Raw genomic sequence first — 57,671 nt, 5'->3', positions numbered from 1 at the left:
TCCTCCTGGATGTCGGAGCCCGTCTCCAGTCGGAGAGCGGTCCTGATCTGGGCCTCGGCGCGGGGCGTGGCGGTGGACGTGCGCGGCTTGGGGCGCCGTTCAGCGTGGTCGAGCACCGGGCCGGTCTCACCGAGGACTGCTGTACGGGAAGCGGGGACCGCCATTCGAGTGGGCACTCTTGCTGATGCTCCTGCGGTAGAAGCAGATGCGCATTCCCTGGAGAAAAACTGTCATGGCAGCAGTAGACATTCCGCCGTTGCAGGGTTAGCGTGGTCTGCGTACCCAGAAGTCCAAGTGGGCACAGCAGGCACGAACTGCTGTGCAGGTAGACCAGAAGGACACGGCCCCAGCGGGGCTGTGAGCAGCACTCGCAGTATTCGCATAATCGAAAGGTAAGGAGCCGAACGCCATCAGGATCGCCCGGGCGAGGAAGCAGTCCGCCCGGGTATCGCAAGGCCCCGGATTGGAAGGTGGTCCCCGGTCACGCATCAGCGATCCCCGCAACCCCGCCCTCCCAGGCGGTACTGCGGAAAGAGAAGGCCGGCGCAGCGCGCCGGTAGATGGTGTTGAAAGCTCGGGGCCCGGGTGCCGTACTGGCACCCGGGCCCCCCGATGCGTCCCCGAAAGAAGAGGTCTATGCCGCCTGCCGGTTCCCGTCCCGTCGGCCCTCTCGATGATGACGACTACCCCGCCTACACCATGGGCCGGGCCGCCGAGATGCTCGGCACCACCCCTGCCTTCCTCCGTACCCTCGGTGAACACCGTCTGATCACCCCGCTGCGCTCCGATGGCGGCCATCGCCGCTATTCCCGGTACCAGTTGCGCATCGCTGCCCGTGCCCGCGAACTCGTCGACCAGGGCACCGCCATAGAGGCCGCCTGCCGCATTGTCATCCTCGAAGACCAGCTCGAAGAGGCGCAGCGCATCAACGAGCAACTGCGCGCCGAGAGCGGCAAGCCTCAGCCGAACACATCAGCCTGATCAGAACGCCCGAACCCGAGGCAACCGATGCACCGCCGACGGACGAGGCGGCTGAGAAACCGCACCGCCGTTCCGTAGCTCAGTCGGGCTCGACGCGTCAACCGGACCCCGCCGGAAGAGACACGCGCGTGCGGGCGTGATGGATGTACGGGGTGATGAGGGGCGAACCGGGGGAAGAAGGAGCAGCAACCGATGGGAGGTTGCCTTGGGTGGCGGGGATCTGGAACTGGGGCAGCTTCTGGCCGCCGCTGAGGCGGCACGGCCCGGGGAGTCCGTCGCGGGCGGGGCCGCGGCTGGAACGGGGACCGTGCTGCCGGGCTATGGCTCAGGCGTCGATGATGACGGGGATGATGAGGGGCTTGCGGCGGTGGGTGCGGAACGCCCAGTTCGCCACGGCGCGGGCGAGGAGTTGTTCGAGTTGGCGCGCGTCCCCGACGCCTTCCTCGGCCGCGGTGGCCAGGGTCTTCTCGATGACGGGGATGACCGGCTCGAAGGTGGCGTCGTCGTGGACGAAGCCCCGGGCCAGGAAGTCGGGGGCCTCGGCGAGGGCGCCGGTGTCCGCGTCGACGATCGCGACCACCGTGACCACGCCTTCGGCGGCGAGGGTGAGGCGGTCCTTGAGGGACGCTTCGGTGGCGCCGCCGACTTCCATGCCGTCCACGTAGACGTTGCCGGCGGGGACCTTGCCGGTGATGGATGCGCGTCCGTCGATCAGGTCGACGACGACGCCGTCCTCGGCGATGACGACCCGGTCGGGGTCGACACCGGTACGGATGGCGAGGTCGGCGTTGGCCCGCAGATGGCGCCATTCGCCGTGCACGGGCATGACGTTGCGGGGCTTGACGATGTTGTAGCAGTAGACGAGTTCGCCGGCGCTGGCATGCCCGGAGACGTGCACCTTGGCGTTGCCCTTGTGGACCACGTGGGCGCCCCACCGGGTGAGTCCGTTGATCACCCGGTAGATGGCGTTCTCGTTACCAGGGATGAGGGAGCTGGCGAGCAGGACGGTGTCGCCCCTGCCGATGCGGATCAGGTGGTCGCGGTTGGCCATCCGTGACAGCGCGGCCATCGGTTCGCCCTGGGAACCGGTGCACACCAGAGTGATCTTGTGGTCCGGGAGCTTCTCCAGCTCTTTGGTGCTCACGACCAGACCGGAGGGGACCTTCAGATAGCCCAGGTCACGGGCGATGCCCATGTTGCGGACCATCGATCGGCCGACGAAGGCGACCTTGCGGCCGTGTTGGTGGGCGGCGTCCAGGACCTGCTGGATGCGGTGCACGTGGCTGGCGAAGCTGGAGACGATGACCCGGCGTGGCGCGGTGCGCATCACCTGCTCGATCGCCGGGTTCAGCTCTCGCTCGGAGGTGGTGAAGCCGGGTACTTCGGCGTTGGTGGAGTCGGTGAGGAACAGGTCCACGCCCTCCTCGCCGAGGCGGGCGAAGGCGCGCAGATCGGTGATGCGGTCGTCGAGAGGGAACTGGTCCATCTTGAAGTCGCCGGTGTGCAGCACCATCCCGGCGCTGGTGCGGATCGCGACCGCGAGGCTGTCGGGGATGGAGTGGTTGACTGCCACGAATTCGCAGTCGAAGGGCCCGAAGCCGCGCCGGTCGCCCTCCCGCACCCGCACGGTGCGCGGCCGGATGCCATGTTCCTTGAGCTTGGCTTCCAGGAAGGCCAGCGTCAGCTTGGAGCCGACGACGGGAATGTCGGACCGCTCGCGCAGCAGGTACGGCACGCCGCCGATGTGGTCCTCGTGGCCGTGGGTGAGGACCACGGCCACGATGTCGTCCAGCCGGTCCCGGATCGAGGTGAAGTCCGGCAGGATCACGTCCACGCCGGGCTGGGTCTCCTCGGGGAACAGCACGCCGCAGTCGACGATGAGCAGTTTGCCCGCGTGCTCGAAGACGGTCATGTTGCGGCCGATCTCACCGAGGCCGCCCAGGGCGATGACCCGCAGCCCTCCTTCGGGAAGGGGCGGTGCGGCTTTCAACTCGGGGTGCGGATGACTCATACCCTGACGGTACCCGGAGAGCGGGACAGGGTGATCCATTGCCTGTGTGATCCAACGAGCGCTCGATACGACCCGACGCCGGAGACGTACTGGCGCTCAGGTCGGCAACCGTCTCATCTGCCCGCGCTGCCCCGACCCCAGGACGGGAGGGCATCCGCGGCCACAGCGACCGCCGCGGGTGCCGGGGTGGCTCCGCGGGTCGCGCGGGCGGTGAGCACCCCGCCCGCGATCACACAGAAGGAGCAGGGCGAGGCGAACAGACGGCCCGGGCATGCGCTCACGGCCGCTGAAGTATCGAGGTTGAACTGATATCGATCTTCGCGGTCCGTTGTGGTCGGCCCGAGTCGATTTAGACCCCGCCGCAGGACAGCACCCGCACTGGCCGGGCTGGCAATGCAGAACTCTTACGTACGAGAGGAGCTCCTACCACCTCGCCTGGCCGCGGATGACCGGTTGTGCCGTCGTGATCCGTGCTCTGTACCTCTCGACTTACCTGACGACTCATCAGATAAGTCACCGTCCAATCAGCATTGGACCGGGGCAGTCATCCGTACATGCTCCCGGTTGACGGCTTCGCGGCAGCTTGCTTCGCGCAGATCGCGCAGGTGGGAAGCCTGCGCGCCACGGCGCACGACGTTCTGGAAAGTCTTCGAGCCGAAGGTATGCCGATGTACAGTGTGGGCTGCCCCTGACCTGCAAAGAGCAGGCGGGGAGCAGACAAACCGGGAGACTCTCCGTGCTTCGTACCATGTTCAAGTCCAAGATCCACCGTGCCACCGTCACCCAGGCCGACCTGCACTACGTGGGATCGGTGACCATCGACGCCGACCTCCTCGACGCCGCCGACCTGCTGCCCGGCGAACTGGTCCACATCGTCGACATCACCAACGGCGCCCGCCTGGAGACGTACGTCATCGAAGGCGAGCGCGGCTCGGGAGTCATCGGTATCAACGGCGCCGCCGCCCACCTGGTCCGTCCCGGCGACCTGGTGATCATCATCAGTTACGCTCAGGTCACCGATGCCGAGGCGCGGGAGCTGAAGCCGAAGGTCGTGCACGTCGACGGTGGCAACCGGATCGTGTCCCTCGGCGCCGACCCGTCCGAGCCGGTGCCCGGCTCGGACCAGGAGCGCAGCCCGCAGGCCGTCTCGGCCTGACCGGCGGACCAGACCAGGAGCGTGCGTGACCATGAGTGACATCGAGATCCGTGACGACCGGGCGGCGGGCCGCCTGGAGGCCGTCGGTGACGGCGAAGTCGTCGGCCACATCGAGTACTTCGTCCTCGAGTCGCCCGCGCGCGCCCTGGTCCCGGTCCACACCATCGTGGAGCCGGCCCACGAGGGCAAGGGCATCGCGGGCTCGCTGGCCCGTGAGCTGTACGCGGTGTCCGAGCGTGAGGGCATCCCGGTCGCCCCGCTGTGCCCGTACGTCGTGAAGTGGGCCGAGCGCCACCCCGACGTGGCCCCGGTCGCCGACCCGGAGCTGCTGGAAGCCGCGAAGGACTGGCTGCGGGCCCACCCCGGACGCTTCTGAGCACAGCAGCACAGCAGCACAGCAGCACAGCAGCACAGCAGCCACCAGCAGACCGATGCCGTCCGGCTCGGGGCCGTCGCCCGCCGCCGTCGGGTGAGTGGCCGGGCGGGCCCCGGGTACGCGGGGAGTAAGTCCAGGCGACGCCAGCGACTGCTCGGAGGCCCCCGATGACGAGCCCGTACCCCGACCCAGCGTCCCCGGGACCACCACCGGCCCCGGGCCCCACCCCACCGGACCCTTACCCGACCCCGGTCCCACCTCCGGAACCGGGCCCGGCTCCGGCCCCGGATCCCGCGCCACCGCCGGTGCCCACCCCGCCACCGGCCCCGGGCCCGCCGGAACCCTCGCCGTCCCCGATCCCCCCTGGGCCGGAACCCGAACCGAGCCCGGAACCGGGTCCGCCCCTCACCTGAAAATCCCGGTTCACCTGAAAATCCCGGTCAGGGGCAGCGCGCCGAAGGGGCGCGGGGAACTGCGCGACCGGCCACGAAACACCCGCACCCGCGACCGGACGGCACCCCGCACCCCCATCAGGCGCCCGTAGCACCCTTGGCGGTCCTAAGCGGAAACCTCACTCCGGTCCCCGCCCCACAGCGTGTGGAACGACCCCTCCCGATCCACCCGCCGGTACGTGTGCGCCCCGAAGAAGTCCCGCTGCCCCTGCGTCAGAGCCGCCGGCAGGCGTTCCGCCCGCAGCGCGTCGTAGTACGCCAGCGCCGCCGCGAAACCGGGCGTCGGCACTCCCTGCCGGGTCGCCGCGATCAGCACCTCGCGCCAGTCGTCCTGCGCCGCGGCGATCTCCTGCGCGAAGGTGCCGTCCGACAGCAGGCTGGGCAGATCGGCCCGGGCGTCGTACGCGGCACGGATGCGGTCCAGGAAGGCCGCCCGGATGATGCACCCGCCGCGCCAGATCGAGGAGACCGCGCCCAGGTCGATGTCCCAGTCGTACTCCTCGCTGCCCGCGGCGATCTCGTGGAAGCCCTGCGTGTACGACACGATCTTCGAGGCGTACAGCGCCTGCTCCACCCGGTCGGCGAACGCGGCGGCCTCCGACTCGCTCAGCGGCGAGGGCTTCGGCCCGGCCAGGCCCTGCGAAGCGTCCCGCAGCGCCGCGTGACCCGACAGCGACCGGGCGAACACGGCCTCGGCGATGCCGGACACCGGCACGCCCAGGTCCAGCGCGATCTGGACCGTCCAGCGGCCGGTGCCCTTCTGCTCGGCCTGGTCGACCACCACGTCCACGAACGGCTTGCCGGTCGCCGCGTCCACGTGGGACAGCACCTCGGCGGTGATCTCGATCAGGTAGGAGTCCAGGCGGCCCGTGTTCCAGGTGCGGAAGATGTCCGCGATCTGCGCGGGGGAGTACCCGGCGACATCCCGCAGCAGCTGGTAGGCCTCGCCGATCAGCTGCATGTCGGCGTACTCGATGCCGTTGTGGACCATCTTCACGAAGTGACCGGCGCCGTCGGGGCCCACGTGCGTGACACACGGCGCGCCGTCGGCCGCCTTGGCGGAGATCTTCTCCAGCATCGGGCCGAGCGAGTCGTAGGACTCCTTCGGGCCGCCCGGCATGATGCTCGGCCCGTGCAGCGCGCCCTCCTCGCCGCCGGAGACGCCCATGCCGACGAAGTGGATGCCCTGCTCACGCAGTGCCTTCTCGCGGCGGCGGGTGTCCGCGAAGTGCGCGTTGCCCCCGTCGATGATCATGTCGCCGGGCTCCAGGAGCGGGGCGAACTCCTCGATCACCGCGTCCGTCGGACCGCCGGCCTTGACCATGATGACCAGTCGGCGCGGGCGTTCCAGGGCCGCCACGAAGTCCTTGGCGGTCTCGGCCGCGATGAAGTCGCCCTCGTGCCCGAACTCCTCCACCAGCTCCTGCGTCCGCGACACCGTACGGTTGTGCACGGCGACCGTGTAGCCGTTGCGCGCGAAGTTCCGGGCGAGGTTGCGGCCCATGACCGCGAGGCCCGTGACGCCGATCTGCGCTGAACTGCTCATACCGCCTGCTCCCTAACTGCCTCGTGACTACGGCTCCGTCAGTACGGGCCCTCGCCCATCCTTACGTGCCGCCACGGCGAGCGCACATCCGACCCGCCACGCATGTTTACGCACGGAAGGCGCCCGTCCCCTCAGTGTCGTCGCCGCTCACGGCCGATCTCGTCAAGGAAGGCCCGTTCCCGGCCACTTGGGAGCAGCATGCGGCTGATTTTCCGTCTTGTCATGGCCTGTTCGTGGCGCTTATTTTTGCCGCTCCTGACGCATGCCGAGGGGATTTCGGACATGGCCGTACGCGGCCGGCATCGCCGGTACCAGCCGAACAGGATCAACCGCGCCTCACTCACCGTCACGGCGGGCGGCGCCGGTCTCGCCATCCCGCTGGTCGCCGCGGGTACCGCCGACGCGGCCGACGCGTCCACCTGGAACAAGGTCGCCGCCTGCGAGTCCAGCGGCAACTGGAGCATCAACACCGGCAATGGCTACTACGGCGGGCTGCAGTTCACCGTGTCCACCTGGGAGGCCTACGGCGGCACCCGGTACGCGCCGCGCGCCGACCTCGCCACCAGGGACCAGCAGATCGCCGTGGCCGAGAAGGTCCTGGACGGACAGGGACCCGGCGCCTGGCCGGTGTGCTCGGTACGGGCCGGGCTGACCCGGGGCGGCCACGCGCCCGAGCTCCACACGGACGGTGCCGCGACCCGCCCGGCGAAGACCGGCAGGACCGGCTCCGCGCCGGACGTGCAGCCGCAGACGACCCCGCAGTCCCGGGCCGGCAAGGCCGAGATGTACACGGTGGTGCACGGCGACACACTCTCCGGCATCGCAGGCGAGCACCATGTCCAGGGCGGCTGGCGCGGGCTGTACGCGGGCAACCGCGCCGCCATAGGGTCCGACCCCGACCTGATCCTGCCGGGCCAGCGGCTCAGCCTGCGCGGCACCGCCTCCCCGGCACCCGACACGCACACCGACGGCAAGTCCAAGTCCCCGAAGCGGAAAGCCCCTTCGGAGAAGAAGACCCACCAGCGCCCGGGCCACGGCACCGGCCACTCCCTCGTCGCCCCGGTGCACGCCGCCATCGGCACCGGCTACCGCGTGGCCGGGTCGCACTGGTCGAAGGGGTACCACACCGGCGTCGACTTCGTGGTGCCGACCGGCACCTCCGTCCACGCGGCCGCGGCCGGACACGTGGTCGCCGCGGGCTGGGGCGGCTCCTACGGCTACCAGGTGGTGATCCGGCACGCCGACGGGCGCTACACCCAGTACGCCCACCTGTCCGCCATCTCCGTGCGGGCCGGGCAGAGCGTGTCCGCGGACCAGCGCATCGGCCGGTCCGGCTCAACCGGGAACGTCACGGGCCCGCATCTGCACTTCGAGGTGCGGACGGGGCCCGGCTTCGGCTCGGACATCGACCCGGTCGCCTATCTCCGGGCCGGCGGCGTCAGGATCTGACCCGCGGGCGGTGCCGGCTCACGACGGGCACGGGCACATGGAAGCCGGCGGACAGTGGAAGGTAAGCGGCGGGGAGGGCGTAGACGGCCGGTATGCCGCCCCCGCCGCCCTCGCGGCCGCCGTCCGGAGCCGCCGCCAGCACGTCCTCGAGGGCTCGCAGGTCCGGGAGAGCGGGCACGTCCGCCAGGGGTGAGCTGCCAGGCACGCGCAGGTCCTCCGCGGCAGGATCGCCCACGTCCTCCCCGGCGTCCGCCGCCCGTGCCGCCGACCGGGACCGCTGCCGGGGCACGCTCCCGAGCACCTCCGCGGCGTCGGCCCCCGGCTCGGTGACCGGCTCCGCCGCAGGGGCGGTCTCGAGCCGCTCCGTCGTCAGCAGGATGAGACCACCCGCGGCCACCACGCCGCAGCCCAGGGCGAGCACGGTGCCCGTGGAGGCGTAGCGGAACGTCTCGCCGAACATCATGATGCCGACCGCGGCGGCCAGCACCGGGTTGACCACCGTCAGCGTGGCCAGCGGCGCGGCGAGGCCGCCGCCCCGGTAGGAGGCCTGGGAGAGCAGGATGCCGACGGTCGCGAACACCCCGATCACCGCGAGGGAGGGCAGGTCGCCGAGGCTGATCCCGCTGTCCCAGTCGACCGCCACGGTCTTGGTGAACACGGACGACATGCCGAAGGCTATGCCGGAGCCGGTGGCCAGCAGCACGCTGCGCACGGCCGGGTGCCGGTGCACGGCCCGGCCCGCGATCATCAGCGCCACGACTGCTCCGCCGGTGACCAGCGCGGCGGTCGTCCGCTGGGCGGCGTCGAGGGAGTGCGCGTCGGACGTGCCGACCAGGGACAGCAGGCCCGCGAGACCCACCGTGGCCATGATGGCGCCGCGCCAGGCCGTCGCGCCGGCCCTGCGGGAGACGAAGAGCGCCGCCATGGGCAGCGCGAAGACGATGGTCAGCGCGCCCAGCGGCTGCACCAGGCTGAGCGGGCCGTAGGCCAGCGCCACGACGTGCAGCACGCCGCCGAGCCCGTTGAGGGTCAGCGCCGCCCACCAGCCGGCCCGGCGCAGTGGCATGTACGAACCGTCGGGAGAGGACACCGCAACCTGCTCCTGCACGATCGCTCCGCCGGCGTAGGCGACGGCGGAGACGAACGACAGGAGCACGGACAACGCCAGGGCGCTCATCTGCAGCTCCTCTGCGTGAGCCGGGACCCCCGGGTCCGGCACGGCGTACGGTCGGCTTCCATGGTCAACACTCTGCCCGCTCGGGTCTCTTCCCGTCGTCGTACCTGAGCACGCAATGAGTCCTACTACCGATGGAGTACGCCGACCGCGCGATCATCCCCAAGAGGGGTGACCACGGGTGGACACCCCGGGGTCCGCGCCACGAACAAGCCTGGTACTAGTGCTCCTCGTGGACCTCGACCCCGAACTCGCAGCCCTCCGCCCGCTCGGCGGCTTCTTCGTCCTGCGCACCGCCGCGGCGGTGCGCAGGACGGCTTCTGCGCCCCTGCCGGCACTCGCGGAGACCTATGAAGCCGGGACATCGGATGTCCGTCGGGACCAGCTGACAATCCGTGTCGAGACAGTGGGGCGGCGCCTGCGTACGACCGAGCCGCGGGTCGCCGCCTCCATCAGCCAGCAGGGCCTCGCCGCCCGCCTCTGGTCCCCGGCCCTGGCCTCAGCGTCCCTGTACGGCCTGCTGCCCGACCTGGACCCGCGCCTGCTGCGCTGGGACGCCGCCGCCACCGCTCCGGACGACCTGTGGCTGACCGAGGTGCGCCCGCTGCCCGGGGACGCGGCGACGCTCGCGGACACCGTGCTGCACGGCCATCTCGAGCCCCTAGGGGAGACCCTGAGTTCCCGCTACGGTGTCGCGGCCGGACTGCTGTGGGGCAACGCCGCCTCGGCGCTCGCCGGAGCCGCCCGCGAACTGGACCGCTGGGCCCGGGCGAGGGGCCGTACCGAGGTGGCGGACCGGGCCCGCGCCCTCACCGGCGAACTCTTCGCCCACCCCCTCCTGCGCACCGCCGGCACCCGCACCGGCACCGCCTTCCGCCGCCGCAGCTGCTGCCTGTACTACCGCGTCCCCGGCGGCGGAGTCTGCGGCGACTGCTGCTTCACCCGCCCGCCGCGCTCTTCCCCGGACGCCGCTTCTGGGTGACCATGAGAGGAACGTGCCGCCGTGGCAAGGGGGTTGTCGGGTGCGTGTGGGACTGCTGACCCGGGAGTACCCCCCGGACGTGTACGGCGGCGCAGGCGTCCATGTGGAGTTCCTCGCCCGCGAGTTGACCTCCCTGGTGGACCTGGAGGTGCACTGCTGGGGCGAGGGGCGCGGCGTCGGTGTCGTACGCCATCGCCCCTGGGCCGTTCTCGACGGCTCCAACGACGCACTGCGCACCTTCTCCGTGGACCTCGCCATCGCCGCCGCCCTCGAAGGCCGCGAGCTCGTCCACTCCCACACCTGGTACGCCAATCTGGCCGGCCACTTCGCCAAGCTCCTCCACGGCATCCCGCACGTGATGACCGCCCACTCGCTGGAGCCCCTGCGTCCCTGGAAGGCCGAGCAACTGGGCGGCGGATACGCCCTGTCGAGCTGGGCCGAGCGCACCGCGGTCGAGGCCGCGGACGCGGTGATCGCCGTGTCGGGGGCCATGCGGGAGGACATCCTCGCCTGCTATCCGGCGCTGGACCCGGCGAGGGTCCACGTCGTGCACAACGGCATCGACACGACGCTCTACCGGCCGAACCGGGGCACCGACGCCCTCGCCCGCATCGGCCTCGACCCCGCACGCCCGTACGTCCTGTTCGTGGGCCGGATCACCCGCCAGAAGGGCGTGCCCCATCTGCTGCGCGCGGTACGGGACATCGACCCGCGCGCGCAGGTCGTGCTCTGCGCGGGAGCCCCCGACACCCAGGACATCGACCGCGAGTTCCGGGAGCTGCACGAGGAGCTGAGCCGGGTCCGCGAGGGCGTGTTCTGGATCCCGCAGATGCTGCCGCGCACGGATGTGATCCAACTCCTCACGCACGCCGCCGTGTTCGTCTGCCCTTCGGTGTACGAGCCGCTCGGCATCGTCAACCTGGAGGCCATGGCGTGCGGCACGCCCGTGGTGGCCTCGCGGGTCGGCGGTATCCCCGAGGTCGTCGAGGACGGCAGGACGGGCCTCCTCGTCGACGTGGACGACGACTTCGAGGCGGGCCTCGCGCGGGCACTGGATGCCGTCCTCGGCGACCGGGAGACGGCCCGGCGGATGGGCGAGGCCGGACGGGAGCGCGCGGTGGGCGAGTTCGGCTGGGACGCGGTGGCCCGGCGCACCGCCGGGCTGTACGAGGAGATCCTCAAGCAGGCGTAGTCCGGTCTGCTCGGGGCAACCACGGTTCAACCAGGGTGAGGGGAGCGGCCATGCGTCGTGGTGGACCTTCGGTTCTCGGAATCGTTCTGGCGGGCGGGGAGGGCAAACGGCTGATGCCGCTCACCGCGGACCGCGCCAAACCGGCCGTCACCTTCGGCGGCACCTACCGGCTCGTCGACTTCGTCCTGTCCAACCTCGTCAACGCCGACGTGCTGCGCATCTGCGTGCTGACCCAGTACAAGTCCCACTCCCTGGACCGGCACATCACCACCACCTGGCGGATGTCCAGCCTGCTCGGCAACTACGTCACCCCGGTCCCGGCCCAGCAGCGCCTCGGCCCGCGCTGGTACCTGGGCAGCGCCGACGCGATCCTGCAGTCGCTGAACCTCGTGTACGACGAACAGCCCGAGTACGTGGCCGTGTTCGGCGCCGACCACGTCTACCGCATGGACCCGCGGCAGATGCTGCAGCAGCACATCGAGGGCGGCGCGGGCGTGACGGTGGCCGGCATCCGGGTGCCGCGCTCGGAGTCCTCCTCGTTCGGGGTGATCACGCCGGGCTCGGACGGCATCGGTGTCGAGCGCTTCCTGGAGAAGCCCGCCGACCCGCCAGGGCTGGCCGACGACCCCGAGTGCGTGTTCGCCTCGATGGGCAACTACATCTTCTCCACCAAGGCCCTCATCGAGGCGCTGCAACGCGACGCCGAGGACAGCCAGTCGGTGCACGACATGGGCGGCTCGATCCTGCCCCAGCTCACCGGCCGCGGCGAGGCACAGCTGTACGACTTCAGCGCCAACCACGTGCCCGGGGAGACCAGCCGCGACCAGGGCTACTGGCGGGACGTGGGCACCCTGGACGCCTACTACGAGGCGCACATGGACCTGATCGCCGAGCGGCCCGCCTTCAACCTCTACAACCGCCAGTGGCCCGTCTACACCCACTCCAACCAGCTCTCCCCGGCCCGCTTCAACGCGGGCGGCATCGCGAGCGAGTCCATCATCAGCGCGGGCTGCCTGATCCGCGGTCAGGTCACCCGGTCCGTGCTGTCGCCGGGGGTCCGGGTCGACCCGGGCGCGGTCGTGCAGGGCTCGGTGCTGCACGACAACGTGCGCATCGGCCGGGGTGCGGTCGTCCGCGGTGCCGTCCTGGACAAGAACGTGGAGGTCCCGCCCGGCGCGACGATCGGCGTCAACCCGGAGCGGGACGCCGAGCTGTACACCGTCTCCAAGGGCGGGGTGATCGCCCTGGGGAAGGGACAGCGGGTCTCCTGAGCCCCTGCCCCTCGACCTCCTGAGCTCCCGTCGGACGCACCGTCGGACGGCTGCCGTCCGCGACGCGTTTGTCATCACCCTCCCGGAATGCCGGGGTTCGCCTCGTTCGGCCTTCACGATGCAGGCAACGATGTCGAACCTTCGGAGGTCATCCGACATGAGAGGGACCCGGCGCACGCGGCTGTGCCTGGCCGGGGTGCTGGCAGCGTCCACGCTGACCGCCACCCCCGCCGCACAGGCCGCCGAGCGGACCGACGGCCACCTCACCGACCTGGTCAACCCCTTCATCGGGAGCCAGAACGAGGGCAACACCTTTCCCGGCGCTGCCGTGCCCTTCGGCATGGTGCAGCTCTCCCCGGACACGGGGCACAGCACCGGCTACGACTACACGCAGAACACTGTCCGCGGCTTCTCGCTGGTCCACCTCTCGGGCGTCGGCTGCCGGATCGGCGGCGACCTGCCCGTGCTGCCCACGACGGGCGAGGTCACGCAGACGGACTACGCCAAGTACGCGGCGCGCTTCTCGCACACCGACGAGGAGGCGAGCCCCGGCTACTACCGGGTCGGCCTCGACTCCGGCATCCGCGCCGAGCTGACCGCGAGCAGGCGCACCGGAGTGCAGCGCTTCACCTTCCCGGCCACCGACAAGGCCAACGTCCTGCTGAACGCGGCCCAGTCGCTGCACAAGCCGGTCGGCAGCGCCGTCGAGATCCTCGACGACCACACTGTGCGCACCCGGATCACCGGCCATGGATTCTGCCGTGACACCGGCCCCTACACCGTGTACACGATCACCCGCTTCAGCCGGCCCTTCACCGCGTACGGCACCTGGAACGGCGCCACGGTCACCCCGGGCGCCCGCACCGGAGGCGGCGGCGCCTACGTCCGTTTCGACGCGACGAAGGACCGTACCGTCGAGGCGACCACCGCCCTGTCGTACGTGGACGCGCGCGGCGCCGCCGTCAACCTGCGCGCCGAGGGCGGCCGGTCCTTCGACGCCGTACGGGACCGGGCCCGCGAGGAGTGGGAGCGGCGGCTGGCCGCGGTCCGGGTCGAGGGCGGCGACCCGACCCTGCGCCGCACCTTCTACTCGTCGCTGTACCGCTCGTTCCTCGCGCCCAACATCGGCAGCGACGCGGACGGCCGCTACACCGGCTGGGACCGCCGGGTCCACCGGGCGGAACGGTTCACGTACTACCAGAACTGGTCGCTGTGGGACACCTACCGCACCCAGGCCCAGCTCCTCGCCCTGCTCGCGCCCCGCGAGGCGCGCGACATGGCCCTGTCGGTGGTGAAGGTCGACGAGGACGGCGGCTGGCTGCCGAAGTGGGGCTACGGCCCGGTCGAGACGAACACCATGAGCGGCGACCCCGTCACCCCGTTCCTCACCACCGCCTACCAGATGGGTCTGCTCAAGGGGTTCGAGGAACGCGCCTACCGGGCCCTGCGGAAGAACGCCGACGGGGTACCGCCCGCCGGCTACCCGGGGGTCGGCCGGGAGGCCAACGCCGAGTACATCGCACACGGGTTCGCGCCCTACGACAAGGGCCACCCGCTCGCGAAGATGGGCGACTCCGACTACCACCACGGCGCCTCCGTCACCCTGGAGTACGCCCTCGCCGACGCCGTGCTCGCCCAGATGGCCCGCGGCCTCGGCCACACCGACGACGCGGCCCGCTACGCCGCCAGGGCGCAGAACTACCGGAAGGTCTTCGACCCCTCCATCGGCTTCTTCCGTGCCCGCGACGCCTCCGGTGCCTTCACCGGCTCGGCCGACCCGGCCCGCGGCATCGGCTTCCACGAGGGCACGGCCTGGCAGTACCAGTGGCTCGTCCCGCAGGACCTGCCCGGCATGATCGGTCTCATCGGCGGCGACCGCGCGGCCAGCGACCGCCTGGACTCCTTCTTCGCCTACGACCGGCTGCTGGCCGACCCCGGGAAGACCGCCCGCGAGGTGTGGGTGCACGGGGACGCGTACAACTACTACAACGCCGACAAGTACAACCCGATGAACGAGCCCGACCTCATCGCGCCGTACACCTATCTGGCCACCGGGCAGCCCTGGAAGACCACGGACGTCGTCCACGCGGCGCTGACCCTCTTCACCGACGGACCCACGGGGATGACCGGCAACGACGACCTCGGCACCATGTCCGCCTGGAACGTGCTGTCCTCGATCGGGCTCTTCCCGATCCAGCCCGGTTACGACACCTGGGGCCTGTCCACCCCGGTCTTCGACCGCGTCGACCTCACCCTGAACCGCCGCTTCTGGCCCGGCGGCCGGCTGACGGTCACCGCGCCCGGCACCTCGGCGAGCGACCGCTACGTCCAGGGCGTCCGCGCCGACGGGACGCCGCACACGCGGACCTATCTGACGACCGATGCGCTGCGCTCCACGCGCTCCCTCGCGTTCACGGTCGGCCCGCGCCCGTCCGAGTGGGGTACGTCACCCGAGGCGGCACCACCGGTGCTGAGGTGACCTCAGGAGTCTCCTGAGTCCCGCCCCTCTCGCAGGGGCGGGACTTAATCTGCTGTTAACTGAGCGTAGCCTGATCGTACTTGACCGTAATCGGGGGTCGGGGATTGACTGCATATATCCAACCGTCGACGACGTGCGAGGCCAGCCCTTGACTTCCGACCTGCTCGCTCCCCTCGACCTGGCGTTCTGGAACATGGAGTCCGAACGGCACCCGATGCACCTCGGCGCACTCGGCGTGTTCACCGCGCACTCGCCCACCGCCGGAGCCCACGCCGCCGACCTGCTCGCCGCGCGCGCCGCCGCCGTGCCCGGTCTGCGCATGCGCATCCGGGACATCTGGCAGCCCCTCGCCTTCGGCGGCGCCGCCCGGGAGACCGACCCGGACTTCGACCCGCTCAACCACGTACGGCTGCACGCCCCGACCGCCGACTTCCAGGAGGCCGCGGGACGGCTGATGGAACGCCCGCTGGAGCGCGGCCGGCCACCGTGGGAGGCGCACGTCCTGCCCGGCGAGGACGGTGTGTCCTTCGCCGTGCTGTTCAAGTTCCACCACGCCCTCGCCGACGGACTGCGCGCGCTCAAGCTCGCCGCAGGCGTCCTGGACCCGGTCGACCTGCCCGAGCGCGGTCCCCGCGCCATCGAGCCGCCGCGCGGCCTGCTCTCCGACGTGCGCCGGCTGCCCGGACGAGTCCCCGAGCTGGTCAGGGGCACGCTGTCGGACGTGGGCCGGGCCCTCGACATCGGCGCCTCCCTGGCCCGCTCCACCTTCGGGATGCGTCCCTCGTCCGCGCTGACCTCCGCCCCCAGCGGCACCCGCCGCACGGCCGGGGTCGTCCTGGACATCGACGACGTCCACCGGGTTCGCAAGAGCACCGGCGGCACCGTGAACGACGTCCTCATCGCCGTCGTCGCCGGGGCACTGCGCCGCTGGCTGGACGAACGCGGCGACGGCAGCGAGGGTGTCGCGCCCCGCGCCCTCATTCCCGTCTCCCGGCGCCGCCCGCGCGCCTCCCACCCACAGGGCAACCGGCTCTCCGGGTACCTGATACGGCTCCCGGTGGACGACCCCGATCCGCTCCGCCGGCTCGACACCGTGCGCACGGCGATGGTCCGCAACAAGGACGCGGGCCCCAACCGGGGCGCCGGGGCCGTCGCACTGCTCGCCGACCACGTGCCCGCGCTCGGCCACCGGCTCGGCGGGCCGCTCGTCGGCCAGGCCGCGCGCCTCTGGTTCGACATCCTCGTCACGAGCGTGCCGCTGCCCGGGCTCGGGCTGAAGCTCGGCGGGCACCAGCTCGCCGAGGTCTACCCCTTCGCCCCGCTCGCCCCGGGCCAGTCCCTGGCGGTCGCGATCTCCACGTATCGCGGCCGCGTGCACTACGGGCTCGTCGCCGATGCGCGGGCCGTGCCGGACCTCGACGTGTTCGCGCGGGCGGTGTCGGACGAGGTGGAGATGCTGCTGTCCGTCTGCGAGGCCTGAGCACGGCACCCGGCCTGGGACCGGGCCCGGACTCCCACCCGCACCATCCATGCGGCTCTCGCCGCCGGGTGGTGCGGGTGGCTCCGCAAGGCGGATGCGCCGTCGGGCGGGTGGCCGGTGGGGCCGATGGGGCCGCTGTGGTAGATGTGGCTGATGAGGCCGTTGAGTCCGTTTGAGGCTGTTGCGGTGCGGCCATCGGCCCCGGTGGAGCCCGGAGTGTGGGAGCGGTTTGGTGGGTTGGCCCTGTGCTCCGTAAAATTCCCCGTTCGAAAGCGGGCGCGAGTCGGAGCGCTGCGCGGGTGATCAGGGAAGCGGCAGCGCGATGACGGTGACAGAGGACGGCTCGACGACCACGGACGAGGTCGTGTACGGCCCCGGCATCGACCCCGAGCGCCTGGCTGTCTGCCTCGGCGTGCTCGAGGAGCTCGACAAGCTGGAGGTCGACCACCCCGACGCCATCACGGTGCGCCGGGCCACGGCCGGCATCTACCGCACGGTCAAGCAGCGCCGCCGCCAGGACCGCCGGGCCGCCAAGACCGCACACGACAAGGCGGTCACCGAGGCCACCGCGACCGGCTCCGCCCAGCGCATCGACGACGAGACCGAGGGCATCCTGCCGTCGTCGGTCACCGAGGCCGGGAAGATCGCCGGGATACTCCAGCGCCCGCGCTCCTGCTACACCTGCAAGACGCGGTACGTGGAAGTCGACTACTTCTACCACCAGCTCTGTCCGGACTGTGCGAGTCTGAACCGGACCAAGCGCGACGCCCGCGCCGACCTGACCGGCAAGCGTGCCGTGCTCACCGGAGGCCGCGCCAAGATCGGCATGTACATCGCGCTGCGCCTGCTGCGCGACGGCGCGCACACGACCATCACCACACGCTTCCCCAAGGACGCCATCCGCCGGTTCAAGGCGATGGAGGACTCGGCGGACTGGATGCACCGGCTGGAGGTCGTCGGCATCGACCTGCGCGACCCGGCGCAGGCCGTCGCCCTGGCCGAGCGGGTCACCGAGGCGGGTCCGCTCGACATCCTGATCAACAACGCGACGCAGACCGTGCGCCGGCTGCCCACCGCGTACGCCGCCCTGGTCGAGGGCGAGAGCGCGCCGCTGCCCGCCGGTGAGCTCCCCGCCCACCACGTCATCGGCGCCTTCAACTCCGGCGCCGTGGACGGCATCGCCGCGCTGCCCGTGGGCACCAGCGGCCTGGACGCGCAGAAGGTCGCCGACCTCGCGCTCGTCGCCGGCAACGCCAGCGTCGCCCGGCACCTCGACGGCACCGCCATCGACGCGGGCGGTCTCGTCCCCGACGTCGTCGACAGCAACACCTGGGTGCAGACCATCGACCAGATCTCCCCGGTCGAGCTGCTGGAGACCCAGCTGTGCAACTACACGTCGCCGTTCATCCTGATCAGCGCCCTGCGCTCGGCGATGGCGGACGCCGCGAAGAAGGCCGCCAGCGGCCGTGCCTACGTCGTCAACGTCTCGGCGATGGAAGGCGTCTTCGGCCGCGGCTACAAGGGCGCCGGGCACCCGAACACCAACGCCGCGAAGGCCGCCATGAACATGGTCACGCGAACCAGCGCCCAGGAGATGTTCGACACCGACGGCATCCTCATGACCTCGGTCGACACCGGCTGGATCACCGACGAGCGTCCCCACTACGACAAGCTGCGCCTGGCGGAGGCCGGCTTCCACGCGCCGCTCGACCTGGTGGACGGTGCGGCCCGGGTCTACGACCCCGTCGTGCGCGGCGAGCAGGGCGAGGACGTGTACGGCGTCTTCCTGAAGGACTACGTGCCCGGCAAGTGGTGAACCGGCGGCGGAGAGCCGGTGGTCCGACGGGCCACCGGTGATCCAGCCTCCGAGTCGTGAGGTCACCGCCGTACCGTGTCCTGACGCACCGTCGGACGGCAGAGGTGAGGCCTGATCCTCAGTCGACGGCGCCGAGCCGCGAGTGCCGGGCCGCGACCAGCTCCAGTACGGTGCGCCAGTCCTCCAGTACCCCGGCGTCGAAGCCCGCGGAGCGGCCCTCCTCGGCGGCCAGGCGCAGTCGCAGCAGATCGTCGTCGGCGGGGCCGGTGGCGTGGGAGCACCCGCGCACCAGCCGGAACACCCGCTCGCCGAGCAGCGGGCGGACCGCGGTGGCCGCGCTGCGGGCGCGCCCGGCCTCGTCGCCCGGGCTCAGCACCGGTCCGATGCCGTGGACCAGCCCCGCCACCTGGAGCTCCTTGTCGGCGGGGCGGCTGCGGCGCAGCAGCGCGGCGGTTCGCAGCGCGTGCTGGTGCCGGCCTGCGTACAGCAGATCCATCAGCTCCTCGACGCTGCGCAGCTCCATGCGCCAGTCCTTCCGGGAGACGGCTGTTGCCCTCCGCCAGCAGATCATGGCGAGCTTGCGACCCGGCCAACGGCACTTGAACTGCGTCGCATGTAAGCCGAGTGGGTGAATCCAACCGTCGGGCGGGTGATGCGCAATGTGACAAATAGCGGCATATTGAGGGGCATTGGAGGGCAATCGACTTCCGATAGTTACACCTTGTTTGCACTCCCTATCGAGCGGACCTCCGCTCATTTGGTTAATCTGGAGGGCATGGACAGCAGTACGGGGTCCCACCCACACCCCTCGTCCGAACCGGCGCCACCGCGTCCGACCGGATTTCCATCCAGACCCGAGCGGGCGACCAGCACCGGAGCGCAAGCTGTCCGCTACGCCCCGAGGGTGACCCGACACATAAGGAGTGCGCGGTGACACCGGAGAAGACGAATCGCGACGAACGCCCCAAGGAACGCACGGAGCGCGGCCGCCGGCGGCCCGGAGAACTGGGCAGCCTCGACGTGTGGGCCCGCTCCGCCCCGATCCGCCTCGCGGGTTACGAGGACGACCTCGCCGAACCCCACATCCTGCCCAGCGTCGACTGACCCGCCGGGCCGGTTCGCCGCGATCGCCGCGCGCATGGGCGTGGCAGACTCACGCCCATGCTGATCAGAGAAGCCGCGGCCGGGGACTGGCCGCACATCTGGCCTTTCTGGCACCGGATCGTCGCCGCCGCCGAGACCTACGCCTGGGACCCCGGCACCTCCGAGCAGGAGGCGCGCGCCCTGTGGATGGGCCCGGCCAAGCGCGTCTACGTGGCCGAGGACCCCACCGGCACCGTGGTCGGCTCGGCCTACCTCACCCCGAACTACGGCGGCCCCGCAGCGGGCGTCGCCAACGCGGGCTTCATGGTCGACCCCGACCGCACCGGCCAGGGCATCGGCCGAGCCCTCGCCGAGCACATCCTGACCGAGGCGAAGGCCCACGGCTACCACGCGATGGTCTTCAACGCCGTGGTGGAGACGAACCCCGCGGTCGGCCTGTGGCAGTCCCTCGGCTTCACCGTCCTCGCCACGGTCCCGAAGGCGTTCGACCATCCCCGCCGGGGCAGGGTGGGGCTGCACATCATGTACATGGCGCTCGACCGGCCGGGGGAGTGATCGTGGCGCCGGACAGGTACAGCGCCGCCGACATCAAGATCGTCGAGGTCGACGAGCACGTACGGCAGAACCCCGCGATGTCCTTCGGCGTCTCCCGTGATCACCCCGGCCTGGCCACCCGGGTCCTGTGCGGCGTGCTGGCGGCAGGGCTCCATCCGGCGGCCCGCCTCGCCCCGGACCACACCCTGCGGATCACGGCCGAGATCCATGGAGACCTGGCCTTCGCCGTCACGGACGACGTGCCCGACGCCCTGAACGGGGGCGCGGACCGGCCGCGCCTCGGGTACTACGGAGCGCTGCTCGGTCCGGAGCGCTGGTTCAGCGCCGCCGCAGCGGCGCTCAGCACGCGGACCGTCGTCGAGGTGTGGCGGGACGGCCACGGCATCCGTCAGGAACTCGCGGGGATCCGCCCGGCGGAGGACCCCAGGAGTTTCGAGCCGCCCGCAGGGGCGGGTACGAGGGTCTCCTTCACGCTCGACCCCGCGTACTTCGCTCCCGGTGCGGTGATCACCACCGATGTAGGCGGCCTCGACCTGCACGGCCCCTACTGCGACGAGCCGCCCGGGCCGGGCGGTGTCACCCTGCGGGACCGGCGCGACGGGCGTGAGGTTCGCTACGCCTGACCTGCCAGGGGTGCCGTCCGCTGCCACGGGTGCAGGCTCTCCAGCTGTTCCGCCAGATCCAGGAGGGTCTCCTCCGTGCCCGGGCGGCCCACCAGCTGGACGGCGCAGGGGGCGCCGGAGGGGAGCGTGCCGAGGGGGATCGACATCGCGGGCCAGCCCGTCAGGTTCCAGGGCGGCGTGAAGGGGGAGTAGGCGGAGTTGGCCGCGATGTTGCGCAGCCAGCCGCGCTTGTGCCAGGGGGCGGCCTTGGGGGAGCGGCGGGCCAGGGCCAAGGTGAGCAGCACGTCGTGTTCGGCGAAGAAGGGGGTCAGCCGGGCACGGAGACGTTCGCGCTGGTCGCCGGTGCGGACCGAGGCGAGGAAACGGCGGCCCACGGCCGCGTGCACCTGGGTGCGCCGGGCCAGCCGAGCCGGGTCGAGGCCCGCCGCGTCCACCGCCGTACCCGCCGTCCAGTGCTGGAGCGAGGTGATGCTGAGGGAGAGCGGGTAGGGCGGCTCGGCCCGCCGGACCCGGTGCCCGGCCTTGGCCAGCACCCCGGCCGCCTGCCGGACCGCGTTCGTATACGGTTTGCTCACGCTCACGCCGGCGACCGGGCTGCGCAGGGCGACGGCGATCCTGAGCGGCGTCCGCTCCTCACGCCGGACGAACTCGGCGTCCGCGAGGACCGACAGCATCAGCCGCACATCCTCGACCGTCGTGGCCAGCGGACCGTTCTCCGACATCCCGAACCAGTCGCCGTTGCCGATCCCGGCCGGCACCACCCCGTGCCCCGGCTTCAGTGTGACCAGCCCGCAGTTGGCCGCCGGGATGCGCAGCGAGCCCATCCCGTCGTTGCCGAGCGCGATCGGCACCAGGCCCGCCGCCACCGCGGCCGCGCTGCCCCCGGACGAGCCGCCCGCGCTGCGGGAGGTGTCCCACGGATTGCGGGCGATACCGAACACGCCCTCCGTGGTGCCGAAGATGCACAGCTCGGGCACGTTCGTCAGGCCCACGACCACCGCACCTGCCGCCCGCAGCCGGGCCACCGTCACGTGGTCCTCGGCGGCCGGGGTGTCCGGGGTCGCGGCCGAGCCGTCGCGGTGGGACTCGCCACGCACCGCCAGGTTGTCCTTCACCGCCACCGGCACACCGGCGAGCGGCAGTTCGGCCAGATCGGCACGGGACGCCACCGCGTCCGCCTCCGCGAGCGCGGCCTCGGCCCGGACCTTCCGGAAGGCCCCGATCCGGCCGTCGAGCCGCTCGATTCGCGCGAGGTGCTCCGCCACCACGTCCCGTGGCGTGACCTCCTTCGCGCGTACGGCGGCGGCGATCTCGGCGGCGGTCCGGCCGGCCCAGCTGCTCACGGGCACTCCTCGGCTACTCGTCGGTATCAATCAGCGCGCACCGATCGATGAGCGTGCGTAGATCGATCAGGGTGCGTACGGAGAACTGTGCACGGTCGGGGGCCGCTCGTCGAGGGGGTGAAGTCCGCCATCGGAGTGGTCGTCCGATCGATGGGTCAAGTCGTATCGTTCATAAGCCCGTTGACGTGCCCGCCGCCCCGGCACGAGAACCGCGTCCGGCCGGGGAGGTCGTGCGCGGCCTCCCCGGCATCGTCTCGTGTCACGGGGTGACAGGGCGCTCGAAGAAGGTCTCCAGCACCACGGTGGCCTGCGTGCCGCTGACCCCCTCGATGGCGTAGATGCGGCGCAGCACGTCCTGGAGCTGCTGCGTGGTGGAGGTCCTGACCTTGACCAGGACCGAGGCGCTTCCGGCGATCACATGAGCCTCCTCCATCTCCGGAATGGCGGCGAACCGGTCGCCGGAGTCGCCCACCCAGCGGGTCGAGTCCACCATGACGAAGGCGAGCACGTTCCGTCCGATCGCCGCGGGATCGACCTCGGCCGCCGTCCGGCGGATGACCCCTCGCTCGCGGAGCTTGCGCACGCGTTCGTGGGTGGCTCCCGCGGACAGTCCGACGGTCTCGCCCAGTGCCGCGTACGGCCTGGTGGCGTCCTCCTGGAGGAGGACGAGCAACTGCCGATCGACGTCATCCACGGTATGCCCTTCGGTGAAGAACTTGATCTGCCGAATCTCATTCTGCATAGTGCTGATACGGCAGATCAACATTCGGACCGATGGTGAGGTTGACGGCATGCCCGGCGAGCGCCCGCAGTTGTACGAGACCCTCGATGACCGGTTCCGCACGGGCAGGTGCCAGGCGGGCGACTCGAAGCTGGAGACCCTCTACGAGGGCTGCCGCTGGGCCGAGGGTCCCGTCTACGTCCCGGCCGGGCGGTACCTGGTCTGGAGCGACATCCCCAACGACTGCCTGCTGCGCTGGGACGAGACGACCGGAAGGGTCGGCGTCTTCCGCTCGCCCGCCGGCCACCCCAACGGCAACACCCTGGACACCGAGGGCCGCCTGATCACCTGCGAGCAGGGCAACCGCCGCGTCACCCGCACCGAACACGACGGCTCGGTCACCGTGATCGCCGACCGCTTCCGGGGCAGGAGGCTCAACAGCCCGAACGACGCCGCCGTGCGCTCCGACGGCTCGGTCTGGTTCTCCGACCCCGACTTCGGCATCACCAGCGACTACGAGGGCCATCGCGCCGAGAGCGAGATCGGTGCCTGCAACGTCTACCGCGTGGACCCGGGCACCGGCGAGGTGCGGCTGGTCGCCGACGGCTTCCGCGGCCCCAACGGCCTCGTCTTCTCGCCGGACGAGCGCCGGCTGTACGTCTCGGACAGCAGGGCCAACCACATCCGCGTCTTCGACGTCCAGGACGACGGCACCCTCACCGGGGGCGAGGTCTTCGCGGAGTGCCGGATCGGCAACTTCGACAACATCCGCTTCGACGACGGGGGCCGGCTCTGGGCCGCCGCCATGGACGGCGGTGTGCACTGCTACGACCCGGACGGCACGCTTCTCGGCCGCCTGCTGGTCCCCGACGTCGTCGCCAACATCCGCTTCGGCGGCGCCAGGCGGAACCGCCTGTTCATCGCCGCCGACACGGCCCTCTACTCCCTCGTCATGTCGGTCACCGGCACGCCACCGCTGCCGACCGCTCTCTGAGGGAGCCGCAGCTCACCAGTACATGAGCGCGATCGAGCCGCTGCCCCAGGTGGAGTACAGGCGGGCCCGGGCCACATAGTTGTGGTCCTTGACGAGTTTCACCGCGAGGCGTCCGTTGCGGTCCTGCCCGCTGTCGTCGTCGGCGGCGACGTAGTTGAGTTCGCCGTCGACGCGCTCGAACAGGGCCAGGACGACATCGCTGTTGCCGAACGTGCCGATCTCGTAGTTCCGGGTCTCCGGCGGCACGATCTCGAAGTCGGCCTGATCCCCGGTGGTGAGCTGCAGTGGGGTCGACTGGAACGCCTCGAGCCGGGCCGGCTGGGCGACGAGCGGCGGGTACCACTGCAGGACGCGCTCCTTGTCCACCGCGGACAGGCTCAGTGTCTCGGGGATGCCGTTGCGGTAGGTCTCCGGGCTCACGATCAGTCCGGGCCCGAAGCTGTACTCCATGATGGAGTGGACGTCCCAGTCGGAGCCCGTGACCTCGTCCTTCGACAGCTTGCGCAGGATGTTCTCGAACGTGACCTCGTGGGGCCAGTTGTTGGGCGGTCCACCGAGGTCCTCGTAGACCTTCGCCTCGTTCCACACGATGCCCGCGAACGGGTTCTGGTGCTCGTGGGCGAAGCCGATCGCGTGCCCGGTCTCGTGCTCCGCGGTGGCCCTGCCGTACGGGGTGGTCAGGTCCCAGCCGAAGGTCATGGTGGCTTCGTTCGTGCCGATGAGCAGATTGTCCCGGCCGACGTACGACGCGGAGCCGTCGCGCTCCCGGAACGCGATACGGATCTCGGACTCGCCGGGATCGGCGACCTCCTTGAAGTCCAGCCCGATCCCGAGGCTCTTCCAGGTCTGGAAGGCGCGCCGGACCTCCTCCAGCTGCTCCGGGCCTCCGATGTCACCGCCCTGGTCGAGGAAGGCGTAGTGCAGGACCGTGCCGTTGACCCACTTGGCGCGGACCAGCAGGATCGCCCTCGACCGGCCCGGGCTGAGGTCCGGGCGCAACACGGGCTGGGTCTGGGGTGGTTGGGCGCAGTAGCGGGGCGTGGTCGTCCCGCTCGCGGACGGTGCGTTCATGACGGCTCCCCTTCAAGTGCGTGTCTGTCACCGCGAGGGCGAACACGCACCGAGCCGTCGGCCGGCGGCCGGGCGGAGTAGGAGGTCGGCGGCAGGATTCCGATCGCCACCACGGTGCTGCGGTTCCTGGCGAAACGCCCGGCCTGGATATCTCCAGCATCTTTCCGAACGCGGAGTTCCGCAAGTGTCGAATGGTTAGATACCGTAGGAAACCGGGCTGTTGAACAGTGAAGCACTGTTTTCTCATGCCGGCCGCGCGGTCCCGGTGCTGCCGCGCCCCGTGAGCCGCGGCACCGGCACTCCCACCGCCCGTGCCGCCTCCCCGTCCAGCAGCGCCATCAGCTCGCGTGCCGCCGTGCGACCGAACTCGGCGCTGTCCCGGGACAGGGCGGACAGCCGGGGCGTGACCATGCGGCACAGCGCCGAGTCCTCCCAGGACACGACCGACACGTCCTGCGGGACACGGAAACCGAGGTCGGCGGCCGCCGCGAGACCGGCCACGGCCATCACGTCGTTGTCGTAGATCAGCGCGGTCGGGGGAGGGGAGCCGCCGAGCACCCGGCGGGTCACGGCGGCGCCCTCCGTGTCGGAGTAGTCGGTGGTCACCGAGCGGACCTCGGTGAGGCCGCGGCGCCCCGCCTCCGCGCGCAGCGTGGCGATACGGCGCTGGGTGTGCGCCAGGGTGGGCAGGCCCGCGATGTGGACGATCCGCCGGTGGCCGAGCGCCGCCAGCTCGTCGACCACCGACGCCATCGCGCCGGCGTCGTCCGCCCACACCGTGGACAGCCCGGGGTGGCGCACGTCGGGTGCGCCGCCGATCACCACGGCGGGCAGGCCCAGTTCGTCCAGCAGGTCGGGGCGCGGGTCCTCGGCGCGCGGGTCGACCACCAGGACGCCGTCCACCCGGTGCTCCGCCCACCAGCGCCGGTAGACCGCGCACTCGTCGGCCACGTCCTGGGCCACCTGGAAGAGCAGGCCCAGATGGCGCTCGGCGAGCACTTCCTGGATGCCGGAGACGAGCTGGAGGAAGAAGGAGTCCACGCCCAGGGTGTCCGCCGGGCGGGCCAGGACGAAGCCGACCGTGGCCGCCCCCTCGCCGGAGAGGGCGCGGGCCGCCGTGCTCGGACGCCAGCCGAGCTGCTCGGCGACCCGGCGGACCCGGGCACGGGTTGTCTCGGAGACACCGGGGCGGTCGTTGAGGGCGAAGGAGACCGCGCTCTCGGAGACTCCGGCGCGGCGCGCGATGTCCTTCATGGTTGGTCGGCGCGCGGGGGATCGCTTCTCCGGCAACGCTGGGCCCTCCATTCCGTGCGGCCGGTCGCGGCCAACTGCTAATGCGCTTGAGCGCACTTACCCTAAAGCGCATTAGCGATCGGCGGCAATAGGGTCAACGCACCTCTGTGAGCAGGGGTTTTGAGCCACTAATGACTTTAGCTGGGTCGAATCCATTGACTCCTCACGGAATCGCTGGGCACAGTCTGGCCCGGCACCTTCCGCCTCATCCCCCTGCATCCCCTGCTTCCCGCCGCATCCCACTGCAAAGGAGCCCAGCCGCCGTGCGCATCTCCCGCAGAACCTTCGCCGCCGCTGCCGTCGCCCTAGTCCTGCCGCTCAGTGCCTGCGGCTCGGGCGGGGACGGCGGCGGCTCGACCGACGCCTCGGGCAAGGTCGAGGGCGACATCACCTTCCAGACCTGGAACCTGCGCGCCAACTTCAAGCCGTACTTCGACGGCCTCATCGCGGACTTCGAGAAGAAGTACCCCGGCACCCACGTGAAGTGGATCGACCAGCCCGCCGAGGGCTACGCCGACAAGATCAGCGCCGACGCGGCCGGCGGCACCCTGCCCGACGTGGTCAACGTCTCCCCGGACCTGGTCGCCCCGCTCGCCGAGGCGGGCCTCGCCCTCGACCTCGACAAGGCCGCGGGCAAGTACAGGTCCGAATACCTGGACGGAGCCTGGGCCAGCCACCGGGTCCCCGGTCTGAACGGCACGTACGCCTTTCCGTGGTACCTGAACACCGGCCCGCTCTTCTACAACAAGTCCCTGTTCAAGAAGGCCGGACTCGACCCCAGCGCCCCGCCGAAGACCTATGACGAACTCTTCGCGGACGCGCTGCAGATGGCGAAGAAGAGTGACGGCAAGGTCGCCACCCTCGCCAACGTGCCCACCGTCGAGGACTTCGGCCGGTACGGTGTGCAGCTGATGAACAAGGAGGGCACCGGCTTCGCCTTCAATGACACCAAGGGAGTCGAACTCCTCACCAAGTACAAGGAGCTGTACGACGCCAAGGCCCTCGATCCGCAGGCCCTGACCGCAACTCCGGAGTCCTCCGGCAAGAAGTTCCTCACCGGGGCCGTCGCCATGAACCCCGGCAGCGCGCTCGACCTCGGCAACTTCAAGAAGCAGGCGCCGAACCTGTACAGGAACATCGGGATCACCGACCAGATCACCAGCACCGGGCACGTCAACATGTACGTGATGGGCGTGATGGTCAACTCCCGCACCAAGCGCACCCCCGCCGCGGTCGCCTTCGCGCACTTCGTCACCGACGCGCGGAACCAGATGTCCTTCGCCAAGAAGGTCGCCATCTTCCCGAGCACCGCGGGCTCCCTCGACGACCCGTACTTCACCGAGGAGGACGGCACCGACGAGACGCGCGTCCGCATCGCAGCGGCCAAGTCCCTGAAGAGTGCGGTCAATTACACACCGGTGCTGTTCAGCGAGCAGATGAAGACCGCGCTGCGCAACGAGGTCGCCAAGGCCCTGCAGGGCAAGGAGAGCCCCAAGACGGCTCTTGACAACGCTGTCAAGGCCTGCGACCAGCTCCTGAAGCAGCAGGGCTGATCCGGTATGGCCACTCCCACCGCGCCGTCCCGGGTGCGGCGGCAGCTTCCCACCAGCCCCTGGCTGTTCGCCGCCCCGGGACTGCTCATCACGGGCGCCTTCGTGCTGTACCCGTTCGTGTCCACCGTGGTGAACTCCTTCACCGACCGCCGCACCCTGATCCCGGGCCGCTTCGTCGGACTCGCCAACTTCCGCGAGCTGCTCCACGACGACATGTTCTGGACGGGCCTGCGCACCAGCACGCTGTACGTCGTCGGGGTCGTACCGGCCCTGGTGATCCTGCCGCTGCTGCTCGCGCTGCTGGTGCAGAAGAACATCCCCGGCATCACCTTCTTCCGGTCCGCCTTCTACACCCCGGTCGTCGCCTCCATCGTGGTCGTCGGTCTGATCTGGGTGTGGCTGCTGGACGAGCGCGGCCTGGTCAACTCCCTGCTGGAGACGGTGGGCATCGGGAGGGTCGGCTTCCTCAGCGACCAGTGGCTGCTCCTGCTGAGCGCCATGGCCGTGACGGTGTGGAAGGGCCTCGGTTACTACATGATCATCTATCTGGCCGCGCTGGCGAACGTACCGCGCGAGCTGCACGAGGCCGCCGCAGTGGACGGCGCCGGACCGGTCCGCCGCTTCCTCACGGTCACCGTGCCCGCCGTGCGCTCCACCATGGTGCTGGTCGCCGCGCTCTCCTCGGTCGCCGCGTTCAAGGTGTTCTCCGAGGTGTACCTGATGGCAGGCCCGAGCGGCGGCCCGGCCGGCGAGGACACCACCCTCGTCATGCTCGTCCAGCGCACCGGCACCGGCCTGACCGGCCGCGTCGGCTACGCCTCCGCGCTCTCCGTCGTCGTGTTCGTCGTCACCGTCGCCCTGATGCTGCTCGTCCTGCGCGCCGACCGGAGGGAGGAGACATGAGCGTCCTGGAGAAGGTGCGGCCCAGCCAGGAGCCCGCCGTCGTCCGCGAGCCGCGTGTCACCGACCAGCACGGCCGCCGCATCCGGAAGTGGGAACTGGTCCTGCGCTACGCCCTGCTGCTCGCCGTACTGGCGCTCACCGTCGGCCCGTTCCTGTGGCAGCTGTCCACGTCCCTCAAGGGCCCCACCGAGGACATCTTCAGCTCGCCGCCGAAGTTCCTGCCGGGCCGTCCCACCCTGCACAACTACGAGCGGGTCTCCCGCACCATCCCCGTGTGGGACTACGCCCTGAACTCGCTGAAGGTCGCGAGCGCGAGCGTGGTGACCAACTGCGTGGGCTCGGCGCTCGCCGGGTACGCCCTGGCGCGGCTGCGCTACCGCGGCCGGGGCGTGGCCACCCTGGTCTTCGTGCTGGCGATGCTCGTGCCCGTGGAGGGCATCATCATCGCCCAGTTCACGACCATGCGGGAACTCGGCCTGAACGACACGCTCATCGGGGTCGTGCTGCCCGGCTCCATCGGCGCGATGAACGTGCTGCTGATGCGCAACGCCTTCCGGAACCTGCCGTACGAGATCGAGGAGGCCGCCTACGTCGACGGCGCCGACGTCTGGCAGCGGTTCTGGCGCATCGCGCTGCCGTCGGTGAAGGGCACGCTCGCCGTCGTGGCGATCTTCGCCTTCATGGGCGCCTGGGACGACTTCCTGTGGCCGCTGATCGTGCTCAGCGACCCCGACAAGTTCACCCTGACCATCGGCCTCAACTATCTGCACGGCACCTTCGCCAACGACGAACGCCTGGTCGCCGCCGGCACCGTCATCGCCGTGGCCCCGCTCATCGCCCTGTTCGCCTGTCTCCAGCGGTACTTCTTCCGCGGGGTCGGCGAGGGGGCCGTCAAGGGCTGAGCGCCGTACCCGGCCGAGTCCCGTATCCCTGCCGAGTCCCGTACCCCCGCAAGGACACACCGCATGCCTCCTGCCGTGCGCTTCGGCGTCAACTACACGCCCAGCGAAGGGTGGTTCCACCACTGGCTCGACTTCGACCTCGACTCCGTACGCGCCGACCTCGACGCGATCGCCGCCCTCGGCCTGGACCACATCCGCGTCTTCCCGCTGTGGCCCTACTTCCAGCCGAACCGCACCCTGATCCGCCCGCGCGCCGTGGAGGACCTGGTACGACTGGCCGACGCGGCGGGCGAACGCGGCCTCGACGTCAACGTGGACGGACTGCAAGGGCACTTGAGCAGCTTCGACTTCCTGCCCGCCTGGACCCGCACCTGGCACCGGCGCAACCTCTTCACCGACCCGGACGTCGTCGACGGCCAGGCCGCCTACCTGCGCACCCTCGCCGCCGCGCTCGCCGACCGGCCCCACTTCCTCGGCATGACCATCGGCAACGAGGTCAACCAGTTCGCCGCCGGACCCCACCCCGACCCCGACCGGATCACGGCCGAGGACGCCGAGCACTGGCTCACCCGGCTGCTCGCCGCCTGCGCCGAGGGCGCCCCGGACCGGCCGCACCTGCACGCCTCGTACGACGCCGCCTGGTACCAGGACGACCAGCCCTTCACCCCCGGCCACTCGGCCCGCCTCGGCGCCGTCACCGCCGTGCACTCCTGGGTGTTCAACGGCACCGCCCAGCGCCACGGCCGTACCTCCGTACCGGCCGAGCACCACGCGGCCTACCTGGTCGAGCTGAGCAAGGCCTGGGCCCGGGAGCCGCACCGGCCCGTGTGGCTCCAGGAGGTCGGCGCACCGGCGCCCCTCGTACCCGCCGAACACGCGGCCGCCTTCACCGAGGCGACCGTGGCGAACGTCCTGGACTGTCCCGACCTGTGGGGCGTCACCTGGTGGTGCTCCTACGACGTCTCCCGCGAACTGGCCGACTTTCCCGAGCTCGAGTACGGGCTCGGGCTGTTCACCAACGACCGGCGGCCCAAGGACACCGCGCGCGTGCTGGCCGACGCGGCACGTGCCCGCCGCGAGCCCCCCGCCGTGCGCGCCACCGCCCTCGTCGTGCCCGCCGACCCGGCCCACCGCTCCCGCTGCGCCCCGGGCGGGCCCGTCTTCGACGCCTTCTTCCGGCTCGTCGCCGACGGCGCCCGCCCCACCACCGTCCTCGACACCCGCGCGGACGACAAGGAGCACCTCGCCGCCCGCGGCATCACCGAAGTCGTCGCTCCCGAACAGGTACTCCCTACTCCACAAGGAGGAACTTGCTCGTGAACCCCACCAGACGCACCATCCTCGTCGCAGGGGCCGCCGCGGCCCTGCTGCCCACGCCCGCCCTCGCGGTCCCGCGTCCCAGGGCGGCGGCCGGCCCGCCGTACGCCTCGTACTGGTACCCGGACTCCCTGCCCTCCGGCAGCCCCGGCGCCGGTATCACCTGGCGCAGTCTGAAGGCCTGGCGCGCCGCCGACGATCCCGATCTCGCCTTCAACGCCGCGTCCGTGCCGCTCGCCGCCCGGTTCACCCCGACCCCGGCGAACATCACCGCCCGCTCGGGGCAGGCCCGTATCCAGTCCCTGGTCTCCTTCGGGCCGACCTCCGCCAACCCCTCGCAGGGATCGGCCACAGCCGACTACTACGCCCTCACCCACTGGGCCTACCTCGACGAGCTGGTGTTCTGGGGCGGCTCGGCGGGCGAGGGGCTGATCCTGGCGCCGAACGCGCCGATCGTGGACGCGGCCCACCGGCACGGCGTGCCCGTCCTCGGCAACATCTTCCTGCCGCCCACCGCCTACGGCGGTCAGCTCCAGTGGACCCGCGACCTCGTCCAGAAGGACGCGTCCGGACACCACCCGCTCGCCGCGCAGCTCGTCGCGGTGGCCGCCGCCCATGGCTTCGACGGCTGGTTCGTGAACGCCGAGACCGGCGGCGGGAACACCGCGCTCGGCACCGCCATGCTCGGGTTCGTGAAGGAGCTGAAGGCGCTCGCGGCAGCCGAGGGACAGCGGGTCACCTGGTACGACGCGATGACCGTGAACGGGACGGTCAGCTGGCAGGGCGCGCTGAACAGCCAGAACCAGGCCTTCTTCCAGGCCGCCGACGACATGTTCGTCGACTTCCGCTGGAGCGCGGCGACCCTGGCCTCCTCGGGGACCAGGGCGGACCGACTTGGCCGTAGCCGCTACGAGTTGTGGGCGGGCGTCGACGTCGAGTCGAACGGGTCCGACTCGACGGTGAACTGGGACGCCGTCGTGCCCACCGGGAAGACGCACATCACCTCGATCGGCTTCTACCGGCCCGAGTGGACCCGCAACCACCTGCCCACCGGGCAGCGCGCCCCGGGGGACTTCCACGCGGCCGACGACCGGTTCTGGACCGGGCGGTCGCTCGATCCGACGCGGCCGGACGGGACGGATCCGTGGCGGGCACCCGCGGTGTCGGTGGCGGACCGGTCGACGGTGTCGTCGGTGCCGTTCGCGAGCGTGTTCAACACCGGGCACGGGCTGCGGTGGTACGAGGAGGGGACCGTCACCTCCGACGCGCCCTGGAACCACCTCGGGCTGCAGGACCGGCTGCCGTCGCGGCGGTGGGCCGTGCGGACCGAGGGGCGGCGGCCGGCGGTGTCCTTCGACTTCGCGGACGCGTGGCGGGGCGGGAGCAGCGTGCTGGTCGCAGGTGAACCGGATCAACCAGTGGTGGTGGACCTCTACGCGACCCGGCTGGAGGTCGGTGCAGGCACGGTTGTCGAGCTGACGCACCGGACCGACGCCGGCACTGTGAACGTCGAGCTGGCCGTCGCCACCGCCGAACCGAGTGGCGCCGGTGCGACACCGCCGTACACCTATCTGCCTGTGAACTCGGTCAACACCGAGGGAGGGGCGGCTGTGAACTCGGTCAACACCTGGCAGACGTCGACCGTACGGCTCACCGGGCCGGCCGGCACGATCCACGCCCTCGGCGTCCGCCTCACGGCACCCGACGGCGGCGCCGTGCGCTGGCGACTGGGCGGCCTGGCCGTACACGACACCGCCCCGGTCCCGGCCGCCCCCGCCGACCTGCGGATCACCGCGGCCTCCGGAGGCGACCTCCGCTTCGCCTGGAGCGCCGCACCCGCCCCCGTCGACGAAGCAATGGCGTCAGCCACACGCCACTACGAACTCCACCGCGTCCTGCCCGACGGCACCCGCCGCTTCCTCGGCGGCACCTGCCAGCGCGCCTACTTCGTCGCGGGCCTGCAACCCGCACCGGGAGAGACGGCCGCACGATTCGAACTGCGCTCGGTGGGGGAGCTGTACAACGCCTCGACCCCCGTGACCGTCACCCACACCTGGTAAGCACCCGGAACCCAGCAGGGAGCACCCCGCATGCATGACGACCGCAACCTGGTCGAAGCCCGCCTCCGGCGCGTCCTCGACGAACGCATCCGTCCCGCCGTGTACCCCGAGTCCGTGCCGCTGCAGGTCGCGGTCTGGCACGCGCCGGGAGAGCCCGTGCCGGTCGCGGAGGGACTGGCGGCCGAGCCCGAGCCCATCGAGGTGGGCGCCCGGTGGGGTGCTCCCTGGGGGACCAGCTGGTTCCGGGTCACCGGGACCGTGCCCGAGGCCTGGGCCGGCCGGACCGTCGAGGCCCTGCTCGACCTCGGCTTCGACGAGAACATGCCCGGCTTCCAGTGCGAGGGCCTGGTCCACCGGCCCGACGGCACCCCGGTGAAGGGCCTCAACCCGCGCAACCAGTGGGTGCGCATCGGCGCGCCCGTCGAGGGCGGGGAGGAGGTGCGCCTGCACATCGAGGCCGCCTCCAACCCGGTCATCCTCGACTACCACCCCTTCCGGCCCACCCTGCTCGGCGACAAGGACACCGCCGGGCACGAACCGCAGTACACGCTCACCCGCATGGACCTCGCCGTCCTCGACGAGACCGTCTGGGAGCTGGTGCTGGACCTCGAGGTGCTGGGCGAGCTGATGGCCGAGCTGCCGGTGGACTCCGCGCGCCGCTGGGACGTCCTGCGCGCCGTGGACCGGGCCCTCGACGCCGTCGACCTGCAGGACGTGGGCGGCACGGCGGCCGCGGCCCGGGCCCGGCTCGCCGAGGTGCTGGCCGCCCCCGCCGTGCCGTCCGCGCACCGGATCAGCGCGGTCGGACACGCGCACATCGACTCGGCCTGGCTGTGGCCGCTGCGCGAGACCGTGCGCAAGGTGGCCCGTACGACGTCCAACATGACCGCGCTCATCGAGGACGAGCCGGAGTTCGTCTTCGCCATGTCGCAGGCACAGCAGTGGGCGTGGGTGAAGGAGCACCGGCCCGAGGTGTGGGCACGGGTGAAGAAGGCCGTGGCGGAGGGGCGGTTCGTACCGGCCGGCGGGATGTGGGTGGAGTCGGACACCAACATGCCCGGCTCGGAGGCGATGGCCCGTCAGTTCGTGCACGGCAAACGGTTCTTCCTCGACGAGTTCGGCATCGAGAACGAGGAGGCCTGGCTGCCCGACACCTTCGGCTTCGCCGCCGGGCTCCCGCAGATCATCAGGGCGGCCGGCTCCAAGTGGCTGCTCACCCAGAAGATCTCCTGGTCGCAGACGAACAAGTTCCCGCACCACACCTTCCAGTGGGAGGGCATCGACGGCACCCGGATCTTCACCCACTTCCCGCCCGTCGACACCTACAACTGCTCGATGAGGGGCAGCGAGATCGCCCACGCGGCACGGAACTTCAAGGACAAGGGCAGGGCCCGGCACTCGCTCGCGCCCAGCGGCTGGGGCGACGGGGGCGGTGGCACGACCCGCGAGATGATCGCCAAGGCGGCGCGGCTGCGCGACCTCGAAGGCTCCGCGACCGTCGTCTGGGAGACACCCAGGGCGTTCTTCGAGAAGGCCGAGGCCGAATATCCCGAACCCCCGGTCTGGGTCGGCGAGCTGTACCTCGAACTGCACCGCGCCACCCTCACCAGCCAGGCCAGGACGAAGCAGGGCAACCGGCGCAGCGAGCACCTCCTGCGCGAGGCCGAACTCTGGGCCGCCACGGCAGCCGTACGCACCGGATTCCCCTACCCCTACGAGGAGTTGGACCGGATCTGGAAGACGGTCCTGCTGCACCAGTTCCACGACATCCTGCCCGGTTCGTCCATCGCCTGGGTGCACCGTGAGGCCCGGGCGACGTACGAGCGGGTCGCCACGGAGCTGAACGGCATCATCGAGGCGGCCCAGCGGGCACTCGCGGGTGAGGGGGAGACGCCCCTGCTGTTCAACGCGGCTCCGCACCCCGGCGCCGGGGTCCCGGCCGGGGGCGCGGCGACGCCGCGGACGGACGGCGCGACCACGCTCGCACCGCGCCCGGAGGGCGGCCACGTCCTGGACAACGGCCTGCTGCGGATCGAGATCGACGCCCAGGGCCTTGTCGTCTCCGTGTACGACATCGAGGCCGGCCGCGAGACCGTCGCCCCCGGCGCCACCGCGAACCTCCTCCAGCTCCACCCCGACTTCCCGAACATGTGGGACGCCTGGGACGTGGACGAGTTCTACCGGAACACGGTCACGAACCTCACGGACGCCGACTCCGTCACGGCCGGCGAGGACGGCGAATCCGTGCGGATCGTCCGCTCCTTCGGGACCTCCCGCGTCACCCAGGCGCTCACGCTGCCGCCGGGGGAGCGGCGCCTGGTGCTGGACACCGAGGTCGACTGGCACGAGACGGAGAAATTCCTCAAGCTGGCCTTCCCGTTCGACCTGCACGCCGAACGGTACGCGTCGGAAACCCAGTTCGGGCACTTCCACCGCCCCACCCACACCAACACCTCATGGGAAGCTGCCAAGTTCGAGGCCTGCAACCACCGCTTCGTCCACCTCACCGAACCGGACTGGGGCGTCGCCGTCGTCAACGACTCGACGTACGGCCACGACGTGACCCGGACGGTCCGCACCGACGGCGACCGCGGTACGACCACCACGGTGCGGGTCTCCCTCCTGCGCGCCCCGCGCTTCCCCGACCCCGAGACCGACCAGGGCGTCCACCGCTTCCGGCACGCCCTGATCCCCGGTGCCCGCATCGCCGACGCGGTCCGCGAGGGCTGGCGGATCAACCTGCCCGAGCGGCGCACGACCGGTGCAGGTGAGGTCGCCCCGCTGGTCACCGTGGACAACGAGGCGGTCGTCGTCACTGCCGTGAAGCTGGCCGACGACGGCACCGGGGACGTGGTGATCCGCTTCCACGAGGCCCACGGAGCCCGAGCCCGGGCAACCCTGACCGCCGCCTTCCCGTTCACCGACCTCACCGTGACGGACCTGCTGGAACGACCGGGCGGGCAGGGCGAGCCGCCGGCGCGGGACGGTGAGCGAATCGCCGTACGGTTGCGGCCGTTCGAGCTGATGACGCTGCGGCTGCACAGGGCCTGAGTCCCGGCTGCCGTTCGGGCCGCCGGTTCGGGCCCCTCTGGGCGGGCCCGAACCGATCACGGGCGGATCACGTCCGGCGGCTCGTCCGGGACCCGGTCACCTACTGATCTGCGTCCGCAACCACTCCTCCACCTCACCCACATGCGCGGCCGCGGCCGCTCGCGCCGCCTCCGGGTCGCGGGCGGCCAGGGCGCGGTGGATGGCGGCGTGTTCGCGACGGGTCCGGGTGAAGGCGCCCTCCTCCTGGTAGCCGCGCCAGACGCGGGCGCGGAAGGTGCGGGAGGACAGGCCCTCCAGGATGGCGGCCATCGTGTCGTTGCCCGCGGCGGCCGCGATCTCGCGGTGGAAGGCCAGGTCGTGGGCGAGGATCTCCTCGGGGTCGTCGGTGGCGTTCATCGCCGCCAGGTGTCTCTCCACCTCGGCGAGCCGGTCGTCGGTGATGCGGGCCGCGGCGAGTGCGGTCGCCGTGGATTCGAGGATGCGGCGCACCTCCAGGAGTTCCACCAGCCGTGGGCCCCGGGACAGGTCCGCGACCACGCCGAAGGTCTCCAGCAGGTCGCCGGCCTCCAGTGCGGTGACGTAGATGCCGGAGCCGTGCCGGGCCTCCAGGACGCCCATGACCGTCAGCGCGCGGATCGCCTCGCGCATCGAGCTGCGGGAGATGCCCAGCCGGGTCGCCAGGTCGCGTTCGGTGGGCAGTCGCTCGCCCGGCTCCAGGCGGCCCTCGGCGATCATCGCCTTGAGCTGCTCGATGGCGCGCTCGGTCACCGTGCCCTTCGGTGGGGCTTCCTCGTCCACGCCGCTCCTCCCGTCGCTGGGTGCGTCGCAGTCTAGCCAGGACAGTGGTCCGACCACTACGCACCGGAGAGCGGAAAATATGGCGCCGGAGGGTGTTCTGGCGCCCAAGTGGTCTGATAAGTATCCAGGCATCTGCTCGACCACCCTCGACGAGGAGCCGCGAGATGCCCGTCAGAACAGCGCGGAAGCAGAACAGGTCACGTATCACCGGCGTGGCGGCCCTGGCCGCCTGCGCCTCGCTGCTGCTCACCGCGTGCGGCAGCACCAAGGACACCGGCGCGTCCGGCGCGGGAGGCGGAGGCGGCTCCGGCCGGGTCGGGGTGATCCTGCCCCTGCTGACCTCGCCGTTCTGGCAGTCGTACAACGACTACGTGCCCAAGATGGCGAAGTCCGAGGGCGTCGACGCGCTGAAGACGGTCAACTCCAACAGCGATCCTTCACAGCAGATCACCGACATCAACAACGAGCTGAACCAGGGTGTGAAGGGGCTGGTGGTCGCGCCCCTGGACAGTGCCGCCATCCAGGCCGGGCTCGACCAGGCCGAACGCAAGGGCGTGCCGGTCGTCGCCGTGGACGTCGCGCCCGACAAGGGCAAGGTCGCCATGGTCGTACGCGCCGACAACGTCGCCTACGGCGAGAAGGCATGCGACTACCTCGGACAGCACGTCACCAGCGGCAAGGTCGTGCAGATCATGGGCGACCTCGCCTCGGTCAACGGCCGCGACCGCTCCGAGGCCTTCCGGGCCTGCGTGAAGAAGAAGTACCCGAAGCTGAAGGTGCTGGAGATCCCCGCCAAGTGGGAGTCCGACACCGCGGCCGCCAAGCTGGACACGCTCCTCAATGCCAACCCCGACATCAAGGGCATCTACCTGCAGGCCGGTGGCGTGTACCTCGCGCCGACCCTGCAGACCCTGAAGGCGAAGAACATGCTGAAGACGGCCGGCCGGACGGGCCACATCGTCATCGTCTCCAACGACGGCATCCCGCAGGAGTTCGACGCCATCCGCCAGGGCCGGATCGACGCCACCGTCTCCCAGCCCGCCGACGCCTACGCCCGGTACGGCATGTACTACATCAAGGCGGCGATGGCGGGGAAGACGTTCGAGCCCGGTCCCACCGACCACGGCTCGACCATCGTGAAGCTGCCCAGCGGCATCCTCGAGGACCAGCTGCCCGCGCCCCTGGTCACCAAGGAGAACGTCGACGACCCCAAGCTCTGGGGCAACACGGTCAAATGAGCGTGCCTCTCGTCGAAGCCGCGGACATCGTCAAGCGGTACGGTCCCACGGTCGCCCTCGCCGACGGCCGGCTCACCGTCCACCCCGGTGAGTCCCACGCCCTCGTCGGCCGCAACGGCGCGGGCAAGTCCACGCTCGTCAACGTCCTCACCGGACTCCAGGCCCCGGACGAGGGCACCGTACGTTTCGACGGCGAGCCCGCACCCGCGCTCGCCGACCGGGACGCCTGGCGCCGCAAGGTCGCCTGCGTGTACCAGAAGCCCACGCTCGTGCCGCAACTGACAGTCGCCGAAAACCTCTTCATGGCGGAGATCCACGCCGCCAAGCCGACCGGGCTGAGCTCCAGGGGCGGCCGGGGGTCCGGGGGCTGTCCCCCGGATGGACACAGCGTCAACCGGCAGCCGCTCCGGCGGGGCTTCATCAGCTGGCGCCGGCTCAGGTGTGCGGCCGCCGACCTGCTCGCCACCTGGGACGTCCACGTCGACCCCGAGGCCCGCACCGCCGACCTCAGGGTCGAGGACCGTCAAATGGTGGAGATCGCCCGGGCGTTGAGCTTCGGCGCGCGGTTCATCGTCCTGGACGAGCCGACCGCCCAGCTCGACAACCGGGAGATCGAGCGGCTGTTCAGCCGGATGCGCGCCCTGCAGGACTCCGGGGTCACCTTCCTTTTCATCTCGCACCATCTCCAGGAGGTGTACGAGGTCTGCCAGACGGTGACCGTCCTGCGCGACGCCCGCTGGATCACCACCGCCCCCGTCGCCGAACTGCCGCGCGCGGCACTGGTGGAGGCCATGGCCGGGGAGGCCGTCGCCGAACGGGCGGCGACCGTGCGGGACGCGGTGGCCGACGACGCGGCGGTCGTCCTGGAAGCGCACGGGCTGACGTCGGAGTCGTACCAGGACATCGACCTCACCGTCCGGCACGGCGAGGTCGTCGGACTCGCCGGCTCCAGCGGCAGCGGGAAAACCGAGCTGGCCGAGTCCCTCGCCGGACTGCACACCCCGACCGGCGGCACGGCCCGGCTCGACGGCAGGCGACTCCCGTTCGGCGACGTCCGGGCCGCGCTCGGGGCCGGTGTCGGCTGCGTACCCCGGGACCGGCACGAACAGGGACTCGTGACCGGGATGAGCGTCGGCGACAACGCCACCCTGAGCGTCCTCGGCCGCCTGGGCCGCCACGGCTTCGTCGGCACCCGGCACAGACGCGCTGTCGCCACCGACCTGATCGAACGCCTCGACATCCACGCCGAGGGCCCCGACCAGCCCGTCTCCGACCTCTCCGGCGGCAACGCCCAGAAGGTCGTCATGGCCCGCGCCCTGGCCTCCGACCCGCGGCTGCTCGTCCTGATCAACCCGACCGCGGGTGTCGACGTGAAGTCCAAGGAGTCCCTGCTGGCCCGGATGGACAGTGCCCGCGAGGACGGCACCGCCGTGCTCGTCGTCTCCGACGAGCTCGACGACCTGCGCCGCTGCGACCGTGTCCTCGTCCTCTTCCACGGCCGGATCGTCGCCGAGCACCCGGCGGGCTGGCACGACCACGAGCTGATCGCCTCCATCGAAGGAGTGGACCATGGCTGACGGATCGACCATGGCTGACGGATCCTCCACGGCTGAAGGAGCGGACCATGGCTGACACCAAGGCCCCGCCGCTCACGCCCGTCAAGGACCACGGCTCCCGCTCGGCCAAGGCCGTCCTGCTCCGCCGCGCCCGTGAACTCGCCCTGGTACCTGCCCTGTTGCTGCTGACGGTGCTGGGCGCGTTCGTCAACGACTCCTTCCTCACCGAGCGCAACATCATCTCGATCCTCGGCGCCTCCGCGGCCCTCGCCATGGTGGTGCTCGCCGAGTCGCTCGTCCTGATCACCGGCAAGTTCGACCTGTCGCTCGAATCGGTGGTCGGCATCGCCCCCGCCGTGGGCGCCCTGCTCGTCCTGCCCTCGGCCCAGTCCGGCTGGGGCACCGAGTGGCCCACCGCGCTCGCCCTGGTCGCGGTCCTCGTCGCCGGCGCGGCTATCGGCGCCCTCAACGGCATCCTCGTGGTGAAGTTCCGGCTCAACGCCTTCATCGTCACCCTGGCGATGCTGATCATCCTGCGCGGGCTGCTGGTAGGCGCAACCAAGGGCAGGACGCTGTTCGGGATGCCCGACGCGTTCTTCACCCTCGCCACCACGACCTTCCTGCGCGTCCCGATGTCCGTGTGGCTCGCGGCGCTCGCCTTCGCGGTCACCGGGCTCCTCCTGCGCTACCACCGCGTCGGCCGCGCCCTGTACGCCATCGGCGGCAACGCGGACGCGGCCCGCGCGGCCGGTATCCGGGTCGAGCGCGTGATGCTCGGGGTGTTCGTCGTCGCCGGCGCCCTCGCCTCCGTCGGCGGCCTCCTGCAGACCGGATACGTCGGCGCGATCAGCGCCAACCAGGGCAACAACATGATCTTCACCGTGTTCGCGGCGGCCGTGATCGGCGGCATCAGCCTGGACGGCGGCAAGGGCACCATGGCCGGCGCCCTCACCGGCGTTCTCCTGCTGGGCGTCGTACAGAACCTGCTGACCCTCGCGCAGGTGCCCTCGTTCTGGATCCAGGCCATCTACGGCGGGATCATCCTCGTCGCCCTCATGATCGCCCGCGTGACGACGGGCCGGGCCCAGGACTGATCCCGCCCCGACCGTCCCCCCGACCGAAAGGACTTCAGTGTCCGAGGCCCCCGCCCGCATCACCGCGGTCGACACCCACGACATCCGTTTCCCCACCTCGCGCGAGCTGGACGGCTCCGACGCGATGAACCCGGACCCCGACTACTCGGCGGCCTACGTCGTCCTGCGCACGGACGCCGCCGACGGGCACGAGGGGCACGGGTTCACCTTCACCATCGGGCGGGGCAACGACGTCCAGGTCGCCGCGATCGACGCGCTGCGGGGACACGTGCTCGGCCGCCCGGTCGAGGAGGTCTGTGCCGACCCCGGCTCGCTCTTCCGGGACCTGATCGCCGACAGCCAGCTGCGCTGGCTCGGCCCCGAGAAGGGCGTGATGCACATGGCGATCGGGGCCGTAGTCAACGCCGTCTGGGACCTCGCCGCCCGCCGGGCCGGCAAGCCCCTGTGGCAGCTGCTCGCCGACGCCGAACCGGAGTGGCTGGTCAGTCAGATCGACTTCCGCTACATCACCGACGCGCTCACCGCCGAGGAGGCCCTCGGCCTGCTCAGACGCGGCAGCCAGGGCGCCTCCGACCGCCGGGCCCGGCTGCTGGAGCGCGGCTTTCCCGCCTACACGACCTCTCCCGGCTGGCTCGGCTACGACGACGACAAGCTCACCCGGCTCGCCGCCCAGGCCGTCGCCGACGGCTTCCGGCAGATCAAGCTCAAGGTGGGTGCCGATCTGGCGGACGACGTACGGCGCTGCCGCGTGGCCCGTGCCGTCGTCGGGCCGGACGTCCGCCTGGCCGTCGACGCCAACCAGCGCTGGAACGTGGACGAGGCGATCGCCTGGACCAAGGCGCTCGCCGAGTTCGCCCCGTACTGGATCGAGGAGCCCACCAGCCCCGACGACGTCCTCGGCCACGCGGCCATCCGCCGCGCGGTGACACCTGTCAAGGTCGCCACCGGCGAACACGTCCACAACCGCATCGTGTTCAAGCAGATGCTCCAGGCCGGCGCCCTCGACATCGTGCAGATCGACGCGGCCCGCGTCGGCGGGGTCAACGAGAACCTCGCGATCCTGCTGCTCGCCGCCAAGTTCGGCGTCCCCGTCTGCCCGCATGCCGGCGGGGTCGGCCTGTGCGAACTCGTCCAGCACCTCTCGATGTTCGACTACCTGGCGGTCTCCGGCACCACCGAGGACCGGGTCATCGAGTACGTCGACCACCTCCACGATCACTTCCTCGCCCCCGTGGTGATCCGCGACGGCCACTACACGGCCCCCACCACGCCCGGCTTCTCGGCGGCCATGCGCCCCGAGTCCATCGCGCGGTACACCTACCCCGGCGGCACCTTCTGGGCCGCCGACCCCGACACGCAGAAGGGACGGGCGGCATGAGCGACTTCGCGGGTCTCAGAGCCCTGGTCACCGGCGGTGCCTCCGGGATCGGCCGGGCCACGGCCCACCTCCTCGCCGGACGCGGCGCCCAGGTCGCCGTGCTCGACCTGGACACGTCCTCGGTGGACAAGCCCCTCCTCGCCCACCGGGCGGACGTCAGCGACGACACCTCGGTGCGTACCGCCGTCCAGCAGGCCGCCGAGGCCCTCGGCGGCCTCGACGTCCTGGTCAACAACGCCGGCATCGGAGCCCAGGGCACCGTCGAGGACAACGACGACGAGGAGTGGCGGCGCGTCTTCGACGTCAACGTCCTCGGCATGGTCCGCACCGCCCGCGCCGCGCTCCCGCACCTGCGCCGCTCCCGGCACGCGGCGATCGTCAACACCTGCTCCATCGCCGCCACCGCGGGCCTGCCGCAGCGCGCCCTCTACAGCGCCACCAAGGGCGCGGTGTACTCCCTGACCCTGGCCATGGCCGCCGACCACGTCCGCGAGGGCATCCGCGTCAACTGCGTCAACCCCGGTACCGCGGACACCCCCTGGGTCGGCCGACTGCTCGACGCGGCCCCGGACCCCGCCGCCGAGCGCGCCGCCCTGGAGGCCCGCCAGCCCACCGGACGGCTCGTCTCGGCGGCCGAGGTCGCGGGCGCCATCGCCTACTTGGCCAGCCCCCTCTCCGGCGCCACCACCGGCACCGCCCTCCCCGTCGACGGCGGTATGCAGGGCCTCAGGCTGCGCCCGGCGGCCCGGTGAACCGCCTGGGGCGCAGCCGGGTCGAGGTCACTCCGCTGGGCTTCGGCGCCGCCGGCATCGGCAACCTGTACACCCCGATGGACGACGAGCAGGCGTACGAGGCCGTACACGCCGCCTGGGAGCGGGGCATCCGCTACTTCGACACCGCGCCCCACTACGGCCTCGGCCGGTCCGAACGGCGCCTGGGCGCCGCCCTGCGGGCGTACGACCGGGCCGCCTACACGGTCTCCACGAAGGTCGGCCGCCGCCTGGAACCCGCCGACGCCACCGGAGACGACCTGGCGAACGGCTTCGCCGTCCCCGCCGACCACCGCCGCGTCTGGGACTTCGGCGCCGACGGCATCCGCCGCACCCTGGAGGCGAGCCTGGACCGGCTCGGTCTCGACCGGGTCGACGTCGTCTACCTCCACGACCCCGACGACCACGCCGAGCAGGCCTTCCGCGAGGGCTATCCCGCCCTGGAGAAACTCCGCTCGGAGGGTGTCGTGGGCGCGATCGGCGCGGGCATGAACCAGGCGGAGATGCTCACCCGGTTCGTCCGCGACACGGACGTGGACGTGGTGCTCTGCGCGGGCCGGTACACCCTGCTCGACCGGAGCGCGGCGGCCGAGCTGCTGCCCGAGGCCGCGTCGCGAGGGGTGTCGGTCGTCATCGGCGGTGCCTTCAACTCGGGCCTGCTGGCGGATCCGACCCCCGAGTCGACGTACAACTACACCCGGGCACCGCAGGAGATGCTCGACCGAGCCCTGCGCCTGAAGGCGGTCGCCGGCCGGCACGGCATCACCTTGCGTGCCGCCGCCCTGGCCTTCTGCGCCGCGCACCCGGCCGTGGCGAGCGTCCTGGCCGGAGCCCGCTCCGCAGCCGAAGCGCACGACTGCGCCGAGCAGTTCGCCGCGCCCGTGCCGTCCGCCTTCTGGCAGGAACTGCGTGACACCGGTCTGCTGCCGCCCGAGGAGCCGTCATGAGAGTCGCCCTGCACACCAAGGTCCGCACCGACCGCATCACCGACTACGAGGCGGCCCACCGCGAGGTCCCGAAGGAACTCACCGACGCCATCCGCGCCGCCGGAGCCACCTCCTGGACCATCTGGCGCAGCAACACCGATCTCTTCCACTTCCTGGAGTGCGAGGACTACGGCCGGCTCCTGGCCGCACTCGAAGAGCTGCCGGTCAACGTCGCCTGGCAGGCCCGGATGGCCGAGCTGCTCGACGTCGTGCACGACTACTCGCAGGGCGGCGCCGAAGCCGGGCTGCCCGTTGTTTGGGAGCTGCCGTGACCGTCGACGCCCACCATCACGTCTGGGACCTCTCGGTCCGTGACCAGGACTGGATCCGAGGCCCCGAACTCCAGGCGCTGCGAAGGAACTTCACCCTCGCCGACCTGGAACCGGAGGCACGGGCGGCCGGCGTGGACCGCACCGTGCTGGTCCAGACGGTCACCGTTCCCGAGGAGACCCCCGAGCTGCTGGCCCTGGCGGCCGGACACGACCTCGTCGCGGGCGTGGTCGGCTGGTCCGACCTCACCCGCCCCGACCTCGCCGACGAACTGGCCCGCCTGCGCGAACTCCCCGGCGGTTCCTGCCTGAAGGGCGTCCGCCACCAGGTGCAGGGCGAGCCCGACCCCCAGTGGCTGCTGCGGGCCGACGTACGGCGCGGCCTGGCCGCCGTGGCCGAAGCGGGCCTGGTCTACGATCTCGTGGTCCTGCCCCATCAGCTCCCGGCCTGCGCCGAGGCGGCCGCGGACCTTCCTCAACTGCTCTTCGTCCTGGACCACTTGGGAAAGCCGCCCATCGCCTCCGGGGAACGCGAGCCCTGGGCCACGGCCCTGCGCGCCCTGGCCGGCCTCCCCAACACCGTCGCCAAACTCTCCGGACTGGTCACGGAGGCCGACCCCGCTTCCTGGGCGACCGACGACCTGCGCCCGTACGCGGAGACCGCCCTGGAGGCCTTCGGCCCCGACCGGCTCATGTTCGGTTCCGACTGGCCGGTGTGCACGCTGGCCGCCACCTACACGCAAGTCCACGACATCACGGGGGAGCTGATGTCAGGTCTCGGCGCGGCCGAGCGGACCGCCCTGTACGAGGGCACCGCCGGCCGGGTCTACGACCTCTGAGCCGTCCGGGCCAGCCGCGTGGGCGGCAGCCAGTCCCGGACGTACACCCGCTCCCAGCACGCTCCTGTCTCCCGCAGCTCCTGCCAGGTGGTGTAGCGGTAGCGGAAGAGACGGGCGCGGACGAAGCGGGGCGGGGTGTCCGGCGGGAAGGGTGAGCGGCGCAGGAGCTTCAGGGTGTCGCGGTCGTTCTCCAGCAGCCGCTCCACCAGGCCGCCGAACCAGTCGCCGGCGTAGGCGGGGGACAGCGCGGCGAACCACATCAGCCAGTCCAGACGCAGATGGTAGGGCGCGAACTGGCGTGGCCAGTGCCGGGGATCGCCGGGCTTCCCCCTGAACTCGTACTCCCGCCACTCCGAGTCCTCCCGCGGCATGTCGTCCAGCGTGCCCTCGACCACCACCTCGTGGCGGATCCGGCTGACGCTGCCGAACGCGCCGTAGGTGTTCACCAGGTGCAGCGGGTCGAAGGAGCGGTTCATGACCTGGCGCCGGGAGATCATGTTCGTCACCGGGTGGTAGCTCAGGCAGACCAGCACAGCCGCGACCGCCAGCACCACGATCTCGTACCAGAGCGGTGCCGCGGGCGCGGACGGTGCCGTGGCGGGCAGCCGCAGTGCCGACAGCGCCAGCACGATGGTGATCCAGTTCAGCCAGGAGAAGTTGCCCGACAGCACCAGCCACAGCTGGGTGACGATCATCAGCGCGGCCGCGGCCGAGGCGATCGGCTGCGGGGTGAACAGCAGCACGGGCACGACCAGCTGGGTGAAGTGGTTCGCGGCGACCTCCACCCGGTGCAGCGGTTTCGGCAGGTGATGGAAGAACCAGCTCAGCGGGCCCGGCATCGGCTGCGTCTCGTGGTGGTAGTACAGGCACGTCAGCTTGCGCCAGCACGCGTCGCCCCGGAGCTTGATCAGCCCGGCGCCGAACTCGACCCGGAACAGGATCCAGCGCAGCAGGAACAGGACCACGATCGGCGGCGCGACCGCGTCGTTGCCCAGGAAGGCGGCCAGGAAACCGACCTCCAGCAGCAGCGACTCCCAGCCGAACGCGTACCACGTCTGGCCCACGTTGACGATCGACAGGTACAGCGCCCACGGCACCAGCCACAGCAGGATGCCGCTCCACAGCGGCAGCAGCGAGTCCGCACCGGCCAGCAGGGCCGCCGACACCGCGCAGCCCGCCCAGGCACACGTCGCGAAGAAGCGGTCCGAATAGTGCAGCTGGAACAGGCTCGGGGCGCGTCTGAACGGGATCCGCGCCGTGTAGCGGGGGATCGGCAGCATGCCGCGCTCGCCCAGCAGGGCCCGGAACTGCAGGGCGGCCACCAGGAACGCGACGAGGTACAGGCCGGCCAGGGCCCGCTGGAAGACCAGTCGGCTCAGCCAGTACTCGGGTGCGGTGAACCAGTACACGGTGGTGCGCTCCTGCCTCCATTGTGGCCGCCGCGACGACGGTGTCCCGGCGGTGCCCGTCACTCCAGGTACCGCGTGTGCTCGTGTGCGTAACCGCCGCAGCTGGGAGCCAGCGGTCGAAGAATCGGACAAACCCTGGCAAGGTGGCCCCATGGCTGATCGGGCAGCGAGTGCCCTGTCACTCCCGGAGGACTGGCCCGTCCACCCGGATCCGATCCTGGCGCTCAACCGTATGGGCAGCTTCGACTGGGACCTGGACACCGGTCTGTTCAGCATGGACGCCCAGGCGCACGAGATCTTCGACCTGCGCCCCGACGAGTACGACGGCCACCCCGAGCACCTGTCCGTACGGGTCCCCGCCGCGGAGGGCCACCGCCTCGACCTCCAGGTCGCCCAGGCCATCAAGGACGGCCGGGAGAACTACGGCGCGTACTTCCGCGTCCGGCGCCGCGACGGCACCCTGCGCTGGACCCACACCCAGGGCTACATACGACGCGACGACACGGGCCGCCCGCGCCGGATCATCGGGATCATCCGGGACGCCACCGACGAGCTGGGCGAACGTGTGGTCCGCCGGGACGCGGCCGGGCAGCACGCCGCGCGACGCGACCAGACAAACGTTGTCCAGATCGCCACGGCCGCCCTCGCCCACGCCCGTACCGTCCAGGACGTCATCGACGTCGTCACCGATGTCCAGGGCCTGACCCTGCTCGGCTCCACCAGCCTGGTCCTCGGCCTGGTCGAGGCCGGCCGCATCCGGCTGGTCGCCGAGGGCCCCACGGGCACCTACGTGCCCGGCACCCGCATCACCCGGATCGACGAGCCCTACCCGATGGGCGAGGCGGTGCGGACCCTCAGCCCGTGCTTCATCGAGTCGGCGGAGGAGTTCTCCGAACGTTTTCCCATCCTGTGGCCGCACATCACGGACATGCACATCACCTCCGCCGCCTATCTGCCGCTGATCGCCCAGGCCCGCCCGATCGGCGCGATGGGCCTGCTCTACAACGACCGCAGCGGCTTCTCGCCCGAAGAGCGCAACGTCCTCGTCGCCCTCGGCAGCAGCATCGCGCAGAGCCTGCAACGGGCCATGCTCTACGAGCAGGAGAAGGACCTCGCCCAGGGCCTCCAGCAGGCCATGCTGCCCCGTACCATCCCGAGCGTCCGCGGGGCCGACGTAGCCGTCCGCTACCGCGCCGCCACCGCCGGGGGCGCCCTCGGCCGGGACATCGGCGGGGACTGGTACGACCTGATCCCGCTGCCCGGCGGCCGGGTCGGCGCGGTCATCGGCGACGTACAGGGCCACGACACGCACGCGGCGGCGGTGATGGGGCAGCTGCGGATCGTGCTGCGCGCCTACGCCGCCGAGGGACACACCCCGGCCACCGTGATGGCCCGCGCCTCCGTGTTCCTGCACGAACTCGACACCGACCGCTTCGCCACCTGCCTGTACGCGGAAGCGGACCTGGCCACCGGGGTGGTCCAGGTGGTCCGTGCCGGACACATCGACCCGCTGGTCCGGCACGCCGACGGCAGCTGCCGCCGAGTCCCGGTCGAGGGCGGGCTGCCGCTCGGCCTCTCCGCCGAGTTCGGCCGGCTGGAGTACCCCGTCTCCACCCTCGAACTCGATCCCGGCCACACCCTGCTGCTGTGCACCGACGGGCTGGTCGAGCAGCCCGGCTCCGACCTCGACGACGGTCTGGACGCCCTCACGGACCTCGTCGCCAAGGGCCCGGACGAGGTACGCGATCTCGCCACCCGGCTGATCGAGGTGGCCGAGGAGCGGGGCGGCGACGACGACGTGGCCCTGCTCCTGCTACGCCGCCGCGCCCCCGAGGCCCCGCGGCCGGGCGGCCGGCTCCGGCAGCACGTGGCCCCCGGCGACCCGGAGGCTCTCAGCCAGGCCCGGCACATGATCTGTGCCGCGGTCCGCTCCTGGGGCGCCCGGGACCGGGCCGACGAGATCGAGCTGGTCGCCGACGAACTCATCACCAACGCCCTGATACACACCGAGGGCTCGGCGATCGTCACCCTGCGGGTCCTCGAGGGCAGCGGCCGCCGGCTGCGCGTCGAGGTCGAGGACTCCTCCAGCGCCCTGCCGCGCCGCCGCGACGCCGGGGAGGACGGGGTCTCCGGGCGCGGACTGCTGCTCGTCGACCGGCTCGCCGATGTCTGGGGCGTGGAGGCGCGCGGCGGCGGCAAGTGCGTGTGGTGCGAGTTCCTGGCGTGCGAGCACACCTGACCACAGGGGCCGCGGATGGCAGTCTGGACCTATGCCGGAACTCCCCGAGGTGGAAGCCCTCAAGGACTTCCTGACCGAGAACCTGGTCGGCCACGAGGTCGTACGGGTGCTGCCCGTCGCGATCAGCGTCCTGAAGACGTACGACCCTCCGCTCGGCGCGTTCGAGGGCAGCGAGGTCACCGCCGTGCACCGGCACGGGAAGTTCCTCGACATCGAGGGCGGCACCGGCCTGCACTTCGTCACCCATCTGGCCCGCGCGGGCTGGCTGCAGTGGAAGGACCGGCTGCCGGACGGCCTGCCGCGCCCCGGCAAGGGTCCCCTCGCCCTGCGTGCCGCCCTGGAGACCGGCGCGGGCTTCGACCTCACCGAGGCCGGCACCCAGAAGAAGCTCGCCGTGTACATCGTCCGTGACCCGCGGGAGGTGCCCGGCGTGGCCCGCCTCGGTCCGGACCCGCTCGCCGCCGACTTCGACGAGGACCGCTTCGCCGCTCTGCTGAAGGACGAACGGCGCCAGATCAAGGGCGCCCTGCGCGACCAGAGCCTGGTCGCCGGGGTGGGCAACGCCTACAGCGACGAGATCCTCCACGCGGCGAAGATGTCCCCGTTCAAACTCGCCGCGTCCCTGAGCGCCGAGGAGACCGAGCGGCTCTACGCGGCGCTGCGCACCACCCTCACCGAGGCGGTCGAACGCTCCCGGGGCCTCGCCGCGGGACGCCTGAAGGCGGAGAAGAAGACCGGCCTGCGCGTGCACGGCCGCACCGGCGAGCCCTGCCCGGTCTGCGGCGACACCATCCGCGAGGTCTCCTTCAGCGACTCCTCGCTCCAGTACTGCCCGACCTGCCAGACGGGGGGCAAGCCGCTGGCGGACCGGAGGATGTCGCGGCTGCTGAAGTAGCCGGCGCGTTCACAGGTATTGGGTCACGATGTTGTAGGCGATGCTCATGAGCACGGTCAGGACGAAGACCGGGATCGCGCAGCGCTTCGCCGCCAAGGTCATGGAACGCGTGGCACTCTTCGCCCCCGGGGTGTAGCGCTTGCGCCGCGCGCTGAGGTCGCGTCTGGCGAACGCACCGAGGACGAGCGCCGCCGTCGCGGTGATCAGGGCGGTGATGAGGGCGGGGATCAGTCCGTGGTGGTGGGCGGACCCCGCGAATGTGTTTTCCGTCGGTTTCGTCCTGAGGGCTTCCTCGGCGTTCACCGTCGCCACGATCGCCACGATCCAAGTGATCACCGAGGTGACGGCGAGGGCCAGGGCTGCCGCCGCCAACGCGGGGGCGAGCAGGGGTCTGGACTCGGGCCGGTGCGTGAGGCCCGGCTCCTTCCCCTCGCTGCCCCTGGGCTCGCTGTCGGGCGGCCTCTCGGGCGGTGGCGGCACCACCTCGGCCTCGACATGGACCACGGCCTCGTCGGCGACCCCCTTCAGCATGATGTCGCCGGTAAGACGTCCCTCGGTGGACGTGTCGACACCGACGGTCAGGACGTCGGCGGACTTCTCGACCCGCAGCCACTTGCCCGTGGCCTGGGCCACACACTGGCGGGCCAGGGGGATGCCCCGCAGGGTCACGGACTGCTGCGGCACGCCGGCACCTCGGGGCACCCGGCCGAAGTCCAGGCGGGCCGGGGAGGGCTCGAGGCGGGCGTCCTGCAGGGCGCCGAGCGCCTCGTCCGCGACCTGCCCGGCGTCCTCGCGGACCACGGCCTCCAGGGCCTGGCGCGCCCCTTCGGCGATGGAGAGGTTCCCGCTCCGCATCCGCACGTGCAGGTCTCGGACGGCGCCGCGGCGGGCGAATTCGTCCCTTCTCCGCAGGGCGTCCTGCACGCGAGAGGGGATGGGGGTGGGCTCGAGCACGATGGGATGGTGCCGGCTGTGGGCCACCTGCATGCGCCCCTGCATCTGGACGGTCTTGCTCGGAGTCTGGTTCGGGTTCCGGTCCTGCACATGCTCGTGGATGTAGTCGTACAGCTCGTCGAGACAGATCTCACCGTCGTGGTCGAGGTCGGCGTCTCCCGACTTGAGGCCCTCCACCACCGCGTGGGTGAACACCGACGGCAGCGCGCCGCTGCCCTCGGTGAGTTCGTCGCCCTCGAAGGCGAACTCCATCGAGTTCGATGCCGTGATGACAGCCCAGCCGCGCCCCCCGCTCGGTTTCTCTCCCGCGAAGTGGTCGAGGACGTTCATGTCATGGGACGCCTTCATGGAAGCCCCCTTGGAGAAGGCGCCTCCGTAGCAGCAGTCGAGAAACAGCGCGGTGCGGCCCGCCAGCGTGCGGGACATGCACCGGTGGACGAAATCGGCCGAAACTCCCGTTGCCTCCAGCAAACGGTGCTCGGTGTCGGCGGCGGCGAAGTACAGCTCGCCCGATTCGTTCTTGATCCCGTGGCAGGAGAAGTGCAGCACCAGGGTGTCGTTGCGGCGGCGGTCCTTGAAGAAGCCTTCGATGCGCTTGCGCATGGCCTGCCCCGAGGCGTTCCTGAGCACATCCACCTCGAAATCACCGATCTGCGGATTGCGCAGGACTCCGGAGAGGGCGTCGGCGTCGTGTCCCGGCGCTCTCAGCTGCTTGAGGCCCTGATCCTCGTACGTGTCGTTGGCGATGATCAGTGCGTGCCGGGACTCGCTCATGTCTAGGTCCCCACCGCGGAATGCTTCTCGAGGAAGATCCTCACAGCCTCGGCCACCTGCGCGTCCGTCGCCGCCGAGATCTCCAGCGTGTCGCCGTCCAGCGTCAGGGTCAGTGACGGGCGCTCGTCACCGAACCGGCCCAGCCAGTCACGGATCACGCCGACCACCTGGCTCAGCCCGGTGAGGGATTTGCCCAGGCCCACCAGCAGGGAGCCGACCAAGGCGACGTTCAGGCATCGTGCCCCGGGCGGGACCTCTCCGGCGGGGGCGGCCCGGACGTCCTCGACCACGCCGAGGTCGAGCAGCTCCTCGCGCAGATAGCCGGTCAGCCGCGCCACGCGCTCGGCTTCCGCGCCCTCTTCGGAGAGGCAGATCAGCACTTGGTTCTCCACCGGCCCAGCCCCTTCGCTCGTGCTCCCAGGGGCGACGTGGAGCGCTCCAGCCGGTGGCTCCACGTCTTCGTCTACAGTCTCTGCCCATGGCCGCGCGACAGCAAATCCGTTGCCACGCAACGTGATTGACGCTTCAACGAGGCATTCAGCCGACGTCGAGCGACACCAGCGGCTGTCCGTCCGCGGTGCGCACCTCGTAGCGGGCGATCTCGTCGGGATGCATGGTGGAGCCGGCCGTGGTCGTGGTCATGCCGGCGTCGTGGGCGGCCACCTTCCAGCCGCTGACGACCTGTTCCGAGCCGTCGTTGCCGATGACGACCAGCCGGCAGGAGTGCGGCCCGGAGCCGTCCTTCACCTCCAGCCGCATCCGGCTGCCGGAGTATCCGTCCTCGGTGGTGACCTGCGCCCACACACCCGTCTTCGGGTCGGTCGCCGCGGTGACCTTGGCGGTGGGCTCCTCGTGTCCGGCGTAGGCCATGAGCCCCGGTCCGGCCACGGCCAGCACCACCGAGGCGGCCAGGCCGTACAGGAAGCGACGGCGCCGTGCCCGGTGCCGGTGTACCAGTTCGCCCATCAGCCGGTCGAGCAGTCGGGGACCGGGCTGGGCCATGGGGTGCACGAAGCGCGGCGTGGAGCGGCGGTACAGCATCAACTGCCGTGCCGTGGGACCAAATTCGGTCACCTGTGCCGCGCACTGAGGGCACTCCATGAGGTGGTCCTCGAAGCGGAAGGCCTCCGCCTCGTCCAGCACGCCGAGCGCGTACGCGCCGACGTCGCGATGCCTTTCCAGGGACCTCATGCCGAATCCTCGTGCCTATGGGTGTGGGTGGGGTTACTCCTTGCTCCCATCCGTACGCAGCGGACAACCGAATCACTCAAGACACACACCGAATCGTGACCAAGAGATTCGGAGCCGCCCGGCCCGCGGATTGGTCTGAATTCCAGACGGCTCAGAAAAGATGGATCGCCAGGTGTCCGAGAGGCAGTCCGAGCCGCCAGGCCGGGGTCCACACCTTCGGCCCGTCGTCCTCGCCGAACACCGAACCGCCGCCGGGCACCGCGTCCAGGTCGGGCGCCAGCAGCTCGGTCTCCTCCAGCCAGCGCCAGGCCTCGGCCGCCAGTGCCAGGTCCGGCGACGGTGCGGCGGCCCCGGCCTCCTCGCCGGCCAGCTGCGCCATGCGCTCGCGCACCCACTCCTGCCACGGCTGGTCGTACGCCGTCAGTGACAGCCAGGTCTCCAGCTGCGAGATCACCCGGATCCCGGACAGCTCGCCGTCGGTGTCGGAGAGGAAGACGGTCAGCGCCAGCGCGTCCCGGCCGGCCCGGAACTCGAAGGACGTCGGCGGCATCAGGTCGCCGGTGCGCAGCAGCTCGTCGGCGATGTACTCGGCGTACAACCAGGCCATGGGAACGGCCAGTTCACCGCCGCCGGTGCCGTCCGTGCTCTCGTGCCCTCTGTGCAGCATCCCTTCCTGCCTTCCTCCGGTGCGTGCGTGTCGCCCGAGACCCTGGACCCAGTGCGGGCGGTCCCCGTCCGGAACACGGATGAGGACAGCTGATTGCCCGAACGGGGGTCACAGCAAGGCGCTTTACCGAGGTTTGACCCAGCCTTCGGTTTCACCGCAGGTCGGTCGCGTAACCCGGAAGGACCCTACGCAGGGCGCGCAGGGCGTAGTACGCGCGGGACTTCACGGTACCGGGTGGAATTCCGAGGGTTTGCGCTGCTTCCGCCACACTGGCCCCGCGGAAGTACACGAGTATCAGGACGTCACGGTGCTCCGGCGTGAGTGTCTTCACAGCCTCCCGGACGTCGAGCGTCGCGGCGGCCCGCTCGGCGTGGTCGGCGGTCACCCGCGCGTTCTCGGGCACCTCGTCGCCGACCTCGGGCGGCCGTGCCTGCCGGGCCCGCCGCGCGTCGATCGCCAGGCGCCGGGCGACGGTCAGCAGCCAGGGCCGTACCGAGTCGAAGTCCTCGGCGTGCAGGGCCTCGGGGTGCTGCCAGGCGCGCAGCAGGGTCTCCTGCACGAGGTCCTCGGCGCGCTGCCGGTCCCCGTCGCTCAGTCTGAGCAGCAGCGCGAACAGGGGGCCGCCGTGCTCGCGCTGGAGCGCGGCGAGCTCGTGCTCGGCGGTCGTCGTCCCGTGGGTGAGTGCGGTTCCGGCCGTCATGGCCGTATGGCAGCGCAGGGTGCCGCCGGGGGACAGGAGGCGCACACGGCTCTGCGACGGACGGTCGATCGTGTCGCCGAACGGTAGGCGAGGGGTGGTCCGGGAGCGCGCCGGGCGGCGCCGGATGGGCTAATTCAGGCACCCGGACTGTTTGCGCGACGGGCTGGATTCATACCCATATGCCCGTAAAAACCTTGTCTGTAAATACGACGTCGACAGATGCGGCGTCTGCAGAACGACGATCCCGGGGTGAGCTGATGATCGGACGCAGCAAGCAGGTGGTGCTGGCCCTGACCGCCCTCCTCGCCGCCGCTGCCGCCTGTCAGAACCACGAGCGGCAGGAGCTCGCGGTCGGCGGCCGCCCGGCGCCGTCCGCCGACCGCGGCTTCACCCTCGTCGCCTCCGGCGACGTGCTGCCGCACACCTCCGTCATCGACCGGGCGCGCTACGACGCCGGCGGCGCCGGCTACGACTTCCGCCCGATGCTCTCCGGCGTCGAGCCCGTGGTCAGCGGCGCCGATCTGGCGCTGTGTCACATGGGGACCGTGTACGGCGCCGACGGCGGCTACAGCGGCTACCCCGTCTTCAAGTCCCCGCCGCAGATCGCCCAGGGCCTCGCCGCGACCGGCTACGACGGCTGCTCCACCGCCTCCGAGCACGCCCTGGACGACGGCGCCCCCGGCCTGCAGCGCACCCTGGACGCCATGGACCGGGCCGGCCTCCGGCACGCCGGGACTGCCCGCACCCAGGGCGAGGCCGGCTCGGTCACGATGCTCCGGGCGGGCGGGGCCCGGGTTGCGCACCTGTCGTACACCTACGGCACCGACGACCGCCCGATGCCGCCCGGACAGCCCTGGGCCGTCGCCCTGATCGACCGGAACCGGATGATCGCCGACGCCCGGGCCGCCCGGACCGCGGGCGCCGACGTGGTCGTCGTCTCCGTGCACTGGGGCACCGAGTGGCAGGACGACCCCGACCGGCTGCAGCTCGCTCTCGCCCGGCAGCTGACGGCCTCGACGACCAGGGGCCGCCCGGACATCGACCTGATCCTCGGCACCCACGCCCATGTCCCGCAGGCGTACGAGAAGGTCAACGGCACCTGGGTGGTCTACGGCCTGGGCGACCAGATCGCCGGCGAGATGTACAACGACAGGGGCGTGCAGGATTCGCGCGGCAACGACTCCACCCTCGGCCGCTTCACCTTCGCCCCGCCCGCCCGTCACGGCGACCGCTGGCAGGTCACCAAGGCCGAGTTCATCCCGCAGATGTACGACCTCGACTCCGGCCGGGTCCGTGACCTCAATCAGGCGATCTCCGACGGCGCCGAGCTGGAGGGAGTGCGCGACCGGATCAGGGAGGTCGTCCTCAGCCGCGGGGCCGCCGACGACGGGCTGGTCATGGGGGAGTGATCACTCGGCGGGCCGCGGCCGGGCCAGCGCGGAACGGCGGTAGGAGTAGCCGAAGTAGACCACGCAGCCGATCAGGAACCAGACCACGAACCGCACCCAGGTCTGCCACTGCAGGAACGTGATCAGCCAGATCGAGAAGACGACACCCAACGCGGGCACGAACGGCATCCACGGGGTCCGGAAGGTGCGCGGCAGATCCGGCTGCCGGTAGCGCAGCACGATCACCGCCGAGCACACCACCACGAACGCCAGCAGGATGCCGATGTTGGTCAGCTCGGCCGCCTCGCCGATCGGCAGGAACCCGGCGATGACCGCCGAGGCCGCCCCGACGATCCACGTCACACGGGTCGGCACGTGCCGCGTCGGGTGCGTCTTGGCGAACCAGAGCGGCAGCAGCCCGTCCCGGCTCATGCTGAACCACACCCGGGTCACGCCCAGCATGAACGTGAACATCACCGTGAGGATGCCGATGATCGCGCCCACCGCGATCACGTCGGCGAGCTTGTCCAGCCCCACGGACTTGAACGCCGACGAGAAGCCGCTCTCCGGGTCGATCTCCGTGTAGTTCTGCATGCCCGTCAGCACCAGGCAGGCCGCCACGTACAGCACCATCGAGATCGCCAGCGAGTAGATGATCGCCTTGGGCATGTGCCGCTGTGCGTCCTTCGACTCCTCCGCCGCGGTCGACATGGCGTCGTAGCCGAACACCGCGAAGAACACGGTCGCCGCACCGGTGAACGCCCCGCTGATGCCGAACGGGAAGAACGGGTGGTAGTTCGCGGTGTTGATGTGGAACAGGCCCACCGCGATCACCACCAGCACCACCAGCACCTTCAGAGCGACCACGAACGTCTCGAAGCGGGCCGCGGTGCGGATGCCCATGTTGAGCAGCCAGGCGATCAGCAGACACAGCGCGGCCGCGAACAGGTCGACCCGGTGCCCGTGCCCGGTGCCGGGCGCGCCCAGCATCCAGGCGGGCAGATTGGCGCCCATCTCCTCGACCAGGAAGCCGAAGTATCCGGAGATGCCGATGGCGACCACGGCCACGATCGCCGTGTACTCCAGCAGCAGGTCCCAGCCGATGAACCAGCCCGCGAACTCGCCGAGCACCGCGTAGCCGTACGTGTACGCCGACCCCGCCTTCGGGATCAGCCCGGCGAACTCGGCGTACGACAGCGCCGCGCAGGCGCTCGCCAGACCGGCGATGAGGAACGACACCAGCACCGCGGGCCCGGCCGTCTCGTGGGCAACCGTGCCGGCCAGGGTGAAGATGCCCGCCCCGATGATGCCGCCGATACCGATCGCCGTGAGCTGCATCAGCCCGAGCGACCGGTCCAGCCGGGGCCCCTCGCTGATCTCGGTGTCCTCGATGTGCTCGATGGGTTTGCGGCGGAGAATTCCTTCACCCATACGGAGCCTGGCCATGCGCCTCACCTCTTCGCCAATGGCAAACGGCTGACGGCGGATCATGATGGCTCAGGGCAGACCCGTACGGAAGACGCCACGCACGGGCGCGGCGGGCTCCGTCCAGTCCGGTGTCCAGGTCCGGCCCGTCGGCCGGGCCGGGCGCCGGGCGGCGAGGTGGGCGCGCAGGGCGGCGAGCGCCGGGTGCGGGTTGGCGCTGATCCACACCAGCGAGTGCGGATAGACGGGTGTCGGGTCGACCAGCGGGATACGGCGCAGATCGTGGCCGGCCGGCCAGACCAGCCGGGTCTGCTCACTGACGAGGGTTGCCAGGGTGCTGTCGCCGGCGACAGCGTCCTGCACCGCCCCGGTGAAGTTGGGTCCCGAGGAGTCGATGGTGAGCCCGAACTCGGCCGCGAGGGAGGCGTAGTAGGCGGCCCACTCGGTGCCGTCCACGATGCCCGGCATCCAGATCCGGTGCCCGGCCAGCTCCCCGGGCGAGACCGAGCGGCGGCCGGCCAGGGCGTGCCCCGGGCCGGTGAGCAGCTGGATCGGCTCGTCGTGGACGCGCACGGCCTCGACGCCCCTGGGCAGCGGCCGGCCGGGCATGGCGACGGCGCGGAAGGACGCGTCGATCGTCCCGGAGCGCAGGGCGGTGAGCGCCGAGTCCACGTCGAAGAGCGTGACGACGTCCAGGGCCACCTCCGGGTGCGCCTCGTGGAAGTCGCGCAGCAGCGCCGCCGGGGCGAGCCGCGGACCGATCACATCGACCCGCAGAGCGCGCCGCCCGGGCCGTACGGCGGCGGTGGCCCGCTCCTCGGCCAGCAGCAGCTCGTGGGCGTGCGGCAGGAAGGCCTGGCCGTCGACGGTCAGGGCGGCGCCCCGGGCGGTACGGGTGAACAGCCGCACGCCCAGCTCCTTCTCCAGCGCGGCGATCCGTTTGGAGACGGCCTGCTGGGTGACCGCGAGCACGGCGGCGGCCTCCTGGAACTGTCCCGAGTCGGCCACGGCGACGAAGGTGCGCACTGCCTTGAGGTCCACTCCACCACCGTACAACCGATGGTTGTGACGCCTGATCCGGAAGTTGTTTGCTTCGGCGGCCACCTGCCGGATTTCATGTCCCCGGTCGACGGGGAGGTTGTGCATGGGACGGCGGTTCGGGTGGCTGTGGGCCGCGTACTCGGCGAGTGCGATCGGCACGTATCTCGCCTTCGACGCGTTCTCGGTGATCGCTGTCCTCGTGCTG

49 protein-coding genes (1 of these 49 only partly in view) are annotated in these 57,671 nt (G+C 71.1%); 32 read left to right on the top strand and 17 right to left on the bottom strand.

Features of this window, described 5'->3' with window-relative positions; translation table 11 throughout:
- The first annotated feature begins 636 nt into the window (after positions 1-636).
- Positions 637-981, top strand: a complete 345-nt coding sequence (locus tag AC07DS_RS02670; RefSeq protein WP_366008916.1) for a MerR family transcriptional regulator — start codon at positions 637-639, stop codon at positions 979-981.
- A gap of 325 nt (positions 982-1,306) precedes the next feature.
- On the opposite strand, the gene AC07DS_RS02665 is transcribed toward AC07DS_RS02670, so the two are convergent.
- Positions 1,307-2,992 carry a ribonuclease J gene (locus AC07DS_RS02665; RefSeq protein ID WP_479141985.1) on the bottom strand — a complete coding sequence of 562 codons (1,686 nt, stop codon included), beginning with the start codon at positions 2,990-2,992 and terminating at the stop codon, positions 1,307-1,309.
- A 736-nt stretch (positions 2,993-3,728) separates the two neighbouring features.
- Between AC07DS_RS02665 and panD the strand changes: the two genes are divergently transcribed.
- Positions 3,729-4,148 (top strand): aspartate 1-decarboxylase, encoded by a 420-nt coding sequence (gene panD / locus AC07DS_RS02660; RefSeq protein ID WP_145877221.1) that lies wholly within the window; start codon positions 3,729-3,731, stop codon positions 4,146-4,148.
- A 31-nt stretch (positions 4,149-4,179) separates the two neighbouring features.
- Positions 4,180-4,524: a GNAT family N-acetyltransferase gene (locus AC07DS_RS02655; RefSeq protein ID WP_479141983.1), complete on the top strand. Its 345-nt coding sequence runs from the start codon at positions 4,180-4,182 to the stop codon at positions 4,522-4,524.
- 558 nt (positions 4,525-5,082) lie between these two features.
- On the opposite strand, the gene gndA is transcribed toward AC07DS_RS02655, so the two are convergent.
- On the bottom strand, positions 5,083-6,522 hold the full coding sequence (gene gndA, locus AC07DS_RS02650) for an NADP-dependent phosphogluconate dehydrogenase (RefSeq protein ID WP_479141982.1): 1,440 nt from the start codon (positions 6,520-6,522) through the stop codon (positions 5,083-5,085).
- Between the two features lie 282 nt (positions 6,523-6,804).
- Here gndA and AC07DS_RS02645 point away from each other — a divergent pair, with 282 nt between their 5' ends.
- A complete protein-coding gene (locus tag AC07DS_RS02645; protein ID WP_479141981.1) occupies positions 6,805-7,971 on the top strand; it encodes a transglycosylase family protein in 1,167 nt (388 codons plus the stop codon).
- On the opposite strand, the gene AC07DS_RS02640 is transcribed toward AC07DS_RS02645, so the two are convergent.
- Positions 7,961-9,148 (bottom strand): DMT family transporter, encoded by a 1,188-nt coding sequence (locus AC07DS_RS02640; RefSeq protein WP_479141979.1) that lies wholly within the window; start codon positions 9,146-9,148, stop codon positions 7,961-7,963. The two genes, AC07DS_RS02645 and AC07DS_RS02640, sit on opposite strands and share 11 nt — an antisense overlap.
- Before the next feature lie 229 nt (positions 9,149-9,377).
- Between AC07DS_RS02640 and AC07DS_RS02635 the strand changes: the two genes are divergently transcribed.
- The 6 genes from AC07DS_RS02635 to AC07DS_RS02610 all read left to right on the top strand — a co-directional run bounded on the left by AC07DS_RS02635 (position 9,378) and on the right by AC07DS_RS02610 (position 18,365).
- Positions 9,378-10,127, top strand: coding sequence for a (2Fe-2S)-binding protein (locus AC07DS_RS02635; RefSeq protein WP_479142146.1), 750 nt, complete (start codon positions 9,378-9,380; stop codon positions 10,125-10,127).
- Between the two features lie 40 nt (positions 10,128-10,167).
- On the top strand, positions 10,168-11,319 hold the full coding sequence (glgA, locus tag AC07DS_RS02630) for a glycogen synthase (RefSeq protein WP_479141978.1): 1,152 nt from the start codon (positions 10,168-10,170) through the stop codon (positions 11,317-11,319).
- Between the two features lie 50 nt (positions 11,320-11,369).
- Positions 11,370-12,590 (top strand): glucose-1-phosphate adenylyltransferase, encoded by a 1,221-nt coding sequence (gene glgC / locus AC07DS_RS02625; protein ID WP_479141976.1) that lies wholly within the window; start codon positions 11,370-11,372, stop codon positions 12,588-12,590.
- A gap of 157 nt (positions 12,591-12,747) precedes the next feature.
- Positions 12,748-15,069: a GH92 family glycosyl hydrolase gene (locus AC07DS_RS02620; RefSeq protein WP_479141975.1), complete on the top strand. Its 2,322-nt coding sequence runs from the start codon at positions 12,748-12,750 to the stop codon at positions 15,067-15,069.
- A gap of 148 nt (positions 15,070-15,217) precedes the next feature.
- A complete protein-coding gene (locus tag AC07DS_RS02615) occupies positions 15,218-16,549 on the top strand; it encodes a wax ester/triacylglycerol synthase family O-acyltransferase (RefSeq protein ID WP_479141973.1) in 1,332 nt (443 codons plus the stop codon).
- 322 nt (positions 16,550-16,871) lie between these two features.
- Positions 16,872-18,365, top strand: coding sequence for an SDR family NAD(P)-dependent oxidoreductase (locus tag AC07DS_RS02610; protein ID WP_479141971.1), 1,494 nt, complete (start codon positions 16,872-16,874; stop codon positions 18,363-18,365).
- 118 nt (positions 18,366-18,483) lie between these two features.
- Here the strand turns inward: AC07DS_RS02610 and AC07DS_RS02605 are convergent, their stop codons facing one another.
- Positions 18,484-18,888 (bottom strand): hypothetical protein, encoded by a 405-nt coding sequence (locus AC07DS_RS02605; RefSeq protein ID WP_479141969.1) that lies wholly within the window; start codon positions 18,886-18,888, stop codon positions 18,484-18,486.
- Between the two features lie 407 nt (positions 18,889-19,295).
- Between AC07DS_RS02605 and AC07DS_RS02600 the strand changes: the two genes are divergently transcribed.
- Genes AC07DS_RS02600 through AC07DS_RS02590 form a run of 3 tightly spaced genes read left to right on the top strand, consistent with a single transcriptional unit; the run spans position 19,296 to position 20,647 of the window.
- Positions 19,296-19,469, top strand: a complete 174-nt coding sequence (locus AC07DS_RS02600; protein WP_107407368.1) for a hypothetical protein — start codon at positions 19,296-19,298, stop codon at positions 19,467-19,469.
- 57 nt (positions 19,470-19,526) lie between these two features.
- Positions 19,527-20,024: an N-acetyltransferase family protein gene (locus tag AC07DS_RS02595; RefSeq protein ID WP_479141967.1), complete on the top strand. Its 498-nt coding sequence runs from the start codon at positions 19,527-19,529 to the stop codon at positions 20,022-20,024.
- A gap of 2 nt (positions 20,025-20,026) precedes the next feature.
- Positions 20,027-20,647 carry a hypothetical protein gene (locus AC07DS_RS02590; RefSeq protein ID WP_479141965.1) on the top strand — a complete coding sequence of 207 codons (621 nt, stop codon included), beginning with the start codon at positions 20,027-20,029 and terminating at the stop codon, positions 20,645-20,647.
- On the opposite strand, the gene AC07DS_RS02585 is transcribed toward AC07DS_RS02590, so the two are convergent.
- Together AC07DS_RS02585 and AC07DS_RS02580 are read right to left on the bottom strand one after the other, a co-directional pair.
- Entirely contained in the window at positions 20,638-21,990 is a 1,353-nt protein-coding gene (locus AC07DS_RS02585; RefSeq protein WP_479141964.1) for an amidase, read from the bottom strand. The two genes, AC07DS_RS02590 and AC07DS_RS02585, sit on opposite strands and share 10 nt — an antisense overlap.
- Before the next feature lie 259 nt (positions 21,991-22,249).
- Positions 22,250-22,684, bottom strand: coding sequence for an Lrp/AsnC family transcriptional regulator (locus AC07DS_RS02580; protein ID WP_479141962.1), 435 nt, complete (start codon positions 22,682-22,684; stop codon positions 22,250-22,252).
- Between the two features lie 97 nt (positions 22,685-22,781).
- On the opposite strand from AC07DS_RS02580, the gene AC07DS_RS02575 reads away from it, so the two are divergent.
- Entirely contained in the window at positions 22,782-23,705 is a 924-nt protein-coding gene (locus tag AC07DS_RS02575; RefSeq protein ID WP_479141960.1) for an SMP-30/gluconolactonase/LRE family protein, read from the top strand.
- A 12-nt stretch (positions 23,706-23,717) separates the two neighbouring features.
- Here the strand turns inward: AC07DS_RS02575 and AC07DS_RS02570 are convergent, their stop codons facing one another.
- Positions 23,718-24,776, bottom strand: a complete 1,059-nt coding sequence (locus AC07DS_RS02570; protein ID WP_479141959.1) for a M12 family metallopeptidase — start codon at positions 24,774-24,776, stop codon at positions 23,718-23,720.
- A 243-nt stretch (positions 24,777-25,019) separates the two neighbouring features.
- Positions 25,020-26,066 (bottom strand): LacI family DNA-binding transcriptional regulator, encoded by a 1,047-nt coding sequence (locus AC07DS_RS02565; RefSeq protein WP_479141957.1) that lies wholly within the window; start codon positions 26,064-26,066, stop codon positions 25,020-25,022.
- A 266-nt stretch (positions 26,067-26,332) separates the two neighbouring features.
- On the opposite strand from AC07DS_RS02565, the gene AC07DS_RS02560 reads away from it, so the two are divergent.
- From AC07DS_RS02560 to AC07DS_RS02535, 6 genes are all read left to right on the top strand, one after another.
- On the top strand, positions 26,333-27,622 hold the full coding sequence (locus tag AC07DS_RS02560; RefSeq protein WP_479141955.1) for an ABC transporter substrate-binding protein: 1,290 nt from the start codon (positions 26,333-26,335) through the stop codon (positions 27,620-27,622).
- A gap of 6 nt (positions 27,623-27,628) precedes the next feature.
- Positions 27,629-28,525 (top strand): carbohydrate ABC transporter permease, encoded by an 897-nt coding sequence (locus AC07DS_RS02555; RefSeq protein WP_479141954.1) that lies wholly within the window; start codon positions 27,629-27,631, stop codon positions 28,523-28,525.
- The gene (locus tag AC07DS_RS02550; RefSeq protein WP_479141952.1) at positions 28,522-29,427 is read left to right on the top strand and encodes a carbohydrate ABC transporter permease; all 906 of its coding nucleotides are present in this window, start codon (positions 28,522-28,524) and stop codon (positions 29,425-29,427) included. The genes AC07DS_RS02555 and AC07DS_RS02550 overlap by 4 nt, the downstream gene beginning before the upstream one ends.
- Positions 29,428-29,490: 63 nt before the next feature.
- Positions 29,491-30,747 (top strand): glycoside hydrolase 5 family protein, encoded by a 1,257-nt coding sequence (locus AC07DS_RS02545; protein WP_479141950.1) that lies wholly within the window; start codon positions 29,491-29,493, stop codon positions 30,745-30,747.
- Positions 30,744-32,804 (top strand): endo-beta-N-acetylglucosaminidase, encoded by a 2,061-nt coding sequence (locus AC07DS_RS02540; protein WP_479141948.1) that lies wholly within the window; start codon positions 30,744-30,746, stop codon positions 32,802-32,804. The genes AC07DS_RS02545 and AC07DS_RS02540 overlap by 4 nt, the downstream gene beginning before the upstream one ends.
- 30 nt (positions 32,805-32,834) lie before the next feature.
- Complete coding sequence (locus tag AC07DS_RS02535) at positions 32,835-35,855, top strand: alpha-mannosidase (RefSeq protein WP_479141946.1); 3,021 nt, start codon at positions 32,835-32,837, stop codon at positions 35,853-35,855.
- Between the two features lie 96 nt (positions 35,856-35,951).
- Here the strand turns inward: AC07DS_RS02535 and AC07DS_RS02530 are convergent, their stop codons facing one another.
- Positions 35,952-36,653, bottom strand: a complete 702-nt coding sequence (locus AC07DS_RS02530) for a FadR/GntR family transcriptional regulator (RefSeq protein WP_479141944.1) — start codon at positions 36,651-36,653, stop codon at positions 35,952-35,954.
- A gap of 164 nt (positions 36,654-36,817) precedes the next feature.
- Here AC07DS_RS02530 and AC07DS_RS02525 point away from each other — a divergent pair, with 164 nt between their 5' ends.
- The 8 genes from AC07DS_RS02525 to AC07DS_RS02490 are packed head-to-tail and all read left to right on the top strand — an operon-like array spanning position 36,818 to position 44,783.
- Positions 36,818-37,891 (top strand): sugar ABC transporter substrate-binding protein, encoded by a 1,074-nt coding sequence (locus tag AC07DS_RS02525; RefSeq protein WP_479141942.1) that lies wholly within the window; start codon positions 36,818-36,820, stop codon positions 37,889-37,891.
- The gene (locus AC07DS_RS02520) at positions 37,888-39,468 is read left to right on the top strand and encodes a sugar ABC transporter ATP-binding protein (RefSeq protein ID WP_479141940.1); all 1,581 of its coding nucleotides are present in this window, start codon (positions 37,888-37,890) and stop codon (positions 39,466-39,468) included. The genes AC07DS_RS02525 and AC07DS_RS02520 overlap by 4 nt, the downstream gene beginning before the upstream one ends.
- 47 nt (positions 39,469-39,515) lie before the next feature.
- Positions 39,516-40,541: an ABC transporter permease gene (locus AC07DS_RS02515; RefSeq protein WP_479141938.1), complete on the top strand. Its 1,026-nt coding sequence runs from the start codon at positions 39,516-39,518 to the stop codon at positions 40,539-40,541.
- A 37-nt stretch (positions 40,542-40,578) separates the two neighbouring features.
- Positions 40,579-41,919 carry an L-fuconate dehydratase gene (locus tag AC07DS_RS02510; RefSeq protein WP_479141936.1) on the top strand — a complete coding sequence of 447 codons (1,341 nt, stop codon included), beginning with the start codon at positions 40,579-40,581 and terminating at the stop codon, positions 41,917-41,919.
- Entirely contained in the window at positions 41,916-42,671 is a 756-nt protein-coding gene (locus AC07DS_RS02505; protein WP_479141934.1) for an SDR family NAD(P)-dependent oxidoreductase, read from the top strand. Before AC07DS_RS02510 ends, AC07DS_RS02505 begins: the two co-directional genes overlap by 4 nt.
- Complete coding sequence (locus tag AC07DS_RS02500; protein WP_479141931.1) at positions 42,668-43,636, top strand: aldo/keto reductase; 969 nt, start codon at positions 42,668-42,670, stop codon at positions 43,634-43,636. The genes AC07DS_RS02505 and AC07DS_RS02500 overlap by 4 nt, the downstream gene beginning before the upstream one ends.
- The gene (locus tag AC07DS_RS02495; protein ID WP_479141929.1) at positions 43,633-43,947 is read left to right on the top strand and encodes an L-rhamnose mutarotase; all 315 of its coding nucleotides are present in this window, start codon (positions 43,633-43,635) and stop codon (positions 43,945-43,947) included. Before AC07DS_RS02500 ends, AC07DS_RS02495 begins: the two co-directional genes overlap by 4 nt.
- Positions 43,944-44,783, top strand: a complete 840-nt coding sequence (locus tag AC07DS_RS02490) for an amidohydrolase family protein (RefSeq protein ID WP_479141927.1) — start codon at positions 43,944-43,946, stop codon at positions 44,781-44,783. The genes AC07DS_RS02495 and AC07DS_RS02490 overlap by 4 nt, the downstream gene beginning before the upstream one ends.
- Here the strand turns inward: AC07DS_RS02490 and AC07DS_RS02485 are convergent.
- Positions 44,771-46,192: a lipase maturation factor family protein gene (locus AC07DS_RS02485; protein WP_479141925.1), complete on the bottom strand. Its 1,422-nt coding sequence runs from the start codon at positions 46,190-46,192 to the stop codon at positions 44,771-44,773. The genes AC07DS_RS02490 and AC07DS_RS02485 overlap by 13 nt on opposite strands.
- Positions 46,193-46,343: 151 nt before the next feature.
- On the opposite strand from AC07DS_RS02485, the gene AC07DS_RS02480 reads away from it, so the two are divergent.
- Positions 46,344-48,431, top strand: a complete 2,088-nt coding sequence (locus tag AC07DS_RS02480) for a SpoIIE family protein phosphatase (RefSeq protein WP_479141923.1) — start codon at positions 46,344-46,346, stop codon at positions 48,429-48,431.
- Positions 48,432-48,462: 31 nt separating this feature from the next.
- Positions 48,463-49,326 (top strand): Fpg/Nei family DNA glycosylase, encoded by an 864-nt coding sequence (locus AC07DS_RS02475; RefSeq protein ID WP_479141921.1) that lies wholly within the window; start codon positions 48,463-48,465, stop codon positions 49,324-49,326.
- 9 nt (positions 49,327-49,335) lie between these two features.
- Here AC07DS_RS02475 and AC07DS_RS02470 read toward each other — a convergent pair whose 3' ends face one another.
- The 5 genes from AC07DS_RS02470 to AC07DS_RS02450 all read right to left on the bottom strand — a co-directional run bounded on the left by AC07DS_RS02470 (position 49,336) and on the right by AC07DS_RS02450 (position 53,612).
- On the bottom strand, positions 49,336-51,054 hold the full coding sequence (locus AC07DS_RS02470; RefSeq protein WP_479141919.1) for a caspase family protein: 1,719 nt from the start codon (positions 51,052-51,054) through the stop codon (positions 49,336-49,338).
- Between the two features lie 2 nt (positions 51,055-51,056).
- Positions 51,057-51,446, bottom strand: coding sequence for a hypothetical protein (locus AC07DS_RS02465; RefSeq protein ID WP_479141917.1), 390 nt, complete (start codon positions 51,444-51,446; stop codon positions 51,057-51,059).
- A 145-nt stretch (positions 51,447-51,591) separates the two neighbouring features.
- Positions 51,592-52,245: a zf-HC2 domain-containing protein gene (locus tag AC07DS_RS02460; RefSeq protein WP_479141915.1), complete on the bottom strand. Its 654-nt coding sequence runs from the start codon at positions 52,243-52,245 to the stop codon at positions 51,592-51,594.
- A gap of 151 nt (positions 52,246-52,396) precedes the next feature.
- Positions 52,397-52,912 (bottom strand): hypothetical protein, encoded by a 516-nt coding sequence (locus AC07DS_RS02455; protein WP_479141913.1) that lies wholly within the window; start codon positions 52,910-52,912, stop codon positions 52,397-52,399.
- A gap of 151 nt (positions 52,913-53,063) precedes the next feature.
- The gene (locus tag AC07DS_RS02450; protein ID WP_479141911.1) at positions 53,064-53,612 is read right to left on the bottom strand and encodes a sigma-70 family RNA polymerase sigma factor; all 549 of its coding nucleotides are present in this window, start codon (positions 53,610-53,612) and stop codon (positions 53,064-53,066) included.
- 257 nt (positions 53,613-53,869) lie between these two features.
- On the opposite strand from AC07DS_RS02450, the gene AC07DS_RS02445 reads away from it, so the two are divergent.
- A complete protein-coding gene (locus tag AC07DS_RS02445; RefSeq protein WP_479141909.1) occupies positions 53,870-55,021 on the top strand; it encodes a CapA family protein in 1,152 nt (383 codons plus the stop codon).
- Here AC07DS_RS02445 and AC07DS_RS02440 read toward each other — a convergent pair whose 3' ends face one another.
- On the bottom strand, positions 55,022-56,446 hold the full coding sequence (locus AC07DS_RS02440) for an amino acid permease (protein ID WP_479141907.1): 1,425 nt from the start codon (positions 56,444-56,446) through the stop codon (positions 55,022-55,024).
- Positions 56,447-56,497: 51 nt separating this feature from the next.
- The gene (locus AC07DS_RS02435; protein WP_479141905.1) at positions 56,498-57,466 is read right to left on the bottom strand and encodes a LysR family transcriptional regulator; all 969 of its coding nucleotides are present in this window, start codon (positions 57,464-57,466) and stop codon (positions 56,498-56,500) included.
- 103 nt (positions 57,467-57,569) lie between these two features.
- On the opposite strand from AC07DS_RS02435, the gene AC07DS_RS02430 reads away from it, so the two are divergent.
- A protein-coding gene (locus AC07DS_RS02430; RefSeq protein ID WP_479141903.1) for an MFS transporter crosses the window boundary here: on the top strand, positions 57,570-57,671 show its start. Its footprint extends 1,146 nt past the window's final position; 102 of the gene's 1,248 nt are visible here — the first part of the coding sequence; its start codon is at positions 57,570-57,572; the stop codon falls past the right edge of the window.

The sequence above is a fragment of the Streptomyces sp. NPDC044064 genome, from assembly GCF_056434245.1.
The sequence above is the reverse complement of the archived record's forward strand: the minus strand, read 5'-3'. Positions and strand labels throughout refer to the sequence as shown.

What these genes read in the sequence shown, in the direction of transcription:
- AC07DS_RS02445 (WP_479141909.1), top strand. Translation starts at nt 53,870, where the DNA reads ATGATCGGACGCAGCAAGCAGGTGGTGCTGGCCCTGACCGCCCTCCTC.
- gndA (WP_479141982.1), bottom strand. Translation starts at nt 6,522, where the DNA reads ATGAGCAGTTCAGCGCAGATCGGCGTCACGGGCCTCGCGGTCATGGGC.
- AC07DS_RS02555 (WP_479141954.1), top strand. Translation starts at nt 27,629, where the DNA reads ATGGCCACTCCCACCGCGCCGTCCCGGGTGCGGCGGCAGCTTCCCACC.
- AC07DS_RS02670 (WP_366008916.1), top strand. Translation starts at nt 637, where the DNA reads ATGCCGCCTGCCGGTTCCCGTCCCGTCGGCCCTCTCGATGATGACGAC.
- AC07DS_RS02475 (WP_479141921.1), top strand. Translation starts at nt 48,463, where the DNA reads ATGCCGGAACTCCCCGAGGTGGAAGCCCTCAAGGACTTCCTGACCGAG.
- AC07DS_RS02460 (WP_479141915.1), bottom strand. Translation starts at nt 52,245, where the DNA reads ATGAGGTCCCTGGAAAGGCATCGCGACGTCGGCGCGTACGCGCTCGGC.
- AC07DS_RS02450 (WP_479141911.1), bottom strand. Translation starts at nt 53,612, where the DNA reads ATGACGGCCGGAACCGCACTCACCCACGGGACGACGACCGCCGAGCAC.
- AC07DS_RS02455 (WP_479141913.1), bottom strand. Translation starts at nt 52,912, where the DNA reads ATGCTGCACAGAGGGCACGAGAGCACGGACGGCACCGGCGGCGGTGAA.
- AC07DS_RS02570 (WP_479141959.1), bottom strand. Translation starts at nt 24,776, where the DNA reads ATGAACGCACCGTCCGCGAGCGGGACGACCACGCCCCGCTACTGCGCC.
- glgC (WP_479141976.1), top strand. Translation starts at nt 11,370, where the DNA reads ATGCGTCGTGGTGGACCTTCGGTTCTCGGAATCGTTCTGGCGGGCGGG.
- AC07DS_RS02525 (WP_479141942.1), top strand. Translation starts at nt 36,818, where the DNA reads ATGCCCGTCAGAACAGCGCGGAAGCAGAACAGGTCACGTATCACCGGC.
- AC07DS_RS02515 (WP_479141938.1), top strand. Translation starts at nt 39,516, where the DNA reads ATGGCTGACACCAAGGCCCCGCCGCTCACGCCCGTCAAGGACCACGGC.
- AC07DS_RS02640 (WP_479141979.1), bottom strand. Translation starts at nt 9,148, where the DNA reads ATGAGCGCCCTGGCGTTGTCCGTGCTCCTGTCGTTCGTCTCCGCCGTC.
- AC07DS_RS02440 (WP_479141907.1), bottom strand. Translation starts at nt 56,446, where the DNA reads ATGGCCAGGCTCCGTATGGGTGAAGGAATTCTCCGCCGCAAACCCATC.
- AC07DS_RS02595 (WP_479141967.1), top strand. Translation starts at nt 19,527, where the DNA reads ATGCTGATCAGAGAAGCCGCGGCCGGGGACTGGCCGCACATCTGGCCT.
- AC07DS_RS02655 (WP_479141983.1), top strand. Translation starts at nt 4,180, where the DNA reads ATGAGTGACATCGAGATCCGTGACGACCGGGCGGCGGGCCGCCTGGAG.
- AC07DS_RS02505 (WP_479141934.1), top strand. Translation starts at nt 41,916, where the DNA reads ATGAGCGACTTCGCGGGTCTCAGAGCCCTGGTCACCGGCGGTGCCTCC.
- AC07DS_RS02610 (WP_479141971.1), top strand. Translation starts at nt 16,872, where the DNA reads ATGACGGTGACAGAGGACGGCTCGACGACCACGGACGAGGTCGTGTAC.
- AC07DS_RS02520 (WP_479141940.1), top strand. Translation starts at nt 37,888, where the DNA reads ATGAGCGTGCCTCTCGTCGAAGCCGCGGACATCGTCAAGCGGTACGGT.
- AC07DS_RS02645 (WP_479141981.1), top strand. Translation starts at nt 6,805, where the DNA reads ATGGCCGTACGCGGCCGGCATCGCCGGTACCAGCCGAACAGGATCAAC.
- AC07DS_RS02665 (WP_479141985.1), bottom strand. Translation starts at nt 2,992, where the DNA reads ATGAGTCATCCGCACCCCGAGTTGAAAGCCGCACCGCCCCTTCCCGAA.
- AC07DS_RS02535 (WP_479141946.1), top strand. Translation starts at nt 32,835, where the DNA reads ATGCATGACGACCGCAACCTGGTCGAAGCCCGCCTCCGGCGCGTCCTC.
- AC07DS_RS02495 (WP_479141929.1), top strand. Translation starts at nt 43,633, where the DNA reads ATGAGAGTCGCCCTGCACACCAAGGTCCGCACCGACCGCATCACCGAC.
- AC07DS_RS02470 (WP_479141919.1), bottom strand. Translation starts at nt 51,054, where the DNA reads ATGAGCGAGTCCCGGCACGCACTGATCATCGCCAACGACACGTACGAG.
- AC07DS_RS02605 (WP_479141969.1), bottom strand. Translation starts at nt 18,888, where the DNA reads ATGGAGCTGCGCAGCGTCGAGGAGCTGATGGATCTGCTGTACGCAGGC.
- AC07DS_RS02620 (WP_479141975.1), top strand. Translation starts at nt 12,748, where the DNA reads ATGAGAGGGACCCGGCGCACGCGGCTGTGCCTGGCCGGGGTGCTGGCA.
- AC07DS_RS02575 (WP_479141960.1), top strand. Translation starts at nt 22,782, where the DNA reads ATGCCCGGCGAGCGCCCGCAGTTGTACGAGACCCTCGATGACCGGTTC.
- AC07DS_RS02480 (WP_479141923.1), top strand. Translation starts at nt 46,344, where the DNA reads ATGGCTGATCGGGCAGCGAGTGCCCTGTCACTCCCGGAGGACTGGCCC.
- AC07DS_RS02545 (WP_479141950.1), top strand. Translation starts at nt 29,491, where the DNA reads ATGCCTCCTGCCGTGCGCTTCGGCGTCAACTACACGCCCAGCGAAGGG.
- AC07DS_RS02550 (WP_479141952.1), top strand. Translation starts at nt 28,522, where the DNA reads ATGAGCGTCCTGGAGAAGGTGCGGCCCAGCCAGGAGCCCGCCGTCGTC.